The sequence below is a fragment of the Clostridium sp. AM22-11AC genome, assembly GCF_003473545.1.
GTDB lineage: Bacteria > Bacillota > Clostridia > Lachnospirales > Lachnospiraceae > Enterocloster.
Genome location: NZ_QUCM01000017.1, coordinates 1 through 57671, shown reverse-complemented (window position 1 = coordinate 57671; position 57671 = coordinate 1). Strand labels below are relative to the sequence as shown.

The window sequence follows — 57671 nt, the reverse complement described above, 5'->3', positions numbered from 1 at the left end:
GATTTTCTACTACTACACGGCCAATTGCCTCTGGAATATCATAAAATTCGGAATATACAGGAGTCTGGATCAGGACCTTATCTCCTGGCATGGTGTAGATCTTCATCAGAGCTGCCATAGTCTGAACAACACCAAGGCACCAGCTCATGTGGGAAGTTTCAGGCTTCCAGCCATAATATTTTTCTTCCCATTCCTGTACTGCTTCAAAGTAGCTTGCCGGTCTGGAAGTATATCCCCAGATCCCCTCTTCTGCTTTCTTTTTGCATGCATCAATGATCGGCTGGGCAGTCTTAAAATCCATATCAGCTACCCATAATGGGATCACATCTTCGGTTCCGAACTTCTTAAGTCTTTCATCATATTTAGAAGAACGGTTGTTGCTTCTGTCGATCACTTCATCAAAGTTGTACTTCATTGCTGTTTCGTATCCTTTCTTTCCCGTTTCCGGTTGATACTTATATATTAAGCAAGTTACATGCCAACTTTTATTTTCCCCGATTTTTTATTGTTTTTTGTTAAAACAATGGTTTTTCCACTTATTTTCTGGCTTTTTGGAAAATTTTGGTAATTTAAGGACAAGTCATTTTCAGGTATTAAATGGTTAATTGGTTATATTGGTTGATTTATTAGTTATTAAATGGTTGCCTAATTGGTTGTGACCTTTTTATAAATGATTCAAAGGATCATTTCTGTTTTTCCAGTTTTTTCAACCCTTTTTCCGTGATCCGACTTCCGCCTCTGCCCCTTCCAACCTGGAGCAGCCCTTCTTTTTCCAACTCTTTCAAAAGATCTCTTGCCTGTTTCTGGGTCATAGGAATGTGATCTTTTTTTGCTGCCTCTAATATTTTCTCCCTTCCCACTGTTTCTCCGGCTTTCCAGGCAAGTGCCAGCTGTTTTAATACAAACTGCTTTTTAGCCTCTGTATCCATATGACCGGAATAGGTTGAACCTTCTTTCAGCTGTGTGGTTCCTGTTTTCACGTTTTCATTTTCCCCACTGCTTTCACCTGGTCCTACTACATCCAACCCCACTCCTACTACTCTGGTCATGGTAGGCGGCAGGTCGGAAAGCTCGATCACCGGTTTTGCCAGATAATTAAAATATTCCACTGCATTCTGCAGTTCTCTGATGTTTCCCGGCCATGGATGCCTGCGCAGAAAAGCCTTCACTTCTTCTGATAAAGTAAAGTTTCCACCCATTTTCCGCATAAAGAAATCAAACAGCATAAAAATATCATCTCCCCGCTTTCTGAGAGGCGGTATCTCTACTGTCAGTGCATTTAAACGGTAATACAGGTCTTTTCTGAAACTGCCTTCCTGTATCTTCTTCTCTAAGGCTTCATTGGTAGCTGCCACAATACGCACATCCACACGGATAATGCTGCCGCCGCCCACGCGCATGATCTCCCCTTCCTGGAGAACACGCAGAAGTTTTACCTGCATGGAAAGGCTCATTCCTTCCACTTCATCTAAAAATAAAGTTCCGTGGTGGGCAAATTCAAAAAGACCGGGACGGCCGCCTTTTTTGGCTCCTGTAAAGGCGCCTTCTTCATAGCCGAACAACTCGCTTTCCAGAAGATTTTCCGGCATGGCAGCCACATTAATGGCAATAAAAGGACCGGCTGCCCGCCCGGAAGCCTGATGGACTGCATGTGCCATCAGCTCTTTTCCAGTACCTGTCTCTCCAATGAGAAGCACAGGGCTTTCAGTTGCTGCCATTTTCCTTAAAATATTAATGGTTTCTGTAATAGCATCTGAATTTCCTATTACGTCATCGAAGGTATAACGGGCATAATGGCCTTTCTGCATCAGCTGTCTTCGCAAGGCATTCTGGCGGGACTCCTGCTCATTAAACTTCTGTAGCATGGCAAAGGCGCCGATACAGTCCTCTTTTCGCACCACCGGCACCACTGCCAGGGAAACATTGGTTCCAAAGAGGCGGATCACCTTCTCAGGAACTGCCTTTTTCTCCCGGAGCACCTGATAAAAAGGAATATAGGGAAATACCTCTTCCCCCTTCTTTCCCATAGCCAGTTCTTCAGAAATGCGGGCGATCTGACAGGCCTTTTTGTTACAGACAAAAACCTCTCCTGTTTCATTTACACCGATCAGACCTTCATCCAGGCTTTCCGCCAGAATATGCATCTGGCTTTCCTGCCTGCGGCTTTTAGCATACATCAGGTCAAAGCTGTAGTGATTGGAGGCCACTACCTTAGCATAATTCATAAAGCTTTCTGTTTCCGGCAGATATTCCAGTCCCAGACGCAAAGCTATTTCTACCATCATTCCATAGGAACAGGGACGGTGATCACAGTCGATCACTGTTTTTACAGAAGGCGGCACAAAACGGGATTCACCGGGAGTTACCGCAATATCCACCGGTTCTTCTAAAACAGCGCCGGGATAATAAGGAATGAACTGCAGATGGTTTACTCCAAGAGAGCTTAACTGGGTAATAGCCTCTCTTGCCATATTACTGGTAACATTCACAAACAACACTTTCGTTCCTTGTGGTATCTCAAACAGTTTTTTTAGGGTTTCCCAGTAAAAAGTAACCTCAATGGACATGATCTGACTATCAATAGGCACATGGCGGGCCTCTTCTTCTGCAGAACCATAGGCATCTGTAGATATAGCAAACAGATCCGCTCTTGGAAGCACTCCGGCAGCTGATCCATCTCTTACGCTATACCCCACTACTTCCGCATATTCACCAAAAAGATCTCTTACTTCTTTTGTATAGGAAGCACCGGCCAACGGATCCAGCGCCACAACTGCAATTTTTTTCATCGTATTTTACACCAACCCTTTTATATACTCTTAAAATCCTGTTACGGTTCATGCGGTTCATGCGCTGCATGACCAGCAACGGATCTGCCAAAAAACGTATCTGTTTTTTCTTCCGTATTTATGATACCATTGATGATATTCCTAAAACAACTGTTTTATAAACACAATACTGTTTGGAGGCATTTTATGACATTTACATATAAGATCCCCTGTTTTGATCTGGAGCAGACTGCCGGGTCAGGACAGGTCTTTCGAATGATACCGGCGCCTGGGCGTACAAATACCTGGCAGGTTATAAGCCAGGGCCATGTTTGCTTTATTCGACAGGAAAATGACATCTTTTTTCTGGAATGTGGACCGGATTTAGAAAATTTCTGGAAGAACTATTTTGACTTAAATACAGATTATGAGAAAATGATCGCATCCATCACACCGGACGATCACTATCTGAAAGCAGCCTCTAAAGCCGGACAGGGCATCCGCATCCTTCGTCAGGATACATGGGAAATGATCATTACTTTTGTGATCTCACAGCAAAAGACGATCCCTGCGATCCGGGCGTTGGTGGAAGCCCTCTGCAGCCGGTATGGGACAAAGATTGACCAGTTTTATGCATTTCCCACACCTGAACAGCTGTGTCAGGCTTCTTTAGAAGATCTCCTTGCCCTGAAACTTGGCTACCGGGCCAAATATATCTACCGCCTCTGCCGAGACGCTGTAGCTGGACGTCTGGACCTGGCGCATTTAAGCAAGTTGGATTATACCGCTGCCATGGAGTATCTTACCGGCTTTTACGGCATTGGCAAGAAAGTAGCCAACTGTGTCTGCCTTTTCGGTTTGCATCACATTGACGCCTTTCCTGTGGATACCTGGATTGAGAAGATCCTAAACGAACATTATTATGATGCTGAAAAATACAAAGATCTGCCTAAAGCCAGACTTTATGACCAGATGATCACCGACTCTTTTGGATGTTATAAGGGCTATGCGGGAGTCATGCAGCAGTATATCTTTAATTATGAACGCAATGTAATACACGGGAAATAATTTGCAGATCCGTGAGCGCCTCACTGCGCACTTTCAATATGTATAGCAACAAAAAATGAGAAGAGGCATATCTCATCCTCTTCTCGTTTTTTTGATCTATCTTAGATCCATTTATTTCTCTGTGATCTCAAATATCTTCCAGCTTTTCCGGCTTCGTCCCACTGCATACTGCCTTGTGATATTTTCCTTTGTTTCATCCGGCCACTGTTCATCTAAGGAAACCTGGACTACTTTATAGGAAGTATAGCCAAGAAGTGTGGCATGGTTGTCATACTGGGATTTTTCATCCCCATATTCCTCTTCGGATAAGGTCTTAAAACCATGCACCAGAACGTCCTGTGGATAAATACCATTTTCAAAATCAGCCTGCATACTATCAAAAGGAACATTTTTTGCCAGATCATCAGAAAGGATTTTCCCGCTTTCCTCAAACTGGACCATTGCATTATACCGCAGATACATTCCCACTGCCTGTTCTGCTTCACCTACCGGCATGGACTCAAATTTGATATGCCTTGGCTTTGCGTCATCTGTAATAGTATATTCCTGGCTTAACCGGTTTAATGCCTCATTCCGGCTGTGTACTGCGATTGCAAGCATCAGTCCGAAACCTACCACTGTCAGAATAAAGATCTTCCAGGGCGGCACTGTATTTTTTCTCTTTTTTATCAGCATATTGCAGAGGTTCTCCTATTTAAAAAGCCCTTTCTTCTTTGGCTTTTCTCCTTCTGGTTCAATTCCGTTCATCAGGTCATCATAGCGCTTTAATGCATCCTTCTGAGCCTGATTCATACGCTCCGGCACCTTGACTACCAGTGTTACATAATGATCGCCGCGCACATTGCGGTTACGCAGGGATGGAACGCCTTTTCCCTTTAAACGTACCTTGGTATCGGTCTGGGTACCTGGTTTTACCTCATACTCTACTTCACCGTCTACGGTCTTGATGCGGATCGGACCGCCTAATGCTGCCTTTGCAAAGGAGATCGGTACAGTAGAATAAATGCTGGTATCCTGGCGCTTGAAGATTGGATGCTGGGATACTACTGCCTCTACTAACAGGTCGCCTCTCTCGCCGCCGTTTGTTCCCGGCTCACCGCCGCCAGCCATACGGATACACTGGCCATTGTCAATACCTGCCGGGATAGAAACTTTAAATTTCTTGCGAACAGTCTTGTATCCGGTACCATAGCAGTTCGGGCATTTTTCCTTAATGACTTTACCTGTACCGTTACACTCCGGACAGGTCTGTACATTCTGAACCTGACCAAAGAAAGACTGCTGTGTATACATGATCTTACCTTTACCATTACACTTGGTACAGGTCTGTGGGGAAGTACCTGGCTTTGCGCCAGTTCCGTTACAGCTTGAACATACTTCCTTATAGTTGATCTCAATCTCTTTTTCGCAGCCAAATACAGCTTCCTCAAAGGTAATGCGGACTGCTGTTCTTACATTTGCCCCCTTCATAGGACCGCTTCTGGATCTGGAACGGCCGCCGCCGAAAATATCACCGAAAATATCGCCAAAGATATCTCCCATATCTCCGCCGTTAAAATCAAAGCCGCCGAAACCGCCGCCATAACCAGCGCCGCCGCCCTGCTCAAATGCAGCATGGCCGAACTGGTCGTACTGCTGACGTTTCTGAGGATCGCTCAGTACGCTGTAAGCCTCTGAAGCTTCCTTAAACTTTGCCTCTGCCTCCTTGTCACCAGGATTTGCATCAGGATGGTATTTCTTGGCAAGTTTTCTGTATGCTTTTTTCAGGGTATCTTCATCAGCGTCTTTTGAAACACCCAGAACTTCATAGTAATCTCTCTTATTCTCTGCCATGTTGTTTACCTCTTATCACTGCTATTTCTTTCTCTGCCGGGTCCAAAATGCCCTTTGTTTAAACAGACGGTAAGGCCCGGAAGGGGATATCTCCCCTCTCGGACCCGTCCATTAGTTCAGACATGCTAGCTTGCAACACACTTTCCCGTCCAAAACAGCATATGTCTGAACCGTTATATAATCTTACACTTCTTTGAAGTCAGCGTCAACTACATCATCATCTGGCTTGGAGCTTCCTGCATTGCCTGCATTTGCACCACCCATGTTTGGACCTGCACCTGCACCAGCCTGCTGTGCTTGCTCATAAACCTTTGCAAACAGCTTCTGGGCGCTGTTCATCAGTTTTTCTTTACCTGACTTGATATCTTCAACCTGGGCATCAGTCATCTGATCAACCGGCGCTCTGTTGATAGCTTCTTTCAGTGCATTTAAATCAGCCTCAACCTCAGCCTTGTCGTTAGCATCGATCTTGTCGCCAACCTCTTCCAGAGCCTTCTCAGTCTGGAATACCATAGAATCAGCATCATTTCTTGCATCGATCGCTTCCTTACGCTTCTTATCCTGAGCCTCATACTCAGCAGCCTCTTTAACAGCCTTATCAATATCTGAATCAGACATGTTAGATCCGGAAGTAATGGTAATATGCTGCTCTTTGCCTGTTCCAAGATCCTTAGCAGATACATTTACAATACCGTTTGCATCGATATCGAATGTAACTTCGATCTGCGGAACACCTCTTCTTGCTGGTGGGATACCATCCAGACGGAACTGGCCTAAGGTCTTGTTATCTCTTGCAAACTGACGCTCGCCCTGTACAACATGGATATCAACAGCGGTCTGATTATCAGCTGCAGTAGAGAAGATCTGGCTCTTTCTGGTAGGAATGGTTGTATTTCTCTCGATCAGTCTGGTTGCTACACCGCCCATGGTCTCAATAGACAGAGACAGTGGAGTTACATCCAGAAGAAGGATATCTCCGGCACCTGCATCGCCTGCTAACTTACCACCCTGGATAGCTGCACCAATTGCAACACACTCATCTGGGTTCAGGGACTTGCTAGGCTCTTTGCCGGTTAACTGTTTTACTTTCTCCTGTGCGGAGATCATACGTGTAGAACCACCAACTAACAGTACCTTGCCAAGCTCAGCTGCGGTAATACCAGCATCCTTCAATGCGTTCTGTACCGGGATAGCTGTACGCTCGATCAGGTCATGTGTCAGTTCATCAAATTTAGCTCTTGTCAGGTTCATATCCAGATGCTTTGGACCTTCTGCAGTAGCTGTGATGAATGGCAGGTTGATATTGGTTGTAGTCGCAGTAGACAGTTCCTTCTTAGCTTTCTCAGCTGCTTCTTTTAATCTCTGAAGAGCCATCTTATCGCCGGAAAGGTCTACGCCTTCTGCCTTCTTGAATTCAGAGATCATCCAGTTGGTAATTGCATTATCGAAGTCATCACCGCCAAGGTGTGTATCACCGTTGGTAGAAAGAACTTCAATAACACCATCACCGATCTCAATGATAGATACATCGAATGTACCACCACCAAGGTCATATACCATGATCTTCTGCTCTTTTTCATTGTCAAGGCCGTAAGCTAATGCTGCTGCTGTAGGCTCGTTGATGATACGCTTTACATCCAGACCAGCGATCTTACCGGCATCCTTGGTTGCCTGACGCTGTGCATCGTTGAAATATGCAGGAACAGTGATAACTGCTTCGCTTACAGTCTCGCCCAGATAGCTTTCAGCATCTGCTTTCAGCTTCTGAAGGATCATTGCGGAGATCTCCTGTGGAGTGTATTTCTTTCCATCAATGTCTACCTTGTAGTCAGTACCCATATGACGCTTGATAGAAGCAATGGTTCTGTCTGCATTGGTAACTGCCTGGCGCTTAGCAGGCTCACCTACCAGTCTTTCTCCTGTTTTTGTAAATGCCACAACAGATGGTGTGGTTCTTACGCCCTCTGCGTTAGCGATAACGGTTGGCTTTCCACCTTCCATAACGGCTACGCAGCTATTAGTTGTACCTAAGTCGATACCAATAATCTTACTCATAGTTTTTTCCTCCTGTTATATATGTTTGATGAAAAAATCATAATAAATGTTCCACTCAACTAAGGCTCGAAAAGACCTCGCCAAGTTTCGGGAACGACTTTCGCACTAAACTCGAAAAGACCTCGTTAAGTGCTCAATGTCAGTTTGCTACTTTTACCATGCTGTGTCTTACAACACTGTCACGGTACATATAGCCTTTCTGAAGTTCCTCAGCTACGATATTCTCTCCTAAGCTTTCATCTTCTACATGCATCACTGCATTGTGGAAGTTAGGATCGAATGGCTGTCCGGCTGCCTCAATGGCTTTTACACCGGCGTCTTCTAAGACTTTCTGGAACTGCTTATATATTTTTTCCATTCCCTCAGCAAAAGCTGTATTTTTTTCGCTCTCCGGAATGGAAGCTAAGCCTCTTTCAAAATTATCAACTACCGGAAGCATACGCTCGATGATGTCTTTTGCACCCATCTCGTACATGGTAGATTTTTCTTTTTCCGTTCTCTTGCGGAAATTATCAAATTCTGCCATCTGGCGTTTTACCCGGTCGGTAAGTTCTTCTATTTTTTCATCCTTAGGATCTTTTTTCTTTTTAAAGAAGCCCTCTTTCTCAGGTGCTTTTTCTGTGGTCTTCTCTTCTGCACTTGTTTCAGTGTTCTCAGAAGCAGTCTCCTCAGAAGCTTCCTGTTCCATATTGGACGGATCCTTCAGATCTTCATTTTTCATTTCTTCGCTCACTGCTATCACCTTTCATCCTTTTTAAATGCTGCATCCAGCTGGTTCATGAGATTTTTCAAAGTTCCAAGAACTTTTTCATAATCCATTCGCTTAGGACCGATAATTCCTACGGTTCCCCGAAGGCCCCCGCCCAGATCATAATTGGCTGTGACCACGCTGCAGTCCTTCATGGACTGGATCGGTGTTTCATCACCAATGTATACCTGAATGCCTCCATCGCCTTGCTGGTCTGCGTTTACATCGGAAACAAATTCCTGCAGCACTTCTTTTTGTTCTAATGTTCCGATCAGCTTGCTGGCCTTTTCTCCTTCAGCCAGTTCCGGATACCGGAAAATGTTGGTCGCTCCGCTGGTATAGATCTGCAGGTCCTCGCCGCCCGCTTTAATAGCTTCTGCGACTTCATTCAGTACCAGTTCGATCACCTTACTGTGAATGCCTGCATCTTCTTTCAGCTTGCTGATAATCCCAAGATTGATCTCTTCAATGGTCAGTCCGTTTAAGCTGCTGTTTAAGAGGATGTTCAGATTGAGAAGTTCCTGTTCTCCCAGATCTTCGCCAATATCGATCATGGTGTTCTTGATGATGTTGCCTTCCACAACCACTACCACCAGAAGCTTATTTGCTTCTACTCTGGAAAGCTGTATGAATTTCAGCTTTGTCTTGTGGTAGCTTGGTCCGCTGATCATCGCTGCATAATTGGTATTTGCCGCAAGAGCCTGAGCCATTTTCTTAAGGACCAGTTCCAGTTTATCTACTTTCTGGACCATCACATCCTTAAATTCTGTGACTTCATTTTCTTTCTCCTGCATGATCTGGTCAACGTAGAACCTGTATCCCTTATCAGAAGGAATACGTCCTGCTGATGTATGTGGCTGTATAATGTAGCCCATCTCTTCCAGGTCTGACATCTCATTGCGGATGGTGGCAGAACTGAGTTTCAGTTCCGAATACTTGGAAATCGTCCGGGAACCCACCGGCTCGCCTGTTTCCAGATAAGTCTTTATGATCGCTTTTAATATAGTGACCTTACGCTCATCCAACTGCGCATCCATGTGTTCCTGCCTCCTGTTCGCTGTTTCTTTTGTTATTAGCACTCAACTTATTGGAGTGCTAACATCTACATTGCATAATATATTCCTTTATAAAGAATTTGTCAAGGGCTTTTTGCGCATTTTGTGTTTTTCTTGACAGATTTAAAAAAATGTGGTAAATATTACTTTATCGTTCATATATTACAAAAGTGTTACATATATTTATAATATATTAAAAATACATTGCAAATATTATGAGGCATTGTGAACGACCGCAGTCCTTGTCCTTTCCGACTGCAAAAGGAGGTAGAAATGAACATGAAGAAACTATTAACCACGACTTTTATCACTGTATTTTTTATAATTGGCTCTGCCTTTTGTGCATTCGCTTCTGAAAATGACAGTTCCGAACAGACACAGCAAACAGAAGAAGCTGCAAACGATCAGGATCAGCAGGAAACAGAAGCTGCCGAAAACGTTGAAGAACCGGCTTCCCAGATGGTTTCCCTGGGTGTTTTTAAAACTACCGGTTACTGCCCTTGCAGAAGCTGCTCCGCAGGCTGGGGAAGAAACACCTGTACCGGTGCCGTTGCCAGCTCCCAGCACACCATTGCTGTTGACCCAAGAGTGATCCCATATGGAACCAGGGTTATGATCAACGGGGTGGTTTACATTGCCGAGGACAAAGGCGGCGGTGTAAAAGGCCATCACATTGATATTTTTTATGATACACACGCAGAATCAAAAAATCACGGAATACAGAATGTAGAGGTTTTCTTATTAGCCTAACCATATGATTAAATAATATATAAAGCCAGTCTGCCAGCTGCCTTTGGCAGTGGCTAACAAGATATTGGCAAAAGCTGTCACCGGCAGCTGCTTCCAGATACATAACAACTAAAAAACACGGTCAGGAAATATTTCCGTTTCCTAAACCGTGTTTTTTTATGCCCGTATTCTGTTTTCCCAGACCAGGTCTCTGCCTCCGGCTGCCAGCCAGACACATCGGTCTTATTCTGTCCTGATCTCCGCTCCATGATAGAAAAAATCAAGGATGTCTTTATACGTCTTTCCTGCCTTTGCCATGCTGTGGGCGCCGTTCTGGCTCATTCCAACTCCATGTCCGAAACCGCCGCCGTATACCCGGAATACAATGCTTCCGTCCTCTGCCGTGCGCTTCTCAACGGAAATAAACGCACTTGGAAGGGCTGCCGTTCCTGTCATATCGCTTCCGTCCTGTTTCTTTATTACAAGTTCCGTATTTCCAAGCATACTTCTTACCTGGCTCTGGCCTTTGATCTTGTAGCTTCCTCCATCGCCTTTTACTTCTACTTCAGAAGCAATGCCGCCTAAACCTCTGGATACTACATTTACATCGGTTACATTTCCCACTCCCGGGATCTGTGCGGAAAGGATACTGGCTTTAATATCCACATGCCAGCGGAACATAGGATAAGAAGCATCATAAGAAGTAATGTTTTTTGACCGTATGTAATCATCAAAAGTATCATTATCTTCCATAGTCAGCTCTCTTGCGCCTTTTTTGATCTGCATGGAACGCAGGTAGGGCAGAGCCGCCCCTTCATTGCCCCATACACTTCCATCTGCCCCATGGCCGCAGGAAGTGGAATAATAAAAGGCTTCTATGGGCTTATCATTATAGAAAAGCATCTGTCCACAGGTCTCATTTACTGCCTGGTCTGTACGCTCGCTGGTACTTATATTGTTGTACACCTGGAAATTGGTGCTGTCATCCACATGGGCACCATACTGCCCGTAGGCATTTCCCTGGATCTGGCGGTAGGCATAAGTCCGGGCACACACTGCCTGGGCTTTTAATGCCTCTTTTTCATAAGACGCAGGCATTTCACTTGGAACTACCTTCTTTAAATAATCTTCCAGGTACAACTCGTTAATAAGGACTAAGCCGCCCTCTTCTGCTTTCACTTCTATAGAACCACTGTAAGTAGGCTGTCCCTGGCCACGTTCTAAGGAAGTGACGGTAATTCCTTCACTGTCTTCCGGTTTTAAGATCATACGTCCGTTTTCCAGCTTTTTATCAGATGCTTCGTAGGAGAATGTATCCCCTTTCTTAAAGGAGCTTTCCTGATTTTCTCCGTTTTCCTTTTCGTAGATCAGTTCCCCATCGCAATTTGCAGTAAGTTCTATGGTATCATGAAAGATCTGCTTAAAACCATTATCCATGATCAGGACGCGGATGGTTTCCGCATCAAATGGCTGTTCCAGAACAGCGGCACAAAGCTTTCCGTCAGCTGCCACAAATTCCTGCAGATCATAACCTACCAGGATGTTTCCTTTTCCAAGGACCTGGAAATCCCCGTAGGTCTTGTATACATGAAAATTGTCATCGATGGGTACGCAGCCATAGCCTTCCAGTTCAATAGACTCATCCGTCACTGCAAGGACCTTTCCACGGACCCGTTCTTTTTTCACAGTGATCTTTTTCAGCTTTCCCTTTTCCATATGCAGGTCAGCCACACAGGATCTCAGTTCTTCATTCTTCTCTTCTGCCTGGGATGCCAGTTTACCTTCTGCTGTAAAAGTTCTTACATATTTGCCGATGTAAACCGTAAACTGATCTTTTTTTACATCAGAGACCCATATATTCTTATAAACAGGCTCCTCGCTTACGATCTGGGTCATACCTGCCATTTCCTGGCCTCTGGCCCAGAAACGGATCTCGCAGTCAAGATATGCGTCCAGAGCCAGTCCCTGAAAGCCAAAGGTACCTTCTGTTGTATAAGCAGTCCAGCTTTCGGCCTGTTCCATATTAGAAGGTGTGCCAAACAAAACAGCGGAAACTTCTTTCATATTTCCATCTTTGTCCGTCTCTTTTACAATGGCCTTATAAAGCTCCCACCAGTCATTTCTTGAAAATGTCTTTTTCTTATTCCCTCTGGTCATTCCCACCTGTTTTTCAAGGCCGGATGACAGCTTTTCTGCTACCGTATTTACATCCTCATATGTAAGATTTCCCTGGGCAGAAGTAAGAGTCGCCGGTGTGATCTCTGTATCCAGATAACCTTTTTCATAAAGATAATCCATATATTTTACAAACCAGTTTCCCTTTTCCTTGTCTGTAAAAGAGGAATTTTCCCGTTCAGAAGCCATATCTTCCAAGGTCTGGGGATCTTCAAAAACCAGAGCCAGGGCTTTGGCTGCTTCTGCCCTGGATATTCCTTCTGCAGGAGGTTCCACTTTTACAATGAACACCATAAGCAGGATCACTGCCGCCAGTATTCCTCCCATCCACAAAATCATCTGTTTTTTGTTGATCTTTAGATCCTTTTCATTTAACTTCCCGATCATTTTCATAATATCTGTCACCTTATTCGCACAAGTATATTCAGCAAGCCCATGTACTACAAAAAGAAAGCAGCGAGAACCTCGCTGCTTTTATCTTCTGTGACCCCAAGATGCCGTCTCTTACTTATTGACGCCTAGCAATGCTAGGTGGGCAACCTCACTTAAACTTCTGCCTTCCACGCTTAAAAAGGAGGCATGACATCCGCTTAAAAATATTGGAATCCCTTTAGTCTAATGTAGGTTCAAAATTGGTAAGAACTTCGCACATCCCAGGTATCACATATGCGCTTCATTTATTATGGTGCTATTATAACCCAACATTTTATGTTTTTCAAGCCTGTTTTTTTAGTTAATATTGTTATATATTGTTAGTATTTGCGTCTTGATTTCAGGTATTAAGCTGAACTGTAACACCCGTATTGTCCTGCCGGATCTACGCCCGAAGATTTTCCGGTCCAAAACCTTCCGGCAACAATTGGGATAAGGTATATACCTTCCACTCTTCTTCGGACTTTACCATAATGATCTTAAAATCCGGCTTACAGAATTCCCGCATCACCTGGCGGCAGACGCCACAAGGGGCACAGTAATCCTTTACTACTCCCTTTAAGCCGCCGCAAAGGGCAATAGCTGCAAAGTCACGTTCTCCTTCGCTGACTGCTTTAAAGAAAGCGCAGCGCTCGGCGCATACAGAAGGGGTGTAGGCGGCATTTTCTATGTTATTTCCTGTATAGATATTGCCGTTTTCACTAAGAAGGACGGCGGAAACGTGGAAATGGGAATAAGGGGCATAGGAGTTTTTAATACCTGCAAGGGATTTTGCCGCCAGTTCCCTGATCTGCTCTTTTGTAAGGGTGTCTGAGGTAACAACTGCCTGTTTTTTCTCCATATTGCGTTCCTCCTTTCGGATGTTATCTGCATAATATGCCATCAAAAGCGCAGTCCGTTTTCCGTGATACCTGATTTCATTTACAAACCTGCATTAAGGTATTCTATCTTTTGAGACCGTTTTGAGACGATCGTAACCATCACCTACACAAGTCCAACAAAGGTTCCGTCTACATACTCCCTCAGGTCTTCCGGACTTACAGTGACCTGTACGCCTCTCTGTCCTGCGCTTACCATAATTGTATCATATAACTGGGCAGTTTCTTCAATATATGTTGGAAATTTTTTCTTCATTCCGATTGGAGAACAGCCGCCCCGGATGTAACCGGTGATACCTAACATATCTTTTACGTGGATCATCTCCACTTTCTTCTCTCCCGCTGCTTTTGCCACTTTCTTTAAGTCCAGTTCTTCATCTACCGGGATACAGCATACAAGATATCCCTTTTTCTCCCCTTTTAATACAAGGGTCTTATACATCTGGTCATGATCGATCCCCATCAGGTCAGCAGCATGGCTGCCGGAAAGGTCATTTTCATCTACTTCATATGTTCCTGTTTCATAATGGATCCCTGCTGCGTCTAACAGCCTCATTACGTTGGTCCTTACTTCTGCTTCTGCTTTTTTTCCTTTCAAATTTATCACTCCCTGCATATTGTAAAGACACTCTGGTAGGTTTCAGAGTGTCTTTTACTTTTCTGATTTGAATTTTTATCGTTTGGAATTTGCTTTTTCTACGTGGATATGTTTGCCTTTGATGCGGGCATGGCTCATGGCATTTAATACATCTTCTGCATATTCAGCCGGTACATCTACGAAAGTATAGCCGTCATACATATCAATACTTCCTACCAGACGTCCTGGAATACCGGACTCTCCTGCAACTGCGCCCAGGATATCTCCCGGTGTTACACGCTGGGACTTACCGATATTGATGAACAGTCTTGCCATGCGCTCTTCACCGCCGTTTAATACATAGTCAACAGCTGCTCGGTCGGTAGCGCCTTTGCGGCGGCTGTTATTTCTGCCACGGTCTCTGCCTCTGGAATTTCTGCCATAGCTGTCCAGATCGTCTAAGGATCTTGCAGGCATATAGTTATCAATGATATCTTCATTGTCATCGCCCATGCTCATTTTTAAGAGGGCTGCAGCCAGATCTAAGGAAGTGTAATCATCTTCCATCAGCTTCTTTTCAATGATATTTACGATCTTTGTGAGATCTGCGTCATTTAAAATGTCCTGAACCTGATCTAAGATCTTGTCTGCCTTGATCTCGGTAATGTCATTTAAGGACGGGATGGCCTGTGGGATGATCTTGGTCTTGCAGTAGCGCTGGATGTCACGAAGCTTGTAAACTTCCTTGCCAACTACCAGGCTGAATGCCTTTCCTTCTCTTCCTGCTCTTCCGGTACGACCGATACGGTGTACATAATATTCATCATCCTGTGGGATATCGTAGTTAAATACAGCTTCTACATTTCCTACGTCAATGCCTCTTGCTGCTACGTCTGTAGCAATCAGGATATCGGTACGTCCGTTTCTAAAGCTTTCCATAACGCGGTCACGCTGTACCTGCTTTAAATCACCATGAAGGCCTTCTGCAAAATAACCTCTTCCCTGAAGTGCCTGAACCAGTTCATCTACCTGGCGCTTGGTGTTGCAGAATATGATAGACAGCTTTGGGGAGTACATGTCTAACAGACGGCACATAACCTCTACTTTGTTTTTTGGCTTTACTTCATAATAATACTGGGTCACTTTCGGTACAGTCAGTTCTTTTTTAATCACGCGGACTGTTACCGGATCTTTCTGGAACTTCTTTGCAATGTCAGCAATGGCCTGAGGCATGGTTGCGGAGAACATCAGGGTCTGGCGCTCTTCCGGCAGCTGGCTTAAAATGGTCTCCATATCCTCTAAAAAGCCCATGTTCAACATTTCGTCTGCTTCGTCTAAAACTACGGTATGTACATGGTCCATTTTTACGGTCTTACGGCGCATATGATCCATCACACGGCCCGGGGTTCCTACTACGATCTGGGTGCCATCTTTTAAGGCGCGGATCTGACGGACAATGTCCTGACCGCCGTATACAGGCAGAACCTTGATGCCGTGCATAAATTTTGCAAAACGGCGCAGTTCTTCAGCTACCTGGATTGCCAGCTCTCTGGTTGGAAGCAGGACAACGGCCTGAAGCTTCTTTACCTTCGGGTCTACCTTCTGTAACAGAGGAAGTCCGAAAGCAGCGGTCTTTCCTGTTCCTGTCTGTGCCTGACCGATCATGTCTCTGCCTTCTAATACAACAGGGATCGCCTGAGCCTGGATCGGAGAAGCTTCTTCAAAGCCCATCTCGGTAATAGCTCTTATGATACGGTCATCTAACTGTAATTCTTCAAATTTTGTTACATCCATTAATTGTAAATATCCTCTTTCTATTCTTAATCTAAGTTCCACAGGAATATGGGCCTTAATTTTTCAACATGTCATTGTCCACTGGCCTTCGATTTGCACATGTTCGCCTGTGTCGGATTGCATCCGCCACATTCGTACATCTGCACTCAGGATGTGGACAATCGACAGGTTGAAAACGGCCCATATTCCTGCATTGAGCACGTAAGCGTTCGTCTTCCAGAACACTTACGTGCGAAAGCACTTCGTTGCACTTAGTGAGGTATTCCACGAACTTAGTGCAATCGAAGTTATCATATATTTTTAACATGCAATAGCAAGAAAATGAGAGGCGAAAACGGCACGCACATGCAGGCCTTTCATCCTCTCACTTTCGTACAATCAATAACTATATCAGAGTTTTGTTTTCATGTCAATGTAAGAACTTACACAACTGTTCTTCCTTACACTTCCTGAAAATAGCATTTTCACAAGAACATCACTAGAACTGCACAATGTCCTTGATCTCAGCGGCTTTTTCCACATTTTCGGCATAGAGGACAGGTCCTTCGCCGTGGTAATCTCTCTGGTATTCTACGCCGACTTTAGCGCGTACCTTTACCCATTCTTTGGTCTTGTACTTTTCTGCGTCTTTCCATTTGCACATGAAACCTAAGAATGTCATATCTGCCTCACAGCAGGTCATAGCCATACGTCCCGGAACGAACTGTCCCTTTGGGAATTTCGGGCTTTTTAATACCATTGCGGTAAATTCAACGGTCTTTCCTTTGTAGCGTTCCGGCTGATCCATACAGTCGATGTACCAGATACCGTAGTCTGCAGGCTTGATCTCAATTACATCTGCATTGATATCATATGGAAGATCTTCTTCCAGGGTTGCCTGCTCGATCTCGCCGTTCTTATCTTCCAGAACGATCTCGCTTTCACGGCTCATAGCGCGGATGGTACGGCGATAGGAAGTCAGCTTCTCATCTGCAATTCCATCGCAGCGGTTTACAATGACCAGTTCGGAATTACGAAGCATAGCGCCAAGGAGCGGCTTCATATTCTGGATGTACAGATCAAAGGTAGAACCATCGATAATGGTGATCTGCTGGTAAATGTTCCAGTCATCCGGCAGTTTCAGCTCGTCCTGGTTCCACATACCGTTCCACTCTAAGAGCACACGCTCCGGGCGGTAGATCACTTCCAGCTCATTTAAGTAAGCCGGTGTCAGTTTGGAAAGTTCATCTACATATACAACAGCAGTCTGATGCTTCTTTAACTTCTTTTCATCATATTCTGTATCCCCTTCTTCGCAGACGATCAGAAGTGTTTTTCCCTCTGTCTGGAAGTATTCCTGGTCCATGGTAAATTCCAGAAACTGGGTTTTTCCAGCTTCCAGAAAACCGTTGATCAGAAATACGGGCATTACATCTTCATCTATCTCGTTATTTCCCATTTTTAAACCTCATTAGCCTCTTCCGAATACTTTGTTTAATTCTTCTTCCTTCAGGCTGGCACCGATGACACAAACCTTACCTGTGTAATCCGGCTTTCCGTCACGGATCTCATACTGCTCCGGTACCAGGTCAAAGTACAGCCACTCGCCAGGATTTTCTGTAGGAAGCATTCCCTTTGCTCTTAAAACATCGCCAAATTCCTTGGTCTCTGCCAGACGCTTTAAGATATCTTCCAGCTGATCCTTTGTTACAGGAACGATGGTCTCCATACCCCAGCTGGTGAATACTTCGTCTGCATGATGGTGATGATGATGTTCGTGATCATGGTCATGGCCACAGCAGCAGTCATCGTCGTGGTCATGATGATGGTGATGTTCATGTTCTTCGTCTTCATCATGATCGTGATGATGCTCATGATCATGGTCATGGCCACAGCAGCAATCGTCATCGTGGTCATGATGATGGTGATGTTCGTGTTCTTCGTCTTCATCATGATCGTGGTCATGGCCACAGCAGCAATCATCATCGTGATCATGGTGGTGATGGTGCTCATGATCATGGTCGTGACCGCAGCAGCAGTCATCGTCATCATCATCATGGTGATGATGGCTTTCTCTTACTTCCTCTAACAGGTCATCTAACATGGTATCTCTCTTCTCGATGATCTCAAGAAGCTGGCTTCCGCCCAATTCTGCTAATGGAGTGGTAACGATAGCAGCCTTTGGATTTTTCTCACGGATCATCTCAACATCCTTCTGGATCTTTGCAGTATCAGTAATATCTGTACGGCTGAGTACAACAGTTCCTGCATTCTCGATCTGGTTGTTGAAGAATTCACCGAAGTTCTTCATATACATTTTGCACTTTGCAGCATCTACGATGGTAACTGCGCTGTTTAATGCAACGTCCATATCTGCAGATACATCAATAACAGCCTTCATAACGTCGGAAAGCTTGCCAACGCCTGATGGTTCGATGATGATACGGTCTGGTTTGTACTTGGTCAGTACCTCAGATAAGGATTTTCCGAAATCACCTACTAAGGAGCAGCAGATACAGCCGGAGTTCATCTCACGGATCTCGATACCGGAGTCTTTTAAAAATCCGCCGTCAATACCGATCTCGCCAAATTCATTTTCAATGAGGACTACCTGCTCACCGGAAATAGCCTCCTGTAAAAGCTTCTTAATAAAAGTAGTTTTTCCAGCTCCAAGGAAACCGGAAATAATATCGATCTTTGTCATCGTATGTTCCTTCTTTCTTTATTAATGCCTTCTTTAAATTAGAATTAGAATTAGAAAAGCATTTTGCAATGGGATCTTATGATCCCGTTTGTTCAATCTGTCAATTAGATATTTTGGCACAACCTGACCTTAATGTCAAGTAATGGGCCCCTCTTTCTCATTAACACTGGTCTGCATGTTGGTTTTATGCTGATTTTATGCTTTTTACCGTTTCCTGCCTAATACCTGCCACATGGAAAACAAACCGAAGGCAATGAGATTTACCACTACTACACTGGCGCCTGCTGGTGTGGAAAACTGATAGGAAGCCATCATTCCCAGCAAAAAGCATACCAGGGAAAGAATTCCGGAAGAGATCACTACGCTGGTAAAGCTTTTAAACACGCGCATAGAGGTAAGGCATGGGAAGATCACAAGGCTTGAGATCAGCATGGCTCCCATCATACGCATGCCAAGGACAATGGTAACGGCTGTAAGCACGGAAATAAGCATATTGTAGGCACCTACATTTACACCGGTTGCTTTTGCAAAGTTCTCATCAAAGGTAACTGCAAATACCTGGTTGTAGCAAAGTACAAACAGGCCCAGTACAATGATGCACAATACTGCTGATAAGGCCACGTCTTCTTTGGTCATGGCTAAAATGCTTCCAAACATATAGCTGCTTACATCTGTGGTCATTCCTGTTGTTAAGGATGTAACGATAATACCGATAGCCAGAGAGCTGGCAGAGATCATGGCAATGGCTGCATCACTTTTGATCCGGCTGTTTTCTGTAATACGCAGAAGGAAAAATGCCGCCAGCACAACTACCGGGATCGATACCTTTAAAGGGGACCAGCCCATAGCCAGGGCAATGGAAAGGGCTCCAAAGGATACATGGGAAAGTCCGTCACCGATCATGGAATAGCGTTTTAACACCAGGCTCACTCCCAAAAGGGAGGCGCACAAAGATACAAGCATACCGCCGAATAATGCCCGCACCATAAATGGATAAGATAACATTTCACTAAGCACGTTCATGGGTATTTCCTCCTTCTATCTTCTGGGAACTGTGTGCGTGGGTATGTCCGCAGGAACACTTCTGTTCATTGTTTTCCAGACCATCCACATTTTTTGCCATATGGCAGGCTGCCGTTGGCAGACACTCACCCTGTTCTTTTTCATGGAAGAAATGGCCTGCTGCCTTACTGTTCATATAATCGTGGGCCGGGCCGTAGAAAAGCACCTGTTTCTGAAGGTGGAGGATCTTGTTGGCTTCCTCTACTGCATTTCTTAAGTCATGGGAGACCATGATAATAGCTACTTTATCTTCCCTGTTTAATTTGCGGATCATGGAATAGAAATCCTGGATTGCCATCGGGTCCAGACCGGTGATCGGCTCATCTAAAATAAGAAGTTCCCTGGTGGCGCAGAGAGCTCTTGCGATCAGCACTCTCTGCTGCTGTCCGCCGGATAACTCCCTGTAGCACTGGTTCGCCAACTGGGTAATACCCAGTTTTTCCATATTGGCAGATGCAATGTCCTTTTCTGTTTTAGAATAGAAAGGGCGTCTGCCTCTTCTGCTTAAGCAGCCGCTTAAAACGACTTCTCTTACAGAAGCAGGGAAATCTTTCTGAGCTGCTGTCTGCTGGGGCAGATAGCCAATTCCTGTTGTTTTTAATTCTTCTGCTACGGTCAGTTTGCCGCCGGATGGCTTTAACAGCCCCAAAAGTCCCTTGATCAGGGTACTTTTGCCAGACCCGTTTTCACCTACGATACACAGATAATCCCCAGGGCAGACTTCCATATTTACATTTATAACCGCATCCTGATTTTCGTATCCAAGATCAACATGCTCACATTTGATCAATGGTTCCATTTTTGATCATTCCTCCTATAAAAGTGCTTCCTGCAGATTTTTTGCATTCTGCTTCATCAGCTGCAGATAGGTAACGCCTTCATCAAACTGCCTTCTTGTTACATTATGGCAGGAATGAAGGAGAAGGGGTTTTGCTCCTGTTTCTTCACTGATGATATCTGCCGTCCGGTGACTGGAAAGTTCCAGATAAAATACTGCCTGGATCTGATTTTCCTTTATACGGTCAATGAGATAAGCAATGGTTTTTGCACTTGGCTCTGTATCTGTACTGCAGCCGGAAAATGCTGCTCTGTAAGACAGACCATATTCCTGGGCAAAGTACCGGAACGGAAACTTGTCCGCTACCACGATCATACGGTGACGGCCATTTGCCACAATATCCTTAAACTCATCATCCAGACTTTTTAGTTCTGTTTCATAGCTGTTTTTGTTTTCTTCAAAATAAGAAGCATTCTCCGGAGATACTTCTTTTAAAGTTTCTGTGATCACTTCCACTAACTTCATGGCATTGGCTGGTGAGGTCCAGATGTGTTCGTCATATTCAATGTCCATTTCATGACCATCATGATCGTCAAAAGTAATTTGAGATAAATTCTCATGAGTTTTTATCTCATCGTCAGGACGACTATGATCCATTTCACTGTGATCATGATCTTCTTCCTCATTTTCGTGAGCGTGACCATGGTCATCATGGGAATGTTCATTATCTTCCATTCCTTCCACGATCTCCTCTTCCAGTACATCTACATAGTCCATCATCGTAAGGACTTTCATGTTCTCCGTATCCAGGGAAGCTACTACTTTTTCCACCCACTGTTCCATCTCTCCACCGTTGCAAACCATCAGATCTGCCTGCTGCATGGTGATCATATCTGCAGGTGTGGGCTCAAATGAATGACTATCCATTCCTGCAGGAACTACCATTTTCAGTCTTACTCTGTCCCCTGCGATCTGGCGGACAAAATCATAGTATGGAAAAATAGTAGTCACTACCAATGGGCGGGTATCTTTTTCATCGGATACCTTTGACGAATTCTGTCCCACTGTACCAGATATACCGCAGCCGGAAAGAAGGATGCAACACATCGTGAGAAAAATGCTCACGATATATGTTTTTAAGCTGCGTTTCTTCTTATTTAAATTACGTTTTAAATTATTCACTTCAAATTTATTCAATGTGGTTCACTGCCTTTATAAAATCTATCACCTGGAAAGGAGACTCTGCTACAAGCTTTGGCTTAAATGCCTCCAGCTCTTCTCTCGGACGAAAGCCCCAGGTCACACCTACTGTATCTACCTGGGCTGCCTGTCCTGTTTCCATATCTGTATTAGTATCTCCCAGATACAAACAGTCTTCTTTTTTAAGCCCCAGTTCTTCGATCAGAGCCACTACACCGTCGGGAGCCGGTTTCTTGCGGATGCCTAATGCTTCTCTCTCTCCGTATACCTTGTCAAATGTATGATCTCCAAATACATGGGCTACATTCTCAAGGGCTCTCTGATGAGGTTTATTGGACAGTACGGTTGCCAGTATGCCATGTTCTTTTAAGAAATCCAGAAGCTGTGGAATTCCCTCATATGCTTCTACTTTGTAAAGACAACAGTCCTTAAAAACTTCATTATATACATCCAACGCTTCCTTATAATAAGTCAGTTCTTTATCCCCATATGCTATCAGGGAACGTTCTACCAGCTTTTTATAGCCATCTCCTACAAACTGCTTGGTATCTTCAATAGAGATCGGCCCCAGTCCAAAATGGCCCAGTGTCAGGTCTACAGAACGTTTCAAAGCATAAATAGAGTTCACCAATGTTCCGTCCAGATCAAATATACAGCATTTATACATGATGATCACACCTTTCTTTTATCTGCTGTTTCTATTTTTGTCGAAATCGTATCGGGGTAATCATAGCATAGAAATAAAGATTTTTCCAGAACTGATTTTTTCAGCTTAAAGTATGTTATACTATAATGGTCCCGAAAGAAAAACAAGACACACCTACATACTACAGAAAGGAACAAACCACCATGTCTTCTACCCCATCACCGAAAAGCCAGAAAATGACCGAAGGCAATATCACCAAACTCCTGATCACGTTCGCCCTTCCCCTCTTTGTAGGCAACCTGTTCCAGCAATTTTATAACACGGTTGACAGTATTGTTGTGGGAAATTTTGTCAGTAAAACGGCTCTGGCAGCGGTTGGTTCCACAGACTGTATCATCAATACGATCATCGGGTTCTTTACCGGTCTTTCTACCGGCGCAGGTGTAGTGATCGCCCACAGTTTTGGCAGCGGGAATGACAAGGCTCTTCATCGCGCTGTACATACTACCATTGCACTGACCCTTGTATTATCTGTAGTCTTTACCATTGCCGGACTGCTTTTATCCCCTGTATTTCTCCAGTTAATGGATACACCGGAAGATGTTCTTCCGGAGGCATCCCAGTATCTGCGCATCTATTTTGCAGGTATTTCCGGCCTGATGCTTTACAATATGGGTTCCGGTATCCTGAGGGCTGTGGGTGACTCCAGACGTCCTTTATATATTCTTATGGTCTGCGCTCTTGGAAATATCTTTTTTGACCTGCTTTTTGTGATCGTTTTTCACGCAGGTGTTGAAGGTGTTGCCTACGCTACCATTCTTTCCCAATGGATCTCAGCGATACTGGTCCTTGTGATCCTTACGCGGGAAAAAAGCTCATACAGATTAATTTGGAAAGACCTGCATATCCACAAAGGAACTGCCATGTCTATCTTCCGTATTGGCTTTCCTGCAGGACTTCAGATCGCTGTTACTTCTTTTTCCAATGTATTTGTTCAGTCCTATATCAACCATTTCGGCTCCTCCTGCATGGCTGGCTGGACAACCTATGGAAAACTGGATAAGTTCTGTCTGCTTCCGATCCAGAGTATCGGTCTGGCAGTTACCACCTTTGTAGGACAGAACCTTGGCGCTGACAATATGAAACGTGCCAGAAAGGGAACCACGGTTGCATTATTCATCTCCATTGCAACAGCCCTGATCCTGATGGCACCTGTGATCATTTTTGCCCCATTCCTTGCTTCTCTGTTCACCAATGAACCGGAAGTGCTGACCTACGGTATCCATTTTATCCGTTTAATGATGCCATTCTATCTGGCCATCAGTTTCAACCAGATCTTCGCAAACGCATTAAGGGGTGCCGGAAACTCCGTCACCCCTATGGTCATTATGATGGGAAGCTTTATCGTCTTCCGCCAGATCTATCTTTACTTTATTTCAAAATACTTCAATAATATTACCGCTACCGCCCTTGGATATCCTTTAGGATGGGTGTTATGCAGTATATTGCTGATCATTTACTACTGGAAAGTAGGATTAAATGTGAAAAAGAAGATCTAAAACCTGGCTTCCACCACCTGATGCTTCTCCACATCTACCACTCCATATGTATTCAGTCTCAGCTTTGGAATAACCGGAAGGCTGATAAATGCCAGTGTCATGAAAGCATCAATATCTTCTGAAATGCCCAGCTCTACAGAAAGCTTCTTCATATGCTCCAGCTTTTCATCTACCACTTCTACCGGTTCGTCTGCCATGAGACCGCCGATGGGCAGCGGCAGATCTGCCAATACTTTGCCCTCAAGGGCAATGGCAAGGCCACCTCCATTTTCGATCACACGATTGCCTGCAAGGACCATGTCTTCGTCTGTAACTCCGGCGATGACAAGATTGTGGGAATCGTGTCCGATGCTGGTGGCTACGGCACCTTTCTTTAAGCCGTATTTTCCTAAAAATCCCAGTCCTACATGGCCTGTATTTTTGTGCCGTTCAATGGCAGCCAGTTTTACGATGTCGCGGCTTATATCTACACCGGGAGCAACGCCTGGCAGTTCTTTCCACTCTTCGATCCGCTCTTTTGTGATCAGTTCATGGGCTACCATGTCAATGACCCGCTGATGGGTTCCTGTGGTTTCTTTTAACTGCAGCTCTTCCACTGTAATAGGAACTCTGTGGAAGGAATGGAATACACGTTCTTTGATCTCTGTGGACCAGTCTGTATTTTTTTCTTTCTGATGGAGCATTTTTCCATTTTCTGCCACCAGTTTTCCACCTTTGTATACCTGTTTTACATTAAGAGTTCTCAGATCATCAAAAACTGCCAGATCTGCCTTATAACCAGGTGCCACAGCGCCCATATCATGCAGTCCAAAATAAGCTGCTGCATTTAAAGTACCCATGCGGATCGCACGGATGGGATCAGCACCCATGGAAACTGCTTCTCTGATAATGGCATCAATATGACCAATACGGATCAAGTCTCCCGGATGCTTATCATCTGTTACCAGCAGACACCGCTGATAATAGGGGTCCTCAAACATTCCCATAAGAGCTTTTAAGTTCTTTGCCGCTGTTCCCTGACGGATCATGATCCACTGGCCTCTGGCAAATTTTTCCTTTGCCTCTTCAAAATCCGAACACTCATGGTCAGAGCGGATTCCTGCAGTAACATAGGCATTTAGCTCTTTTCCGGAAAGAGCCGGTGCATGGCCATCAATGGCTTTTTTCAGGGAACGTGCCTGTACAAGCTTTTCAAAGCACCCCTTATCCCCGTGGGTCACGCCAAAGGCATTCATCATTTCTGCAAGGCCCAGAACCTTTTCATCTGCGTAAAATGGCTCCAGATCTCTTGCCAGAAGTTCTGCCCCTGACTCGTCTAAATCGGTAGCAGGCACACAGGAAGGCAGCATAAAATACACATCCAGATCCAGCTTCTGCGCTGACTGCATCATAAACCGGATCCCTGCCGTTCCTGCCACATTGGCGATCTCATGGGGATCTGTGATCACGGCAATGGTGCCATGTGGAACAACAGCCCGTTCAAACTCCCCTGGGGAGGTCATGGAGCTTTCAATGTGGATATGTCCGTCTAAAAAGCCGGGACACACATAAGCTCCGCCCAGATCTTTTTCTGTTATTCCCTCATAATTTCCAATTCCTACTATGTATCCGCCCTCAATGGCAATGTCCCCTGTTTCCACTGACTGGGTAAATACATTGACGATCTGTGCATTTTTCAGCACCAGTTCTGCTTTTTTGCTTCCTGTGGCAGCTGCCACCTGCTCTCTGAGCAACTTACATGTTTTCATGTATCCCCCTCCTCTCGTATATACCCCCGGAATTCTTTTCCCCTAAAATGTAAAGTTTCTAAGAGTAATACTGCACCTGGGAGTACATTATTTATATAGATCTTTTGCTATTTCTTTGATAACTTCTTCAAATTTTCCCTCTCTAATGTCCATGGAACAGGAGAACATAAGATTGACCGGATAGTTAAAATCCTCTACATTAGCTCCGGTCATATCCCTGTATTCATGTTCCGGCCCCAGATTAGGAACCTTCTCCTTTGCCGGACGGATATCATCTACATAGCCGTACATTTTTTTGCCTAACTGAAAGGCCATTCCGCACTCAAAAGCCACATCATTGCTGCACTCATATCCCCGATAATCATTTAAGTCTGCAATAATAGCGTCACAGTTACGTACATGCTGCTGCCAGCTGTCAAACTGGTTTGCGGCTGCTGTATAAGGGCAGTCCGTATCCATTTTTTCCACGCCTTCTGCCCAGTCTGCCGGTGTAAAAGCCTGCAGTCCATAAGAAGCACATAACTCTTTTCTCTTCTTATAGAGTTCTTTGGCATCCTTGTCATAACGCTCCGGCCCAGCCAGATAAACTACCGGACGGTCTGACTTGTAAGTCTTTGCAGCGGTATAATCCACGCTGTATCCCCGCAGTCCCTTATATTTCTTCTCTTCCTCAATGTCTGTCATCAGCATTTTCAGACAATCGCCGTAATCCCCTTCTGCGATCTTTGTAGAAGCAATGATACATGGACTGAATGGAAGGTCTTTATAAGGAGCCTCTTTTCCGTGCGGTCCTTGCAATCTTAACTTTCGGAAGATCTTCCCATACATGGTGATAACGGTAGTCAACCACTGTATTTCCCAGTGTAAGACCATCTTTCGTCTCAATTCCTGCTCTTCCTTCAAAGGTTTCGATCAGTGATTCGTCAATGGCATAGGCAACAGCCATACAGTCAATGACCGTACAATAAGCCTCAAAACCTCTTCTATTGACAAATCGGATATCCTAGCGGAGAAATCCTGCTTCCATTTTATCACTTTTATCCAAAGCTGCAATATCATTTTCTGTCAAATTTACATCAAAATGGGTTGCAACGTCCAGACCGATGGCTACCAGGTTCACACCGGAGTTGTATACAATCGCTGCTGTAGTATGAGGTGTGTACACCACACAGGTTCCCTCTTTTACACCGGACTCTTCCACGATCTTTTTTACATCAGACGTGATCTCAAAAATATCATTTTTTTGTAGAAATATTTATCTTTTTTAACATAATGTTCCCCTTTGTTTTCTCTTCTAGTGCATTCGTACTCTATTGCACGATCATTTCGCTTTCGCGGATGCATCTTGCGCCGTCTGCGATCTTCTATACGCCCTTGCAGCCTCTGCCGTCCTCTTCTCCGATCATATCCATGATATAACCGCATAACAGACAGATCGGCGCAAACTGGGTCAGTGGCATATTAATGGCATATTTTGTCTTAGGAACCTTTACATAGTTGGTATCTACGCCGAAATCTTCTTTACCCCCATCTGTGATCACCATTAACGGGCGTGTCAGATTATGGGCAAACTTGATCAGTTCTTTGTTGCGGCTCATGGCCGGGTTAGTCGTGTTTGCAACGATAATGGTTCCGATCTTGTCCACATTTCTCATAAAGAAATTCATATGGAGCCATTCTTCTGAATTAATGTGCATGGCATATTTTCCCAGTGCCTCAAATACTTTTGCATGTCCAAACCATGCAGCAGCATAGTCAAAGCCCGTTCCTACGAAGTCATAAGCTTCCATATTTTTCCATTTTTCAGCAATATCGTAAACCTGTCTGCACATATCAGGAAGCAGCTCACCCAGAGCCTTTCCCTGTGCTACCATGTCAAAGCGCATATCCATGGCTTCATCCATGGTGTAGCAGCCTCTTAAAGGCCATTGAGTATTCCAGCACTACCTGGCTTGGTGACTTTACCCGCTTTCATTTTAATGTAACAAAATAAACACCTATAAAACCTGCTGCCAGCGCCATCACGCAAAACAGCAGGTTTTCTTGTGCTAAATGACCTGGCAGAAGTTCAGGCAGCGATGCCAGCATAAAGCCCAGGATCATTAAAAAAGTGGCTTCCCTGTGCTTTTTGATCAGCTGCTCCAGAATACGGGCTGTAAGATAGGTTCCCATAATACCACCAACAGCTAAGGGAAGAAGCGCCAAAATATCCAGACTGCTGATGGCTTTTAAGGTACTTTCATAAATTCCAAGCATATAGAGCATCTGGGAGGCGCTGATGCCCGGAAGGACTAAGGCAACTGCTATGATAAAGCCTCCTGCAAGCTGGAAAAGCAGATGCATGGGAGTGTTTTCTGTTCCAGGAGCAAACATTCCCTGAGGGATCAGGGCTATAAGAAGGGCTGTGAGGATTCCTGTAAGGATACATATCAGTTCTCTTCCCCTGATACGGCTTACACTGGCGCTTTTTAAGATCATGGGAATTCCCCCTGATACTGCTCCCAGGAAGAAGAAACATAAAATTCCTTCTGCCCTTGTGGTTAAAAGCCAGCTGATCCCTCTGGAAAACAAAAAAGCCCCGCTTCCTGCTCCGGCTGCAAACCAGAGCAGAAATGTGAGACTTTCTTTTGGATATTTTGTTATTTCACTGACATGTTTTAAAAGGCGGTCATAGATCCCTAAGACCATAGCCATAGAACCGCCGCTGACGCCTGGTACCGTCATGGTTGCGCCGATCACAAGGCCTTTGATGAAAGTTTTTCCATTTTTTTCCATTTTATATGATCCCCTTTTTGCCTCTGACACATTTGCATTGCCAGAGCATAATTTACTCTTTATGGGATTTTATGGAAAATTACAGGATTTTATACATCAGACCTACGAACCTCATGCTTACCCGCTTTACTGCCTGCTGACGCAGGCAGAACCTTCCTTACTGGTCCAGACAAGCCTCTAATGCAACAGTCATCATGTCTGTAAAGGAAGTCTGGCGTTCTGCTGCTGTTGCATGCTCATTCTTTGGCATAGAGTCAGAGATGGTCAGCAGGCAGGTTGCTTTTTTGTGGAGCACATTTGCATTGTGGAGCAGTGCAAAGCTTTCCATTTCCACGCAGGCACAACCATGTTTTGCGCTGATCTCTTTGTAGCCGTCTACATTTGGCTCTGTATAAAATACATCACTGGAATGTACTTTTACAGGCTTTACAGTAATATGATTACGCTTTGCAGCCTCTAAAATATGAGCGTTTAATTTCGGATCCGGATAGATGGTATCTTTATCGTAGCCATTCTGGGTATGTGCAAAAGTAGATTCACTCCATGCACTTTCTTCCAGCACTACATCACCTAAATTCAATTCCGATACATAAGCGCCTGCAGAACCAATACGTATGATCTGGTCTACATCATAAACAGAAAACAGCTCATAGGAATAAATTCCTATAGACGGCATTCCCATTCCGCTTGCCATAACAGTTACTTTTTCCCCTTTATAAGTACCTGTGTATGCATATGCCCCACGGACTTCATTGACCAGCTTTGCATCTGTAAGGAAATTCTCTGCAATGAATTTAGCACGAAGAGGATCCCCCGGCATCAATACCTTTTTTGCGATCTCACCTTTTTCCGCCTGATTGTGTGGTGTTCCCATAATAAACTTCCTCCTTTTTTATTTTATGTACTCCCGGAGTCTTTCAATGTACCTATATCAAAAGACCTTTTGACACTTATATTATAAAATGATATCATAATTAAAAAAAGGACATGTGGCAGTTTTGTTGAATATCAATAAATTTAATTATCCATTTACATTAAAACAAAAAAGCTTTTTAGAGAATTTCTTTAAATTTGCTCCGCCTTATATACAGACGGTGCTGATGCTGCGCTCTTATAAAAAAGGCAGCCGTCTGGTAGCTGCAGGGGACAGCTGCGCCCATGTGTATATCCTTTTAAAAGGCCGTCTGGAAGCGGTTGAGGAACATGTGGCAAATATACCTTATCATTTTACGGAGATACGTGCTCTGGACATAGTTGGTGATTACGAATTTTTCACCGAAAAACAGCCCCGTCTGGTAACACTGACTACACTTGAAGATTCCCTCTGCCTGGTGATCCCTGCAGCGGAATATATGACCTGGCTGCGAAGTGACTCCCACGCTCTTTTTCTCAGAAGCTGCATGATCATCACCCAGCTGGTAGCCCAGGCTCAGTTCCAGCGCCAGAACCTTTTTGCGGACAACCGCACCCGCATGCTGGTCTTTCTGAAAGAACAGGTGACACCGGCTGTAAATGACAGCACACATACGGAAAACAGCAATGGTAATCCAAAACCCGGTTCCGTCTATCCCATCCGTATCCCCTTCACCAGGCCGGAGATCGCAGCACATCTTGGCTGCTCGGTACGGACAGTAAACAGGACGGTTCAGGAACTTGTGGATGAAGAGATCATTCATTTAAACAAGGGGAAGATCTGGATCAGTGAGAAACAGGCCAGCACTTTTCTGTGATCGATAACTCAGCCCGCAAAACCACCCAACACAATTCTTTACTAATGCATAACGTGAAAGACCGCCTGCTCTTTCTTTTGAACAGACGGTCTTTTCTCATACTTATTTATCTATTTTTCTTTTGTAACATTGCTTATTGCAAAATCCAATGCTCTTATCTTCTGCAGCTTTCCAGGCCGGATACTCCGGCTGGTCTTACATTTCCATTCTGGCAGCCATCCTGAAGGCATGCACCAAGACCATTTAACAGGCAGTTTAAGTCCTGTCCGCCGTTTGCAGCGCATTCTGCCTGAATGCAGTTTGCCTGATCATATGTACAGCTGTTTACGTTACACGCCTGATTTGCGTTAGGTACGCATGCGGAGCCGATCATTGCTGCAAGTGCCATTGTGGATACTGATAACATAGTTTTGTCCTCGCTTTCATTTTGTTACAAATTTATTTCATTTATGTTACAAAACTATATTATCACATTTTTCTGGAAAATTACCTGGTAATAAATGGTAGTTTCACGAACCTTCGTTAATGGCTTGCTTTTCTTTTGGACTCATTACATTATATAACTGTCTCCGCATAGTGTACAGATGCCATAGCATCTTTGCAATACGCATCTGCTCCAATGGTATCTGCATACTCCTGAGTAAGCACTGCCCCGCCTACCATGACTTTTACCCACGGGGCGCTTTCACGCAGCTGCTTAATAGTCTCCTCCATGCTTGGAACTGTAGTAGTCATCAGGGCGCTTAAGCCTACTAATGGTACATGGCGGCTTACAGCTTCTTCTACTACTGTCTCCGGCGGAACATCTTTTCCAAGATCGATCACATCGTAGCTGTAGTTTTCCAGAAGAACCTTTACGATGTTCTTTCCAATGTCATGGATATCGCCTTTGACAGTTGCAAGGATAATGGTACCTTTCTTTTCCTGGGTCTCTCCGCTGCCTGCCATGGCATTTTTGATCACTTCAAAGGCTGCTTTGGCTGCTTCCGCACTCATTAACAGCTGTGGAAGGAAAACAGTACCTTTCTCAAAGCCTTTTCCTACATGGTCCAGTGCCGGGATGATCTCTTCATTGATCACATCCAGGGCTTCTTTTTCCTTTAAAAGAGCAGTTACGCTTTCTACTGCTACTTCTTTTAAACCTCTTTCAATGGCATTTCCAAGACTTCCTGTGCTCCCTGCACCGCCATTTCCGGCTGCACCGGAACCTCCGGCACCCTTTCCACCTTTTCCAATGGTCTGTCCCAGACCTGCAGTCTGGCCACTGTAAATGCTGATATATTCACTGCACTGAGGATCCAGGTTCATCAATGCGTTAAAGCTATAATAAGCCCGCATCATAGCTTCAGAGTTCGGATTGATAATGGCAGCGCTTAAACCGCTTTCCATTGCCATGGTAAAGAAAGCACCGTTGATGATCTCTCTCTGAGGAAGTCCAAAGGAGATATTGGATACACCTAAAACAGACTTTCCGCCTAATTCATCACGGATCTTTCTAAGAGTTTCAAGAGTAACGATCGCTCCCTGGCTGTCAGAGCTTACCGTCATGCAAAGACCGTCTAAAATAATATCTTCCGGTCCAATTCCATAAGCAGCAGCTGTGTCAATGATCTTCTTTCCTACTGCAATTCTTCCCTCTGCAGTCTCAGGAATGCCGTCTTCATCCAGACAAAGTCCTACAACAACACCGCCGTATTTTGCAACCAGCGGGAAGATCTGTTCCATAACCTCTTTTTTACCATTGACAGAGTTGATCAGAGGCTTTCCGTTGTATACACGAAGGCCCCGCTCCATAGCCTCTGCACTGGAGGTATCTAACTGTAATGGCAGATCAATGACCGCCTGCAGTTCTTTTACCACATCTTCCATCATGGAAGGCTCATCGATCTCCGGAAGACCTACGTTTACGTCCAGGACATCTGCGCCATTATCCTGCTGGGTCACACCTTCACGAAGGATATATTCCAGGTTGTGGTCACGGAGAGCCTGTTTAAATTTGGATTTTCCTGTAGGATTGATACGCTCGCCAATGATAATGGTCTTTTTATCAAATACAACTGCCTGGGAATAGGAAGAAATGACCGTGCGGTGCTTCTTTTCCGGCATCTGCACTGGGATATCCTTTGTCAGTTCTACCATGGCATGGATGTGATCTGGTGTTGTACCACAGCAGCCGCCGGTGATCACAGCGCCCATTCTTACAATCTCTTCCATCACAGCAGCAAAGTCTTTTGGATCTACGTCATATACGGTCTTTCCATTTTCACTTCTTGGAAGTCCTGCATTTGGGTTAACCAGGATCGGGGTAGAAGAAACTTCCAGGATATCTTTTACGATCCCCTTCATCTGTTCCGGTCCCAGACCGCAGTTTACGCCCAGAACGTCTACTCCCAGACCTTCTAACAGCGCTACGGTGGACTCTACATTTCCGCCAGTAAGCAATTTGCCTTTTTCATCATAAATAACAGTAGCAAAGATTGGCAGTCTTACTCCTGTTTCCGGGTTAATGCCAGCCTCTTTTGCAGCTAAAACAGCAGCCTTTAACTCATAGCTGTCACTCATGGTCTCAATGAGCACCAGATCAGCGCCTGCTGCCGCGCCAATGGAAACTACCTCTTTGTATAAAGATACAGCAGTCTCAAATGGCAGATCGCCCAGTGGCTTTAAAAGCTTTCCTGTAGGCCCCAGATCCAGGGCTACATAGCCTCTGCCAGCTTCCTCTACCGCTTTTCTTGCATTGGCAATAGCTGCCTCTACAATGGCCTTTAGCTCCCCGTCCTTGTCATATTTTAACCGGTTGGCGCCAAAGGTATTGGTAGTCATAATATCCGCACCTGCTGCCAGGTATTTTCTGTGCACATCTGTAATAACTTCCGGATGGGAAATATTCCAGCGCTCTGGCAGTTCACCGGCAGCAAGTCCCGCAGCCTGCAGCAGACTTCCCATACCGCCGTCACAATACAGGCGGCGCACTTTCATTTCATCTAAAATGCTCATATTAAACCTCTTTTGATCTATTTTATCTGATCTATTTAAGCGTAACAGTTCATAATGACTCTGTCCGCTACCGCCTGTACAGGCAGTCTGTTTTTCCGCAGGCCTCACAGCCCTTTACGTCACAGCGGTGGGGCTTTTGGCTCACTCCGATCACTGCTGTTACGGATTTGGAAGGCATCATCAGAAAACTGTCTGTCAGTTTGATCCCCAGGTGCTTTCCTGCATCCAGTGCATCTAAAACAGCGCTCTGGCAGCTTAAAGAAAAATCCCCGTATCCGGGACTGAACCTTGGCCGCAGATACAGGCCTTTTTCTTCGTACTCTTTTTTCAGGCCTTCACACACCTGATCGCAGTATTCCTCGATCATAGCCGCAGAAGCAGCCTGCAAGATCACTGCCCGGCTCATTTCCAGGCGGTTGTACTTCTGGATCAGGTAATCCGCTCCCACACCCAACGTTGCGGCAAAAACCAGTATTTTTTCACAGTCTTTTAAATTAACAGAAAGATTTCTGCTTTTTGTCTGGAAAACTTCCCCATCGATCCGATTGTCTGCTCCCAGAGTAAGAGGAAATTCCCGCACCCGGTACTTAGGTGAAACATTTTTCCACAAAAGCTCCAGGCAGTCTTCCACGATCCTACTTACATTTTCGTCTGCCTCCTGGTTTTTATACCCCAGATAGCGTAAAACCTCTCTTCTGTTAATATCTGCCAGTTCCATTTTCCTGTATGTCCTCCTGTCCCAAGCCGTTCACTCAGGTTCCCACACTATCGTGCTCTACTGCCTGCATTCGCAGGCGGAACCTTCGTTAATGGCTTGTTTTTCTTTTGGACTCATTACGTTATTTCAGCAGCTCTGAAATATTGCTCTGGATCTGTGCAGCTACATCCGGCTTATTCATGGTGTACACATGAATTCCCTTAATACCATTTGCCAGAAGGTCGATGATCTGATCTGTAGCATAAGCGATACCAGCCTGCTTCATAGCTGCCGGATTATCTCCGTATTTATCGACTAAAGATAAGAAACGTGCCGGCATATAGCTTCCGGACATCTGTGCAATACGCTTTAACTGGCTTCCGCTGGTAACAGGCATGATACCTGCGATCACAGGAATGGTAATGCCTTTCTCACGGATGCGGTATAAATAGCTGTAAAGAAGGCTGTTGTCAAAGAACATCTGGGTAGTGACAAAATCACAGCCAGCGTCCACCTTCTGCTTTAAATAGTCCATATCCACAGACTTATTAGAAGATTCCGGATGTCCTTCCGGATAGCAGGCTGCACCAATACAGAAATCCCCTGCTTCTTTAATCTCACGGATCAGCTCAGAAGCATAGTGATAAACTTCCGGTGTTTTTCCGTCCTGTGGGATATCACCCCTCAGTGCCAGGACATTTTCGATCTTATGTGCCTTTAATTCTTCTAATACATGATGTACTTTCTCTCTGGTAGAAGAAACACAGGTAAGATGAGCCAGTGGTGTCACGCCATACTCTTCTTTAATAGTAGAAGCGATCTTTACTGTATAATCACTGGTTCCGCCGCCTGCACCGTAAGTAACGCTCATAAAATCCGGCTTTAATTGGGCGATCTTGGAAGCTGCCTTTTCTACGGACTCATAAGCATCTGCTGTCTTTGGAGGGAATACTTCAAATGAAAGGGTTGGTCTGCCCTCTGCCAGTATATCTTTTATCTTCATAATGTAGATCCTTTCTTTCATAAAACATATCTTCAAATGTATTCTGGGGATACGTTTCAGGAACATATTTCCAGAACACATTTGAAGAAATCATTTTTCAATAAAGGGATGCCGCAAAAACGCAGGCTTCTGCAGCATCCCCCATAAATCACAGTTTTTATTACCATTCATGCGCTGCACGAACGGGTCTTACTGCTCTAATGTCACCTTTTTCAGATGCCAGATATCTCTTACATACTCTTCAATGGTACGGTCAGAAGTAAACTTACCGCTGTGGGAAACATTGATAAGAGCTGCTTTTGCCCACCACTGTCTGTCTCTGTAAGCCTTGTCGATCTTCTCATGAGCCTCTGCATAGGAACGGAAGTCTTTCAGGATAAAGTAAGTATCCGGACGGCTGCCGCCACAGTTATTTAACAGAGAATCATAGATTTCCTTAAACATCTGCGGATCCTTTGGTGAATAATATCCATTGGTCAGCTGCATCAGTACTCTGCGGATCTGAGGATCGTTGTTGAAGATATCCATTGGATTATAGCCGCCGTTATTCTCATAATTGATAACTTCGTCTGCAGAAAGGCCAAAGATAAAGGCATTTTCCTGTCCAACTTCTTCTACGATCTCAACATTTGCACCATCCATAGTTCCTAATGTAAGAGCACCGTTTAACATGAACTTCATGTTACCGGTACCGGAAGCCTCCTTGCTGGCTGTGGAGATCTGCTCGCTGACATCTGCTGCTGCAAAGATGATCTCTGCGTTGGATACGCGGTAGTCTTCAATAAATACAACCTTGATCTTTCCATTAATGGACTTATCATTGTTGATCACATCTGCTACTGCATTGATCAGCTTAATAGTCAGTTTTGCACGGCGGTAGCCTGCTGCTGCCTTAGCGCCGAAAATAAAGGTTCTTGGAACCATATCCATGTTTGGGTTATCCTTTAACTGATTGTAAAGGTACATAACATGGAGAATGTTCATCAGCTGACGCTTGTACTCATGAAGTCTCTTAACCTGTACATCAAAAATAGAGTTTGGATCAACGTCAATGCCGTTGTGCTCCTTAATGTACTTAGCCAGACGTACTTTATTCTTATATTTAATATCCAGGAATTCCTTCTGGCATTCCTTATCATCCATAAATGCTGCCAGTTCTTTAATATGAGGCAGGTTTGTGATCCACTCATCGCCAATCTTGTCAGTTACCCAGTCAGCTAATAATGGGTTGCCGTGAAGCAGGAAACGTCTCTGGGTGATACCATTGGTCTTGTTGTTGAACTTCTCAGGCATCATCTCATAGAAGTCTTTTAACTCCTCATGCTTTAAGATCTCAGTATGCAGTCTTGCAACACCATTTACAGAGAAGCCTGCTACAATAGCCATATAAGCCATTCTTACCTGACCATTGTATACAACTGCCATCTTTGCGATCTTGTCCTGATCACCAGGATATCTCTGCTGGATCTCATTTACAAAACGGCGGTTGATCTCTTCTACGATCTGATAGATACGTGGAAGCAGACGGGAGAATAAGTCTACCGGCCACTTCTCTAATGCCTCAGACATGATCGTGTGGTTGGTGTATGCACAGGTTCTTGTAGTAATATCCCATGCTTCTTCCCAGGTAAGGCCTTCATCGTCTAAGAGGATACGCATTAACTCAGGAATTGCTACAGTTGGATGGGTATCATTTAACTGGAATACAACCTTCTCAGGGAACTGATGGATGTCGTCATGTTTTTCTTTAAATTTCTGTACTGCTCTCTGAACGCTGGCAGAGATGAAGAAATACTGCTGTTTTAAACGCAGTTCCTTACCTGCATAATGGTTATCATTTGGATAAAGGACCTCAACGATGTTCTTAGCCAGGTTTTCCTGCTCAACAGCCTTCTGATAATCACCACGGTCAAAGGAGTCCAGGTTAAAGGTATTAACAGGTTCAGCATCCCAGATACGAAGTGTATTTACAATGTGGTTGCCATAGCCTACAACTGGCAGGTCATATGGAACAGCCTTTACAGACTGATAACCTTCCTGTACGAAATGGCTCATACCATTGCGGTCTTCAATACGTACATAGCCGCCGAATTTTACTTCTACAGCATACTCCGGACGGCGGATCTCAAATGGATTGCCATTTTCCAGCCAGTTATCCGGAACTTCTACCTGATAACCATCTTCGATCTTCTGTTTGAACATACCATAACGGTAACGGATACCGCAGCCATATGCCGGATAGCCCAGGGTTGCTAAAGAGTCAAGGAAGCATGCTGCTAAACGTCCTAAACCACCATTTCCTAATGCTGCATCCGGTTCCTGGTCTTCGATAGCATTTAAGTCAAAGCCCATTTCGTCTAATGCTTCTGCGATCTCCTTATATTCACGAAGATTGATCATATTGTTTCCAAGGGCACGACCCATTAAAAACTCCATAGACAGATAATAAAGGGTCTTTACATCTTTTTTCTCATATTCCTTGTGGGTTGTTATCCACTGGTCAATGATATCGTCCTTTACTGTATAAGCCACAGCCTGGAAGATCTGCTGAGGGGTTGCTTCGTCGATGGTACGACGGAACATGTTTTTTACATTAAAGGTTACTGCACTTTTGAACAAAGCCTTGTCAAAGCCTGTATTTTTCATAGCCTTCCTCCTCATTTTCCCATATGCCCCCTTTACAGAAAGCATACCCATATTTTGACCCGCACACGCCTGCACGCGCTGCTGATCTGTTTGACAAATAAATGATACAAACAAGGGACAGGTAACATTTCTGCCCTGTCCCTCATATTACCATTTTTTCCAGTCTATTTCAACTTAAATACGGATATTAAACCATATTTTACCATTATTATATGGCTACTTTACAGCTTTTCCACACCTAACATAACAGTCTCGCCGTTGATGTTCCACTCTTTGGTGAAGCCCTTCATCTCACCTAAGTGGATGTAATCAGCCATAACCTCGCTCTTGATCTCATCTGCGTTGTTCTTGATCAGCTCAGCGATCTTGTCGTTGCCGCTCTGGTATACGCCGATGTGGTCCATAACCTCAAAGCCAGCTTCCTTACGCATGGTCTGGATCTTGCTGATCACTTCGCGGACAAAACCTTCTTCGATCAGTTCAGGAGTCAGGTTGGTATCCAGGACAACAGTTACATAGTTGTCTTCTTCTGTTACATAACCATCTTTCTTTGCTACATCGATCAACAGGTCATCCTTTGTAAGAACAACTTCCTGTCCGTCAAAGTCAAAGGTTAATGCGCCGGTCTCATTTAAAGTATCCATAGCAGCACTTCCGTCTAAGTTGGTCAGTGCTTCACGGATCTTTCCTAACAGCTTGCCGTATTTTGGTCCTACGGTCTTTAACTGTGGCTTAAATGTATAGGAAGTGAAGGCTCTTACGTCATCTGTAAAGGTTACTTTCTTTACATTTAACTCTTCTTCAATGATCTCTACATAGAAATCAGATAATGCATGGTCTGCCTTTACATACATCTGGGCGATTGGCTGACGGTTCTTGATATTTGCTGTATTTCTGGCTGCACGGCCCATAACAACAGTATCCAGAACTTCTTCCATATCTGCTTCTAACTTCTCATCAATCCACTCTTCCTTTACTACAGGGAAGTCGCACAGATGAACGCTTTCCGGAGCGGTCTTGTCGATCTTTCTTACCAGGTTCTGGTAGATCTGCTCTGTCATGAACGGGATCATAGGAGCAGCTGCCTTTGCAACAGTTACAAGAGCGGTGTACAGGGTCATATAGGCATTGATCTTATCCTGCTCCATGCCCTTTGCCCAGAAACGCTCACGGCTTCTGCGCACGTACCAGTTACTCATATCATCTACGAATTCCTGGAGAGCCTTTGCAGCCTCAGGGATACGGTAGTTCATCAGGTTGTCATCTACTGCCTTGACCATGGAGTTCATCTTGGACAGCAGCCACTTATCCATTACCGGCAGCTTATCATATTCTAAGCTGTATTTGGTAGCGTCAAAGTTGTCGATATTTGCATACAATACCCAGAATGCGTAGGTATTCCATAAGGTACCCATGAACTTTCTCTGTCCTTCGGTCACTGCCTTATCCTGGTATCTCTTCGGGATCCATGGAGCGGAGCAGGTATAGAAGAACCATCTGATGGCATCTGCGCCATGCTTCTGTAAGGTGTCAAATGGGTCAACTGCATTTCCCTTGGACTTACTCATCTTCTGTCCGTTCTCATCCAGAACCAGACCCATTACAACTACATTTTCGTAAGGAGCCTTGTTGAACAGTAAGGTAGACTCAGCTAACAGGGAGTAAAACCATCCACGAGTCTGGTCTACAGCCTCGGAAATGAACTGAGCCGGGAACTGGGACTCAAACAGTTCCTTATTCTCAAATGGATAATGATGCTGTGCAAATGGCATTGCACCAGAGTCGAACCAGCAGTCGATAACTTCCGGTACACGCTTCATCTGCTTGCCGCACTTCGGGCAGCGGATGGTAACAGCGTCAATGTATGGACGGTGAAGTTCAATATCATCCGGGCAGTTGTCAGACATGCTCTTTAATTCTTCAATGCTTCCGATGGAATGCTGATGTCCGCACTCGCACTCCCAGATATTTAATGGAGTTCCCCAATATCTGTTTCTGGAAATGCCCCAGTCCTGAATGTTCTCCAGCCAGTCACCGAAACGGCCTTTACCAATAGACTCAGGTACCCAGTTAATGGTGTTGTTATTGCGGATCAGGTCATCCTTAACAGCAGTCATCTTAATGAACCAGGATTCTCTTGCATAGTAGATCAGTGGAGTACCGCATCTCCAGCAGTGTGGATAGCTGTGCTCAAATGCAGGAGCATCAAATAACAGGCCTTTTTCTTTTAAGTCTTTTAATACTAATGGATCAGCATCTTTTACAAACTTGCCTGCAAATGGAGTATCTGCTGACATATCACCCTTTGCATCAACTAACTGGACGAAAGGCAGGTTGTACTTGCGGCCTACATTAGCATCGTCTTCACCAAATGCAGGAGCAATGTGTACGATTCCGGTACCATCTGTTAAGGTTACATAGGTATCACATACAACATAGAACGCTTTTTTGTGCTGCTTCTCGCAGTATGGAACGGAGCAGTCGTATAATGGCTCATATTCCTTGAATTCCAGATCCTTACCTACATAAGTTTCCAGAACCTCACAGCCTTCTCCTAATACCTTTTCCATTAATGCATGTGCAATGTAATAGGTATAGCCGTCTGCTGCCTTCACTTTTACGTATTCTTCATTTGGGTTTACGCAAAGTGCCAGGTTGCTTGGAAGGGTCCATGGGGTTGTGGTCCATGCCAGGATATAAGCATCTTCCCCTTTTACTTTAAAACGTACCACTGCAGAACGCTCTTTTACGTCCTTGTATCCCTGCGCTACCTCGTGGGAGGAAAGCGGGGTACCGCAGCGTGGGCAATAAGGAACTACCTTAAAGCCCTTGTATAACAGGCCTTTATCCCAGATCTGCTTTAATGCCCACCATTCAGACTCAATAAAGGAATTGTGGTAGGTAACATATGGATTGTCCATATCAGCCCAGAAACCAACAGTGCCGGAGAAATCTTCCCACATGCCCTTGTATTTCCAGACACTTTCCTTACACTGCTTGATAAATGGCTCCAGACCGTATTTTTCGATCTGGTCCTTTCCGTCAAGGCCTAACTTCTTTTCTACTTCCAGTTCTACAGGAAGTCCGTGAGTATCCCAGCCGGCCTTTCTTGGAACCATATAGCCCTTCATAGCGCGAAATCTCGGGATCATATCCTTGATTACACGGGTCTCAACATGGCCGATATGCGGCTTACCGTTTGCGGTTGGCGGTCCATCATAGAATACATATGGCTGGCAGCCTTCACGCATCTTAATACTCTTCTCAAAAATGTGTTCATCTTCCCAGAACTTTTCGACTTCTTTTTCTCTTTCCACAAACTTAAGGTCTGTGGGGACTTTGTCATACATCCTTGCTTTTCCTCCATTTCTAAATTTGAAGAATGTCTCACAGGTACTTTTCAAGGTCAGCGCCCTGAATTTTCAATACATGGATCTGTCACCTGACGGTGCATCACCATAAAAAAGAAAAAGCTTCCATCCCCGTAAAAGGACGAAAGCTTAGATTCGTTCAACCACCTGTTACTGCATACCATCATATGAGTTCCCTTAACGCAGGAAATGCGGCCCGGCCTACTTAAAACTTCAGCTGGCAGCTCCGGAGTGATCTTCTCCTTTCTCCTACTGATACCGGATTTCCACCTGCACCGGCTCTCTGTAATGTTTGGAAAAGGATACTGTCTCCTTCTTGGCTTTTCTTTTATAACTTTCATTATAACAGTTACATTATAATGACTGGGGATGGAAATGTCAACGGCTAAACTGAGGAGAAAACTTTAAAAATACACAGTATCTATCCAAAAAACAACTTCATATCCTCTTCCACCGTCGTGATTCCCGCAATATGAAACTTCTCCACCAGCACTTTCAACACCGCCGGGGACAGGAACGCAGGCAGCGTTGGACCTAAGTGGATGTTTTTGATACCTAAAGACAGAAGGGCCAGGAAAACGATCACGGCTTTCTGCTCATACCAGGCAATGTTATAAATAATAGGAAGGTCGTTGATATCATCCAGTCCAAATACCTCTTTCAGCTTCATGGCGATCACTGCCAGGGAATAGGAGTCGTTACACTGGCCTGCATCCAGGATCCTTGGGATGCCGTCAATGTCTCCCAGTTTTAATTTATTGTAGCGGTACTTGGCGCAGCCTGCTGTGAGGATCACGGTATCTTTTGGCAGCGCTTTGGCAAATTCTGTATAATATTCACGGCTCTTCATGCGTCCGTCACAGCCCGCCATGACTACGAATTTCTTTATTTTCCCGGACTTTACCGCTGCCACTACTTTATCTGCCAGCGCGATCACCTGGGCATGGGCAAAGCCACCTGGGATCGTACCAAATTCCAGTTCTTTAGGCGGCGGACATTTCTTTGCCTGTTCTATGATCTGGGAAAAATCCTTCTTTTCTCCTAAGCCCCCTGGAATATAGGTACAGCCCGGATATCCTGCTGCACCGGTGGTGTAAAGACGGTCTTTATAACTGGCTTTTGGCGGCACGATACAGTTAGTGGTCATAAGGATCGGCCCGTTAAATGACTCAAATTCTTCTTTCTGCTGCCACCAGGCATTGCCATAATTCCCCACAAAATGGGGATATTTCTTAAAGGCCGGATAACTGCAGGCAGGAAGCATTTCTGAATGGGTATACACATCCACGCCTGTTCCTTTTGTCTGCTCCAAAAGCATTTCCAGGTCCCGCTGGTCATGACCAGAAACCAGAATGCCCGGATTTTTTCTTACACCGATATTCACTGCTGTGATCTCTGGATCTCCATAAGCCCCGGTATTGGCAGCATCTAACATGGCCATTCCCTTTACACCGTATTCTCCTGTTTTTAAGGTCAACGCCACTAATTCCTCTGCCGACAAGCTGTTATCCAATGTCTTTGCCAGAGTTTCCTGTATAAACGCATCCAGCTTTGGATCTGTATGCATCAGGGCATTGGCATGTTTGGTATAAGCGCAAAGTCCCTTGATGCCATAGGTGATCAACTGCTGAAGGCTTCGGATATCCTCATCTGGATTGGAAAGAACTCCCACTTTTCCGGCGATCACCTCCCAGTCCCCGCTTCCGTCCCACAAAGCAGCCTCAGAAAGCCCGGAGGTATCTTTTACCTTCTTTAATAATTCTTTTTTCACATGAAGAGTGTCATGGATCCGGTTCTCAATGGCCTCTTTATCAAAATTAGCATTTGTAATGGTCATAAACAGGTTCATTACCACCATGCGGTTTTCAGCATCACTGATATTCGTGCCTTCCTTACGCAGTCTGGTTGTTACCTCACAATACCCCTTTGTCACATACACCAAAAGATCCTGAGCTGCCGCAACCTGGGGATTTTTGCCACAGACGCCGGTTAAAGTACAGCCAGTGCAGTTGGCTGTTTCCTGACACTGGTAACAGAACATTTTATTTTCCATGGATCTGGTCTCCTTTGCACTAATAAATTTTTGATAATTCTTTGATAGATTTAGAATAACCATTTTTCCTGAAACCATGTAACTATGTCCGGTTGCCAAGAATATACATTTCCTCTATACTAGAAAACAGATATATTTTCCCGCGATCGCGGAAATGATATATCACTAAACTACATATCACCCATTAAAGGACTTATTTTTATGAAATTAAATGAAATTGAAATAACAGACTTTAACGCCCCGGAGCTTGACATCTACGCCCGCTGCAACGAGGCCCAGCTTCTCCACTATTTTGAACCGAATCCCGGCATTTTTATTGCTGAAAGCCCCAAGGTGATTGAACGGGCATTAAATGCAGGATATGTTCCCATTTCTTTTCTGGCAGAGAAACGGCTGGTCTCAGCTGACGGAGGCGAAACCAGACAGCTTCTTGAAAAATACCCTGATGTGCCTGTATTTACCGCTGAATACAATGTACTTACAAAACTCACCGGCTTTGCACTGACCCGTGGCATGCTCTGCGCCATGAAGCGCAATGTCCTTCCTTCTGTAGAAGATATATGTAAACATGCAAACCGCATTGCTATTTTAGAAGATGTAGTAAACCCAACTAATGTAGGAGCCATTATCCGTTCTGCTGCTGCCCTTGGCATGGACGCTGTACTTCTCACCCATGGCTGCGCTGATCCATTATACCGCCGCGCCTCCCGTGTGAGCATGGGAACTGTATTCCAGATCCCATGGACCATTCTTCCCAAAAATTCTTGGCCGGATGCTTCCATGGATACCTTAAAAGCTTTGGGCTTTAAAACTGCTGCTATGGCATTAAAAACCGACTCTGTATCCATTGACGATCCTGTTTTAACTTCCCATGAAAAGCTGGCTATTGTCCTTGGCACAGAAGGCGAAGGCCTGAAAGATGCTACTATTGCAGCCTGCGACTACACCGTTCTCATTCCTATGTTCCACGGAGTAGACTCCCTGAATGTGGCAGCAGCCAGTGCTGTGGCTTTCTGGCAGCTTGGACGGAGGAAATAGGCATTTTATTTCGCTCTGTCAGAACACTTGTCTTGTCATGTGTATATAATATTGTTAAATTTGTAACGATATGTTCCTTTTTTTACATAAATATGCTATATTGTTACGGAAACTTTACAAACAACCGCACACAGCCATTTATTTCAAACCAAAGACTGTGTACCAGGAGGGAGCCAACTTATGGATCACAGAAATCTCACACTACTCACTGACCTGTATGAACTGACGATGATGCAGGGCTATTTTAAGGAAAAAGACGCAAATGAAACTGTCATCTTCGATATGTTCTACCGTACCAATCCCCATGGAAATGGTTTTGCCATTTGTGCCGGTCTGGAACAGGCCATTGAATATATCAAAGGACTCCATTTTGACGAAAGTGATATTGAATATTTAAGAAGTTTAAATATATTTGCAGAAGACTTCTTAGAGTATCTTAGTACTTTCCGTTTTACAGGCGATATCTACGCTATCCCGGAAGGTACCGTTGTATTCCCAAGAGAGTCTTTAATTAAAGTAATCGCACCGATCATGCAGGCACAGCTGGTTGAAACAGCACTTCTTACCATTATCAACCACCAAAGTCTGATCGCAACTAAAACAGAGCGTATTGTCCACGCTGCAAAGGGCGATGGCGTTATGGAATTCGGTCTCCGCCGTGCCCAGGGAGCTGATGCCGGTACTTACGGCGCAAGAGCTGCCATGATCGCAGGCTGTATCGGTACTTCCAATGTACTCTGCGGAAAGATGTTTGATGTTCCGGTAAAAGGAACCCATGCACACAGCTGGATCATGAGTTTCCCGGATGAGCTGACCGCTTTCCGTACCTATGCAAAGCTGTACCCATCTGCATGTATCCTGTTAGTAGATACTTATGATACCTTAAAATCCGGTATTCCAAATGCCATCAAGGTATTTAAGGAAATGAGAGAAGCTGGCATTCCGCTGACCTTCTACGGTATCCGCTTAGACAGCGGTGACCTGGCATATCTGTCAAAGAAAGCAAAGAAGATGCTGGACGCAGCAGGCTTCCCGGATGCAGTTATCTCCGCTTCCAATGACCTGGATGAGTACCTGATCGACAGCTTAAAGGTACAGGGCGCTACCATCAATTCCTGGGGCGTTGGTACCAATCTGATCACAGCGAAGGACTGCCCATCCTTTGGCGGTGTTTACAAGTTAGCTGCTGTAAAGGACAAGACCACCGGTGAATTCATTCCAAAGATCAAGTTATCTGAGAATGCTGAAAAGATCACCAACCCTGGAAACAAGACCATTTACCGTATTTATGACAAAGAAAACGGAAAGATCATCGCAGATCTGATCTGCCTGGTAGGCGAGAAGTTCGATACTAACAATTCTCTTCTCCTTTTCGACCCACAGGAAACATGGAAGAAAACCTTATTAGCACCTGGCAGCTACACCATGCGCGAACTGTTAGTACCAGTCTTCTTAAACGGCGAATGCGTTTATGAATCACCAAAGGTAATGGATATCCAGAAATACTGTAAGGAAGAACTGGATACCTTATGGGATGAGTCCAAACGTCTGGTAAATCCTCACACCGTTCATGTAGATCTTTCTAATGAATTGTGGCAGACGAAACAGAAATTACTGGACAGCTATCACAAGAAATGAAAGTAATAAGAATATGATCGCATGATAACAAACAAGGCCGTCTGTTTTCGCAGACGGCCCATTTCGTATAAATGTCTCTTTGTTTTTGACTCTGGTATCACATTATAAATAATCACTTACGCAGATCGCGCCATAAGGCCGGATGCTCATATTATAAGCGCAGCCTTCTCCCAGGCATTTCTCCATATATTTTGTATATTCTTCTACCAGGTCATTTGGAAGCATTGCCATGATAACACCTGCGAAACCGCCTCCGTGTACACGGCAGGCACCTCTCTGCTTCTGGGCTATAAACAGCTCTGTTAAAGCAAGGGCAACGGTAATTCCCTGTTCTGCGTTATTGCTGGTAGTAAAGCAGTTCTGCAGCCATTTCCAGGAAGAATTTCCGGATGCTGTGATATTTTCCAGGAAATCATTAAAACGGCCCTCTTTTAATGCTGCTACCTCTGCTTCCACTCTCTTGTTTTCCTCAAAGAAATGAAGGGCACGCAGTACTGCACGGTCTCCTGCAAACTTCCGGATCTCAGGAAGATGCTGGATCACCTTCTCTTCTGAGATCTGGGCTAAAACATCTTTTCCAAAATACTTTGCCACCTTCTTCATCTCTTCCGGAATGGAAGAATACTCAGCACTCAGATCAGCATGGCCTTTTCCGGTCTGGACAATGATCAGACTGTGGTTCTGTGCCTTGAAATCAAAATCGATCTTCTGTACTACCGGAGTCATAGGCTCTACAAAATCAATGGTGATCAGGCCGCCTACTGCACATGCCATCTGGTCAAGAAGTCCTGATGCCTTGTCCCAGTATTTATTTTCCGCAAATTTTCCAATATGGGCATAAGCCACATTGTCCATACGGCTTTCATTGAAAAATGCATTTAACATGGAGCATAATAACATTTCAAAAGAAGCGGAGGAACTGACACCGGCTGCGCTGATCACATTGCTGGTAATATAAGCATTAAAGCCGCCAACACTGTAGCCTGATGTTTCAAATCCCTTTAAAATACCTTTGATCAGATCAACAGTTCCTGCTTTCTTAGCACTTGGCTCCAGATCATTTAAGTCAATAGTAATGTCCTGATTATAGGTTTCGCTGATGATCCGCACATGGCTGGAATAATTCTTTGCAGCTGCGCCTACACAGTCTAAGTTGATACTGCCGGCCAGCACCTTGCCGTGGTTGTGGTCTGTATGGTTTCCGCTGATCTCTGTACGGCCCGGTGATGAGAAAAGAAGGACTTCTTTGCTGTCGCCAAACGCCTGTTCAAAGCCTTTCAGTACCTTCTCATATCTTGCTTTGTTTTCAGCTGCTCCTTTTCCATAAAGTTCATGCATAAATGCATCTGTTTTTTCACTATTTAACTGTTTTATGGTCTCACATACATTCATAGCTGCCCTCTCCTTTTTCTGCTGATATGCTATTATCAGTCTAACACAAAAGTAACATCTGTCACAATACAATATTTTTCGATATTGCACATTCTTTCATGGACAGCTGACATTTTTTCTGTTATAACTGGACATACACATGACAACGGTCCCTGCTTTGCCCTGCAGGCAGACCGGAATTATTTTTAAGGAGTCTTACATGGAACTGGAACACAACTGGAACGGCCGCCCCTATCACAGTCTGGACTGGGAGCTGAAACATACATTTGGACATAAAGTATATAAACTGTCACTGGATGCAGGTCTTACCTGTCCCAACCGGGACGGCACCTGTGGGACCAGGGGATGCATTTTCTGCAGCGAAGGCGGTTCCGGAGATTTTGCGGAAAGCCTGAAAACAGATGTATGGGATCAGATCGAAGCTGCCAAAGGACGGGTAAGTAATAAGACCGGCTCTGATGAAGCTTGCAATTATATCGCCTATTTTCAGTCCTTTACCAATACCTACGCACCGGTTTTTTATTTGAAACCACTGTTTGAACGTGCCATCAGCCACCCGGATATCGCTGCTCTTTCCATTGCCACAAGGCCGGACTGCCTGGGGGATGATATTATAGACCTGTTAAAAGAGTTAAACAGTAAGAAACCGGTCTGGGTGGAGCTTGGGCTTCAGACGATCCATGAAAAAACCGCCCGCTTTATCCGCAGAGGTTATGAACTTCCTGTGTTTGAGGATGCTTTAAAACGGCTGAAAAAAGCCGGCATTACTGTGATCGTCCATGTGATCCTTGGACTTCCCGGCGAAACCACAGACCAGATGAAGGAAACTGTAACCTATCTGGCAGACCGGCCCATTGACGGGATCAAGCTGCAGCTGCTCCATATATTAAAAGGGACCGATCTGGCAGATGTCTACCAGACAGATCCCTTTCATGTGTTTTCTATAGAAGAATATATCGATCTTGTGATCGACTGTATCACGCTTTTACCGCCCCGGATCACCATTCACCGCATGACCGGTGACGGACCGAAAAATCTCCTGATCGCGCCTTTGTGGAGCGGAAACAAACGGCTTGTTTTAAATCAGCTGCATAAACGTTTTAAAGAACGTGGGGCATGGCAGGGACAGTGTTATGTGTCCCCGCTTATCCCTGCGGCACTACCGTTCCGTCATCCTCAATGGTAACACCATAGGAAATACCTGTCATATAAGAGGCAAAGTCTGCCTTCTGGGCTTCATTTTCAAGCACTCTTGTATATCCGGCGGAAGACGTTCCCGGCACAAAGGTAAGCTGGCTTGCCTGCCCATCCCACTGCACCTTAAGCAGTGCCGTCTTAGGGATACTGCTTCCGAAAATGAAATTGCCCAGACTGTATACGATCGGCTTTCCCTTATAATATTCCACCCCCTGAAGCACATGGGGATGACTGCCAATGACTACATCTGCCCCGGCATCTATATACTGCTTTCCAAGAGATCTCTGGTAGTCTTCCGGCCTTTCACTGCGCTCAATGCCCCAGTGGACATATACCACCAGATAATCACACTGCTCTCTCAGCTTCTTTATCTCATCCACCAGTATTTTCGGATCATAGGTAGTAAACATACCCGGCTTTGTAGAAGTTGCATTCCAGGAAGCCACCGGTATTACCCTGGATGCTCCCAGAAAGCCGATCTTTTTGCCCTGGGCTTCTAAAATAACAGGTGCTTTTGCCTCATCTAAGTTCTTTCCTGCTCCTACTCTCCTGATACCGGCTTTATCCAAAGTATCACAGGTATCCAGTAAAGCATCTGTCCCATAATCCATGGCATGATTATTTGCCAGTGTCACAATATCGATCCCCAGCTCTTTAAAAACAAAGGTCAAAGACGGTGCCGCCCGGAAAGTAAACTGCTTATCCTCTGCCGGCGTTCCCCGGGTACTGAAAGGAAATTCCTCATTTGCCATGAAAATATCCGACTCATCGATCACAGACTGAAACTGGCTGTCCAGTACGCTGCGGATGCCTCCGTTTTTATAGGCATTCATCACATGATCTGATAAAAGAATGTCACCGGAAAAGACCAGATTTACCAGCTGATCCGTTGGCTCTGCTTCAGACTCAGTCTTACTCTCCTGGCTGTCATTTTCTGACTCACCTGTACTGCTATCATTTTCGGCAGCTTCTTCATCCGTGTTCTGTCCAGCGCTGCTATTTCCACCGTTCTCATTCTTTTCTGCACCAACACCATTTTCCTGATCCTGTTTACCATCTGGCTGGCCATTTTTGCTTTCACTGCTTTCTGCCAGGTCTTCATTTCCATTTTCTTCCAGTTTTTCAGACACTGACCCGCTCTTCTGCCCCGCCAGCTCACTGGCACTTACATAAGAACTGTTTTTCATATGCCGGATCGATAAACCCGCTATAACTGCCAACAGCAGCCCTGTAATAGCGGCCGCTGTGCATATCCATTTTTTTCTGTTCATTTTTTATTCCTGTTTACCAATATTAACCAATTGCCAGCACGATACCACCGTCATTTGCATATACGGTAGCAACGCCAGCTGCATTTGTAACAACGATCTCCTTAAAAGATGCACGCTTTGCCAGTTCCTGCTTTACGTACTCTCCTCTTTCAGGATTATTTACATGGCATACAACTGCACGTTTTCCTGTGGTATCCCCTGCTTCTTTAATGGCAATATCGCACATTCTCTGAAGCCCCTTGTTGATACCTCTTGCCTGGTCTAATTTGATGATCACACCATGGTCAGCGCCCATAACTGGCTTGATATTTAAGGCAGTTGCAAAGAATGCCTGCAGTCCGGAAAGTCTGCCGTTCTTGCGTAAGGTATCAAGGCTTTCAAGAACAAAGTAGGTGTGCATCTCATCACGGAATTTTCTCAGCTTTTCCACTACTTCTTCAAAGTTTAATCCCTGTTCACACAGATCCCTGATATAAAGGGCCTGCTCTAACTGTCCTGCTGATGCAGACTCGGAATCTAAAACTTCGATCTTTTTAGAAGACGTAATTCCTTTTTCCTTCATTTCTTCTTCATACAGCTGCTTTGCAAGAGCAGCTGAATTATAACTTCCGCTTAAATGGCTGGAAAGAGTGATCACAAATACTGCCTCTGCATCTGCTGCCTCATATGCTTCTTTAAAGATCTCTGGGGAAGGGCAGGCAGTTTTCGGGCACTCCGGACACTCCTTCACCATACGGATGAAAGCTTTCTGATCAAAAGTCTCATCATCTACCACCTGTGCAGCCCCCACCTGCAATGTCAGCGGTACCATCTGAAACCTCGGGTCCCTTTTCAGTTCTTCTGTCAGATCAAGACAGCTGTCTCCAATGATCTTGTAAGTCATGTTTCTATCCTCCGGTTATCCAACATGTCGTTCGATTATCCTAACATGTAGTATTCATTACTACTTATTATAACAGCATACTATATAAAATGCAATGCTAACCGAAGTTTTTATTCCTGTTCATAAGGCAGGCCTGCAGCAAATTTTTCGCAATTATGACGCATATAACATTTTCTGCAGTTTCTTCACAGAGCGGCTGTATTTGGAAAGTTCCGTTGCCTGGGGCATATTTAAGACCTGGGCGATCTCCCGGTGCTTCATCCCTGCAGCTGCATACAAAAGCACGATCTGCCGTTCCGTTTCATTTAACTGGTCTAACGCCTGTAAAAGAGCGGTCCTCTCTGCTGTCTGTTCTAACTGTGGCTGTGGCACACCGGTATCATCGATCTCCCCGTCTTCTAAAGTTTCCTGCCGCTTTTTCTCCCGCAGACGCATATAGCAAAGCCGCCTTGCAATGGTAAATACCCACGCCAGCGGCTTTCCATAGGGAACATAGTCCCCTGCATGTTCCCACACTGCCAGAAATGTTTCCTGCATCACATCTTCTGACTCATGTGGATCCTTTAAAACTGAGAAAATAAAACTGTATACAGACCGGGCCGTTTCCTCATAAAACTGCCGCAGCCCTTCTTTATCTCCATTTGCCATGTCACAGATCCAGTTTTCCAGTTCCATTGCCATTATACCAGTTCCCATTATCCCTTCTGCCAGGACTAAAATGGCGGCAATGCCTATTTCTCCGATCCATGTTTCTCTGAACGAAAACTGTTTTCTGCTGTGATGGAACAGCGGCATCCCGGCTCCCGGCGGCTGACTTCATTATTGATCCTGTTTTTCAGTCTTCCCACTGCCGATGCTTTATATTCTCTTGGAACCACCAGATCGAACACCAGACACACATTTTTGCCTGACCCTACTATGCGAAAATCATGGAACGACAGGCGGATATCAATATCCATAAGCACCCGGCTGATCAGGGAGCGGTACTGGGCCAGACGTTTATTATCCCGCTCTACCGGGTCCATGTGGATCACTAACATCATGTTAAATTTTTTTGCAGCATCCCTTTCGATCCGGTCAATGATCTCATGGGAATACTCCGGATCGTAGTTGCTTGGAACTTCCGCATGGATAGAAGCCATACTGTGGGACGGACCATAATTGTGAACGATCAGGTCATGGGTTCCCAGTATTCCTTCATAGCCTTCTACAAAATTGGATATTTCCTCATAAACCTCCGGTTCAATGGCTTCTCCGATCAGCGGCGCCAACGTATCTTTTGCAATATTCAATCCGCCGTACATAACAGCCACGGAAACTGCCAGACCTACAATGCCATCAATATTCCAGTTTAAATATTTCAAAGCAAGAAGGGATAAAATGGCTGCACTGGTAGTCATTACATCTCCCATGGCATCTGCAGCCGTTGCCTCCATCACCTTGGAATTGATCCTGCTTCCCAGTTTTCTGTTAAACAATGACAGCCAGAACTTCACTCCTACGGAAATAAGAAGGATCAGCACGGAGATCCATTTAAAATACACTTCTTCCGGGTGGAGCACTTTTCCAAGAGAAGTTTTAAACAGGGAAAATCCCACCTGAATAACCAGGAAAGCCACAATAAAAGCAGAAATATATTCAATCCGCCCATGCCCAAAAGGGTGATCGCTGTCAGCCGGTTTTCCTGCCATACGCACACCGATAAAACCGATAATGGACGATGCAGCATCGGATAAGTTATTAAATGCATCTGCCATAACGGACACACTGTTTACCAGAACGCCAATAAACAGCTTGGAAGCAAACAGAAGCAGATTGCAGCAGATGCCTACAATACTTGCCAGGATCCCATACCGGGTGCGCACCTGGGGATCTTCTGTTTTATCATGATCTTTCACAAAACATTTTACTAAAAAATCAGTCATCACTTATCCTCATACCCTACATTTACCAGGAACAGTCCCTGAGCCGGGGCAGTTGGTCCTGCTGCCTGCCGGTCCTGTGCGTCCAGGATCCTTGTTATCTTATCCGGTGCACATTTTCCCTGTCCCACTTCGATCAGCGTGCCAGTAAGGATACGTACCATCTGCTGTAAAAATCCATTTCCTGTAAAATAAATATGCAGGCGGCTTCCTGACTGCTCAAACTCTATTTTTTCAATGGTACGTACCGTTGATTTCTTCATTTTCTTATTGCCGCAGAAACTTTTAAAATCATGGGTTCCTGTAAGAAGACCGGCTGCTGCCTTCATGGCAGAAACATCCAACCGTTCTCCCAGACCATAATAATAATTTCTCTGAAAAACATCTTTTTTCGGTCCCATTTCCAGCTGATAGCAATACGTCTTTCTCACTGCTGAAAGGCGGCTGTGGAAACGCTCCGGAGCCACTTCACAGGATAAAACCGCAATATCCTCCGGCAGATACTCATTGATATATTCCATGATCTGATCCGGCGTTTTCTTTCCGCCACATTTTTCCCTTTTACAGCCCTGTCCAGCCTGGTTTCCGGCATTTTTTTCCAGTTCCCGCTTCTCCTGGACTTCCAGTTTTTTCCAGTCTATGTGAAAATTTGCTACCTGGCCCCTGGCATGGACTCCTGCATCGGTCCGGCCGGAACCATGGACTTCGATCTCTTCCCCGGTCATCTTAAAAAGGATCTGTTCTAATTTTCCCTGAATGGTCTTATCTGTATTCCCCTGTTTCTGCCAGCCATTATACCGGCTTCCGTCATAAGCCATTACCACTTTATAATTCATTATTCCTGCTCCTGTTTCCGCTGCCCTTTCCCTTTGCAGCTTTTCTGCCAGTTTTCAAAGCGCCCGTCATTTTCATGAAACCTGCCGTAACCATGATCCCGGTAACAATTCCCGCCATATCCAGCCACACATCGGATATCTGACCGGACCTGCCTTCTACAAACAGCTGTATGGTTTCATCTACAAAAGGCATAAAAAGTACTGCCGTCACATTTCCTTTTAAAAGGCAAAATACAGGCGCTATTCCAGCCCCTGTATTCATCGCCAGTAAAAATCCCAGTCCTGCATATTCTGTAAAATGGGCGGCTTTGCGCACCAGATGCTCTGTCAGCCACCAGGCATCCATTCCCGCTCCTGCAAGGAAATCCTGTATCTTCGCAAGAAAATATCCGCTCTCCTTAGAAGAAATAGCTGCAGGAGTCAGAGAATTGCCATATATAAAGCAGAGATATACCAGGATCAGGATCTTCCATTTCCATTTTTTCATGAACGTTTTCATGAATTCTCCTTTGAGAAAATTCCGCTTTCATCTACTGCATGGATCGCACGCTCTAATGCCTCACGGTCCTGTACCAAAGCCATACGCACAAAGCCTTCGCCGGATGGTCCGAAAGCACTTCCCGGTGTCACCATAACGCCTGTCTTTTCTACCAGATCCATAACAAAAGCTTCTGAAGACTTATACTGCTTCGGGATCGGAGCCCATACAAACATAGTTGCTACCGGACGGTCCATTTCCCAGCCAATGGAGCGAAAACCGTCACAGAGAATATCTCTTCTTGCCTCATAGGCTTTCATGGTATCATAAACACAGTCCTGATCGCCGGTAAGAGCTGCTACTGCTGCTGCCTGGATCGGCAGGAACATGCCATAGTCCATATTGGATTTTAACATCTTAAGATGCTTTACAACCTCTTTATTTCCAAGGCAGAAACCAATTCTTGCACCTGCAAGGCCATAAGTCTTGGAAAGTGAATTAAATTCCACACCGATCTCTTTTGCGCCCGGGTAACTTAAAAAGCTTCCGCAGGTCTTTCCATCAAATACAAGCTCGCTGTATGCATTATCATGGAGAACAATGATATCGTATTTCTTTGCAAATGCTACCAGGTCTCTGTAAAACTGCGCAGGAGCCATAGCGGTAGTCGGGTTGTTTGGATAAGAAACGACCATCAGTTTTGCTTTTCTTGCCACTTCTTCCGGGATGTCCTGAAGCTGGATAATATAGTCATTTTCTTTCTTAAGAGGCATATAATAAAGCTCTGCCCCTGCGATCTGCGGACCATCTCCGAATACTGGGTAACATGGATCCGGCACCATAACGATGTCTCCCTCATCTGCAATAGACAGGGCAATGTGAGCCAGACCTTCCTGGGAACCTAAAAGGGAACAAATCTCTGTATCCGGATCCAGTTCCACATCATATCTTCTCTTATACCAGTCTGCCACTGTATCTAACAGCTTTTTGGTATCGCTGATGGCGTAAACATAATTCTCCGGCTTCATAGCTTCCTCGCAAAGTGCCTTGCGGATATGCTCTGCCGGTGGAATGTTTGGCGCACCGATACTTAGATCGATCACTTCTTTTCCTTCACTGATCCTTTTATTCTTGATCTCAGCCAGTCTGGAAAAAATTCCCTCTCCAAACCGATCCATCCTTTTTGCAAATTTCATTTTCATTTCCTCCAAATATGCATCATGTTCTCTCGGGATCTTTCTGTGCCTGAGCAGGTGCATGAAAGACTCCGAGAGGACATCTTAAAACCATTCTGGATATTATAATACAAATGAATGGCGGTGACAAGAGGGATGCAAAACTTATCTTCCAGTATTTCCCAGCTATCTCCTGGTATAATAGATCTCTGTCTTTAATAAAAACTTGCCCTGAGATGGCCAGCCATAACGGCTGCTTGTGCTTCCATCACTGCCTGTATAATCCAGATATCTTTCTGTGTTCATCATGATCCGGCCATCTTCCAGAAACTCAATTTCCGGGTAATTATAAGATCTTTCCAGTTCATTTTTCCGGTCCCGTTCATATTCATCAATACGGCCGTCTGAATTAATATCATAATACCATTCCCCATCATCCCGGATAAAGCGATAGGTAGTTCTCACCTTATCTACAAAACGGTATCTGTCCACATCTGTTTTTTTGATGGCAAATTCCTCATATGTAGGCTTGGACGGATAGATCTTCTCCAGCCATTCATCCCAGGAATTTCCCTCTGTTATCCCGCACAGCACATATTGCCTGGTCTGTTCATTGTAAACGTAGGATGCAGCTCCACTGTAACTATAAATCCCCTCATAATCAATGGGATTGGCATTTACGTTGATCTTTGCTTCATTTACAGCCTGTCCTGTTTTTTTAGTTTGGACAACACCATTCTGCACCCAGGCACCGCTTGCATTCACTGTATAGCCATCCGGTGTTGTAGTATCTGTCAGCAGCCAGCCATTATGATCGAAATAATAACTTTCCGCTGTCCCATCCCCATTTCCATCGATCCACTGCCAGCAGTTTGAAGGATAGCTTCCGTTGCCGTTATCATACCACCATTTATTCTGATTTTCCCCTTCTCCCCCTTTCCAGGTACCCGCAAAGGCCGTACCTGTCATCGCCAGGGATGCAAGGGCTGTTATGCATACGATCTTCTTTATGTTCATTTGTTTTCCTCCACATTTCTCCAATACGTAACATGCTGTCTCCGTTCACGTAATCTTTTCTTATTATAGCAGAAATAATGGTAATTGGCGAATGGGGGATTGGAGAGATCATAAATAATCCGATACTTCAAAAAAAGCAGGACCAGAAGATAGTTTCTGATCCCGCTTTTAACTTCAGATATGTTTTATAACAATAATCCAAATGAAAAATTATTTTCTAGTGTAGAAAATATTGATTGCTAAACTGCCTTTTGCAGGCCATCCATAATAAGTATTTACATCATCTTCCTCTGTATAATTCAAAGTGATCTCCATCTGCATGGCAACTCTGCCGTCACTTAAGAATATAATCTCTGGATAATAGTATGAACTTTCAATATCTCTCTTATCCATCTCAGCTTCATCTATTTCACCATCTGCATTTACATCATAATACCATTCACCATCTACATTGATAAACTGATAGGTAGTCATTCCATCAACAACGATCTTATACTTTTCTTTACTTGCCCCTTTGATGGTGAAATTATAATATGCCGGATCTGCCGGATAAATTTTTCCGGACCACTCTTCCCAGGAATCATTGTCGGTTACTGCAAACACATCACTGTTTCCAGCGTCTCTTTTGACACTAAATAAATAGAAACGGTTATTGTACCTTCGTTAGTTTCTGCTACGATCTTTAAAGGATCCTGACCAATATTTATAAATTTCAGATCCTTGCCGCCTGCTTCTGATATAGTGGCATCCATTCCCACCGGGATGTAGGAGACATGGGAAGAATGTGGATAGCGCTCTATAACTGGGAGCAGGGCATCACACATGGCAGCATAAAGAGTGGACGATACCTGACAGATACCACCGCCGTATTCATAGCGGCCGATCGCAGGCGCCATAACGTATCCATGTTCCGGTATTCTCGGTAACAGCGTCTGACTGTAAGAAAAAAGCTGTCCCGGCTGTATAACCGTTCCGTTTAACCGTTCTACTGCTATTCCTATATTTACGGCCCTTGGTACGGTTGTATCATAATGGGTCGAATAGGTACCGATCAGATTTTGTTCATCTCCTGTCGGCAGGCAGGTTCTTCCTTCTGCCTTTCCAATTTCCATATAATGTTTACAATAAGCTGCTAGATCTGTTTTATAATAATCCAGCAGATCTCTGTTATGTAACACATAGGCCCGTAAATTAAATTCTGCATTTCCTAATCTGCCTTCCCTTACCCCGATTGTCACAAAATGATGAAATAAGGCTTCACTGTCATTACCTAATTGTTCCTGCAGATCCGGGTACTGGTTATAATAATAGTCCGGGTCAAATACGGATCGGAAATATTCTTCATTACCAGCAGCAAATACCGTAATACTGTTAAATAAAATAAGTAAAAATAATACACCTATAAATCTTATCTTCGCATAAATAAAGCTTTTCATATCTTCTGTCTCCCCTGTTACCATCATTGCAATTGGTTACTTTTTTAATAGTACTAGAAATAATAGAAAATATCAATAGATAAGACAATACAAAAAAAGCCGGAAATCTTGTAACTTAAGACTCCGGATTATATAATAAAAAAGCGCGAGACGGGATTCGAACCCGCGGCCCCCACCTTGGCAAGGTGGTGCTCCACCCCTGAGCCACTCGCGCATTTTAAAAATATATTTAATTTTGATACATACCTTCAAAACCACATATTGAACTGTTGATTTTCCGAATACTTACAACCTTTGTTTTCCCTAAACCTTATTGGTCAAGCCCTCG

Annotated in this window: 48 protein-coding genes, 1 tRNA gene, 1 other RNA gene and 1 pseudogene (1 of these 51 running past the window's edge); 7 read left to right on the top strand and 44 right to left on the bottom strand. The window is 44.6% G+C overall.

The genetic code is table 11. From position 1 onward, the window contains the following. On the bottom strand, positions 1-415 hold the 5' portion of the coding sequence (locus DW251_RS13335) for a MalY/PatB family protein (protein ID WP_021869185.1). Its footprint begins 761 nt before the window's first position; the window shows 415 of its 1176 coding nt (coding positions 1-415); its start codon is at positions 413-415; the stop codon falls past the left edge of the window. 268 nt (positions 416-683) lie between these two features. Further along, a complete protein-coding gene (locus DW251_RS13330) occupies positions 684-2789 on the bottom strand; it encodes a sigma 54-interacting transcriptional regulator (protein WP_118301437.1) in 2106 nt (701 codons plus the stop codon). Between the two features lie 186 nt (positions 2790-2975). Here DW251_RS13330 and DW251_RS13325 point away from each other — a divergent pair, with 186 nt between their 5' ends. Then, positions 2976-3836, top strand: coding sequence for a DNA glycosylase (locus tag DW251_RS13325; RefSeq protein WP_021869183.1), 861 nt, complete (start codon positions 2976-2978; stop codon positions 3834-3836). Positions 3837-3947: 111 nt separating this feature from the next. Here DW251_RS13325 and DW251_RS13320 read toward each other — a convergent pair whose 3' ends face one another. The 5 genes from DW251_RS13320 to hrcA all read right to left on the bottom strand — a co-directional run bounded on the left by DW251_RS13320 (position 3948) and on the right by hrcA (position 9509). Then, a complete protein-coding gene (locus tag DW251_RS13320; protein ID WP_021869182.1) occupies positions 3948-4511 on the bottom strand; it encodes a hypothetical protein in 564 nt (187 codons plus the stop codon). A gap of 15 nt (positions 4512-4526) precedes the next feature. Then, the gene (gene dnaJ / locus DW251_RS13315; protein ID WP_118301436.1) at positions 4527-5669 is read right to left on the bottom strand and encodes a molecular chaperone DnaJ; all 1143 of its coding nucleotides are present in this window, start codon (positions 5667-5669) and stop codon (positions 4527-4529) included. Between the two features lie 183 nt (positions 5670-5852). Beyond that, positions 5853-7724 carry a molecular chaperone DnaK gene (dnaK, locus tag DW251_RS13310; protein ID WP_118301435.1) on the bottom strand — a complete coding sequence of 624 codons (1872 nt, stop codon included), beginning with the start codon at positions 7722-7724 and terminating at the stop codon, positions 5853-5855. A 139-nt stretch (positions 7725-7863) separates the two neighbouring features. After that, entirely contained in the window at positions 7864-8445 is a 582-nt protein-coding gene (gene grpE / locus DW251_RS13305; RefSeq protein WP_118301453.1) for a nucleotide exchange factor GrpE, read from the bottom strand. 17 nt (positions 8446-8462) lie between these two features. Continuing rightward, entirely contained in the window at positions 8463-9509 is a 1047-nt protein-coding gene (gene hrcA, locus DW251_RS13300; protein WP_118301434.1) for a heat-inducible transcriptional repressor HrcA, read from the bottom strand. Positions 9510-9806: 297 nt separating this feature from the next. Between hrcA and DW251_RS18620 the strand changes: the two genes are divergently transcribed. Then, positions 9807-10277: a 3D domain-containing protein gene (locus DW251_RS18620; RefSeq protein ID WP_347474667.1), complete on the top strand. Its 471-nt coding sequence runs from the start codon at positions 9807-9809 to the stop codon at positions 10275-10277. A gap of 222 nt (positions 10278-10499) precedes the next feature. Here DW251_RS18620 and DW251_RS13290 read toward each other — a convergent pair whose 3' ends face one another. The 11 genes and pseudogenes from DW251_RS13290 to DW251_RS13240 all read right to left on the bottom strand — a co-directional run bounded on the left by DW251_RS13290 (position 10500) and on the right by DW251_RS13240 (position 22502). Beyond that, a complete protein-coding gene (locus tag DW251_RS13290) occupies positions 10500-12824 on the bottom strand; it encodes a SpoIID/LytB domain-containing protein (protein WP_021869176.1) in 2325 nt (774 codons plus the stop codon). Between the two features lie 90 nt (positions 12825-12914). Further along, positions 12915-13094, bottom strand: a non-coding RNA gene (gene ssrS / locus DW251_RS13285) — 6S RNA. A gap of 154 nt (positions 13095-13248) precedes the next feature. Continuing rightward, the gene (cdd, locus tag DW251_RS13280) at positions 13249-13746 is read right to left on the bottom strand and encodes a cytidine deaminase (RefSeq protein WP_118301432.1); all 498 of its coding nucleotides are present in this window, start codon (positions 13744-13746) and stop codon (positions 13249-13251) included. Positions 13747-13847: 101 nt separating this feature from the next. After that, positions 13848-14297 (bottom strand): Cys-tRNA(Pro) deacylase, encoded by a 450-nt coding sequence (ybaK, locus tag DW251_RS13275; protein ID WP_243034969.1) that lies wholly within the window; start codon positions 14295-14297, stop codon positions 13848-13850. A gap of 117 nt (positions 14298-14414) precedes the next feature. Then, the gene (locus DW251_RS13270) at positions 14415-16112 is read right to left on the bottom strand and encodes a DEAD/DEAH box helicase (RefSeq protein ID WP_118301430.1); all 1698 of its coding nucleotides are present in this window, start codon (positions 16110-16112) and stop codon (positions 14415-14417) included. A 478-nt stretch (positions 16113-16590) separates the two neighbouring features. After that, positions 16591-17550 carry a GTP-binding protein gene (locus tag DW251_RS13265; protein ID WP_021869583.1) on the bottom strand — a complete coding sequence of 320 codons (960 nt, stop codon included), beginning with the start codon at positions 17548-17550 and terminating at the stop codon, positions 16591-16593. Between the two features lie 12 nt (positions 17551-17562). Next, on the bottom strand, positions 17563-18795 hold the full coding sequence (locus DW251_RS13260) for a CobW family GTP-binding protein (protein WP_118301429.1): 1233 nt from the start codon (positions 18793-18795) through the stop codon (positions 17563-17565). Between the two features lie 204 nt (positions 18796-18999). Continuing rightward, positions 19000-19818 carry a metal ABC transporter permease gene (locus DW251_RS13255; protein WP_118301428.1) on the bottom strand — a complete coding sequence of 273 codons (819 nt, stop codon included), beginning with the start codon at positions 19816-19818 and terminating at the stop codon, positions 19000-19002. A gap of 163 nt (positions 19819-19981) precedes the next feature. Continuing rightward, positions 19982-20656 (bottom strand): annotated as a pseudogene (locus DW251_RS13250) (metal ABC transporter ATP-binding protein); the annotation flags it as partial. A 15-nt stretch (positions 20657-20671) separates the two neighbouring features. After that, positions 20672-21832, bottom strand: a complete 1161-nt coding sequence (locus tag DW251_RS13245) for a metal ABC transporter substrate-binding protein (RefSeq protein WP_347474666.1) — start codon at positions 21830-21832, stop codon at positions 20672-20674. Continuing rightward, entirely contained in the window at positions 21825-22502 is a 678-nt protein-coding gene (locus DW251_RS13240; protein ID WP_118301427.1) for an HAD family hydrolase, read from the bottom strand. The genes DW251_RS13245 and DW251_RS13240 overlap by 8 nt, the downstream gene beginning before the upstream one ends. Before the next feature lie 182 nt (positions 22503-22684). On the opposite strand from DW251_RS13240, the gene DW251_RS13235 reads away from it, so the two are divergent. Then, positions 22685-24040: an MATE family efflux transporter gene (locus DW251_RS13235; protein ID WP_021869577.1), complete on the top strand. Its 1356-nt coding sequence runs from the start codon at positions 22685-22687 to the stop codon at positions 24038-24040. Here DW251_RS13235 and ade read toward each other — a convergent pair. From ade to deoD, 7 genes are all read right to left on the bottom strand, one after another. Then, complete coding sequence (gene ade / locus DW251_RS13230; protein ID WP_118301426.1) at positions 24037-25788, bottom strand: adenine deaminase; 1752 nt, start codon at positions 25786-25788, stop codon at positions 24037-24039. The genes DW251_RS13235 and ade overlap by 4 nt on opposite strands. An 87-nt stretch (positions 25789-25875) precedes the next feature. Next, positions 25876-26586 carry a nucleoside 2-deoxyribosyltransferase gene (locus DW251_RS13225; RefSeq protein ID WP_243034964.1) on the bottom strand — a complete coding sequence of 237 codons (711 nt, stop codon included), beginning with the start codon at positions 26584-26586 and terminating at the stop codon, positions 25876-25878. After that, on the bottom strand, positions 26552-26734 hold the full coding sequence (locus tag DW251_RS18380) for a nucleoside hydrolase (protein WP_243034963.1): 183 nt from the start codon (positions 26732-26734) through the stop codon (positions 26552-26554). The genes DW251_RS13225 and DW251_RS18380 overlap by 35 nt, the downstream gene beginning before the upstream one ends. A 57-nt stretch (positions 26735-26791) precedes the next feature. Next, positions 26792-26989: a YjbQ family protein gene (locus tag DW251_RS17995; RefSeq protein ID WP_243034960.1), complete on the bottom strand. Its 198-nt coding sequence runs from the start codon at positions 26987-26989 to the stop codon at positions 26792-26794. A gap of 163 nt (positions 26990-27152) precedes the next feature. Then, complete coding sequence (locus DW251_RS13215; protein WP_118301424.1) at positions 27153-27692, bottom strand: hypothetical protein; 540 nt, start codon at positions 27690-27692, stop codon at positions 27153-27155. 67 nt (positions 27693-27759) lie between these two features. After that, on the bottom strand, positions 27760-28563 hold the full coding sequence (locus DW251_RS13210; protein ID WP_243034958.1) for a DUF368 domain-containing protein: 804 nt from the start codon (positions 28561-28563) through the stop codon (positions 27760-27762). A 157-nt stretch (positions 28564-28720) separates the two neighbouring features. Next, positions 28721-29437, bottom strand: coding sequence for a purine-nucleoside phosphorylase (deoD, locus tag DW251_RS13200; protein WP_118301422.1), 717 nt, complete (start codon positions 29435-29437; stop codon positions 28721-28723). A 127-nt stretch (positions 29438-29564) separates the two neighbouring features. Here deoD and DW251_RS13195 point away from each other — a divergent pair, with 127 nt between their 5' ends. After that, positions 29565-30293, top strand: a complete 729-nt coding sequence (locus DW251_RS13195; protein WP_118301421.1) for a Crp/Fnr family transcriptional regulator — start codon at positions 29565-29567, stop codon at positions 30291-30293. Between the two features lie 154 nt (positions 30294-30447). On the opposite strand, the gene DW251_RS13190 is transcribed toward DW251_RS13195, so the two are convergent. The 7 genes from DW251_RS13190 to hcp all read right to left on the bottom strand — a co-directional run bounded on the left by DW251_RS13190 (position 30448) and on the right by hcp (position 43060). Beyond that, positions 30448-30699, bottom strand: coding sequence for a hypothetical protein (locus DW251_RS13190; RefSeq protein ID WP_118301420.1), 252 nt, complete (start codon positions 30697-30699; stop codon positions 30448-30450). A gap of 149 nt (positions 30700-30848) precedes the next feature. Beyond that, positions 30849-33290 carry a homocysteine S-methyltransferase family protein gene (locus tag DW251_RS13185; RefSeq protein ID WP_118301419.1) on the bottom strand — a complete coding sequence of 814 codons (2442 nt, stop codon included), beginning with the start codon at positions 33288-33290 and terminating at the stop codon, positions 30849-30851. Between the two features lie 67 nt (positions 33291-33357). Next, a complete protein-coding gene (locus DW251_RS13180) occupies positions 33358-34008 on the bottom strand; it encodes a vitamin B12 dependent-methionine synthase activation domain-containing protein (protein ID WP_021869570.1) in 651 nt (216 codons plus the stop codon). A 121-nt stretch (positions 34009-34129) separates the two neighbouring features. Next, positions 34130-34990: a methylenetetrahydrofolate reductase [NAD(P)H] gene (gene metF, locus DW251_RS13175; RefSeq protein WP_118301449.1), complete on the bottom strand. Its 861-nt coding sequence runs from the start codon at positions 34988-34990 to the stop codon at positions 34130-34132. 189 nt (positions 34991-35179) lie between these two features. Beyond that, positions 35180-37636, bottom strand: a complete 2457-nt coding sequence (locus DW251_RS13170) for a glycogen/starch/alpha-glucan phosphorylase (protein ID WP_118301418.1) — start codon at positions 37634-37636, stop codon at positions 35180-35182. Between the two features lie 221 nt (positions 37637-37857). Then, positions 37858-40986: an isoleucine--tRNA ligase gene (gene ileS / locus DW251_RS13165; RefSeq protein WP_118301417.1), complete on the bottom strand. Its 3129-nt coding sequence runs from the start codon at positions 40984-40986 to the stop codon at positions 37858-37860. A gap of 442 nt (positions 40987-41428) precedes the next feature. Next, positions 41429-43060, bottom strand: coding sequence for a hydroxylamine reductase (hcp, locus tag DW251_RS13155; protein ID WP_118301415.1), 1632 nt, complete (start codon positions 43058-43060; stop codon positions 41429-41431). 201 nt (positions 43061-43261) lie between these two features. Between hcp and DW251_RS13150 the strand changes: the two genes are divergently transcribed. Both DW251_RS13150 and DW251_RS13145 read left to right on the top strand, forming a co-directional pair. After that, positions 43262-44098 (top strand): RNA methyltransferase, encoded by an 837-nt coding sequence (locus tag DW251_RS13150; RefSeq protein WP_118301414.1) that lies wholly within the window; start codon positions 43262-43264, stop codon positions 44096-44098. A 180-nt stretch (positions 44099-44278) separates the two neighbouring features. Then, on the top strand, positions 44279-45736 hold the full coding sequence (locus tag DW251_RS13145) for a nicotinate phosphoribosyltransferase (RefSeq protein WP_021869564.1): 1458 nt from the start codon (positions 44279-44281) through the stop codon (positions 45734-45736). Positions 45737-45838: 102 nt separating this feature from the next. Here the strand turns inward: DW251_RS13145 and DW251_RS13140 are convergent, their stop codons facing one another. After that, a complete protein-coding gene (locus DW251_RS13140) occupies positions 45839-47128 on the bottom strand; it encodes a galactokinase family protein (RefSeq protein WP_021869563.1) in 1290 nt (429 codons plus the stop codon). A 199-nt stretch (positions 47129-47327) separates the two neighbouring features. On the opposite strand from DW251_RS13140, the gene DW251_RS13135 reads away from it, so the two are divergent. After that, positions 47328-48314 (top strand): TIGR01212 family radical SAM protein, encoded by a 987-nt coding sequence (locus tag DW251_RS13135; RefSeq protein ID WP_021869562.1) that lies wholly within the window; start codon positions 47328-47330, stop codon positions 48312-48314. On the opposite strand, the gene DW251_RS13130 is transcribed toward DW251_RS13135, so the two are convergent. The 11 genes from DW251_RS13130 to DW251_RS13080 all read right to left on the bottom strand — a co-directional run bounded on the left by DW251_RS13130 (position 48274) and on the right by DW251_RS13080 (position 57557). Further along, positions 48274-49596, bottom strand: a complete 1323-nt coding sequence (locus tag DW251_RS13130; protein WP_118301413.1) for a CapA family protein — start codon at positions 49594-49596, stop codon at positions 48274-48276. The genes DW251_RS13135 and DW251_RS13130 overlap by 41 nt on opposite strands. Before the next feature lie 22 nt (positions 49597-49618). Next, the gene (locus tag DW251_RS13125) at positions 49619-50479 is read right to left on the bottom strand and encodes a DegV family protein (RefSeq protein ID WP_118301412.1); all 861 of its coding nucleotides are present in this window, start codon (positions 50477-50479) and stop codon (positions 49619-49621) included. Positions 50480-50632: 153 nt separating this feature from the next. Further along, a complete protein-coding gene (locus DW251_RS13120; protein WP_118301411.1) occupies positions 50633-51175 on the bottom strand; it encodes an RNA polymerase sigma factor in 543 nt (180 codons plus the stop codon). A gap of 35 nt (positions 51176-51210) precedes the next feature. Beyond that, on the bottom strand, positions 51211-52404 hold the full coding sequence (locus DW251_RS13115) for a cation diffusion facilitator family transporter (RefSeq protein WP_021869558.1): 1194 nt from the start codon (positions 52402-52404) through the stop codon (positions 51211-51213). Beyond that, entirely contained in the window at positions 52404-53237 is an 834-nt protein-coding gene (gene truA / locus DW251_RS13110; RefSeq protein ID WP_021869557.1) for a tRNA pseudouridine(38-40) synthase TruA, read from the bottom strand. The genes DW251_RS13115 and truA overlap by 1 nt, the downstream gene beginning before the upstream one ends. Continuing rightward, positions 53227-53736 (bottom strand): VanZ family protein, encoded by a 510-nt coding sequence (locus tag DW251_RS13105; protein WP_118301410.1) that lies wholly within the window; start codon positions 53734-53736, stop codon positions 53227-53229. Before DW251_RS13105 ends, truA begins: the two co-directional genes overlap by 11 nt. Next, positions 53733-54911 (bottom strand): aminotransferase class I/II-fold pyridoxal phosphate-dependent enzyme, encoded by a 1179-nt coding sequence (locus DW251_RS13100; RefSeq protein WP_118301409.1) that lies wholly within the window; start codon positions 54909-54911, stop codon positions 53733-53735. Before DW251_RS13100 ends, DW251_RS13105 begins: the two co-directional genes overlap by 4 nt. A 165-nt stretch (positions 54912-55076) precedes the next feature. Further along, positions 55077-55907, bottom strand: a complete 831-nt coding sequence (locus DW251_RS13095) for a hypothetical protein (RefSeq protein WP_021869554.1) — start codon at positions 55905-55907, stop codon at positions 55077-55079. A 210-nt stretch (positions 55908-56117) separates the two neighbouring features. Then, the gene (locus DW251_RS13090; RefSeq protein ID WP_118301408.1) at positions 56118-56510 is read right to left on the bottom strand and encodes a hypothetical protein; all 393 of its coding nucleotides are present in this window, start codon (positions 56508-56510) and stop codon (positions 56118-56120) included. Further along, a complete protein-coding gene (locus tag DW251_RS13085; protein WP_182433625.1) occupies positions 56498-57343 on the bottom strand; it encodes a VanW family protein in 846 nt (281 codons plus the stop codon). Before DW251_RS13085 ends, DW251_RS13090 begins: the two co-directional genes overlap by 13 nt. Before the next feature lie 142 nt (positions 57344-57485). Beyond that, positions 57486-57557: transfer RNA gene (locus DW251_RS13080), tRNA-Gly, on the bottom strand. Positions 57558-57671: the final 114 nt, after the last annotated feature.

Excerpts from the sequence above, each read along its gene's own strand:
- cdd (WP_118301432.1), bottom strand. The coding sequence starts at position 13,746 with ATGGCATATTATGCAGATAACATCCGAAAGGAGGAACGCAATATGGAG.
- DW251_RS13100 (WP_118301409.1), bottom strand. The coding sequence starts at position 54,911 with ATGAAATTTGCAAAAAGGATGGATCGGTTTGGAGAGGGAATTTTTTCC.
- DW251_RS13130 (WP_118301413.1), bottom strand. The coding sequence starts at position 49,596 with ATGAACAGAAAAAAATGGATATGCACAGCGGCCGCTATTACAGGGCTG.
- metF (WP_118301449.1), bottom strand. The coding sequence starts at position 34,990 with ATGAAGATAAAAGATATACTGGCAGAGGGCAGACCAACCCTTTCATTT.
- DW251_RS13190 (WP_118301420.1), bottom strand. The coding sequence starts at position 30,699 with ATGTTATCAGTATCCACAATGGCACTTGCAGCAATGATCGGCTCCGCA.
- ileS (WP_118301417.1), bottom strand. The coding sequence starts at position 40,986 with ATGTATGACAAAGTCCCCACAGACCTTAAGTTTGTGGAAAGAGAAAAA.
- DW251_RS13325 (WP_021869183.1), top strand. The coding sequence starts at position 2,976 with ATGACATTTACATATAAGATCCCCTGTTTTGATCTGGAGCAGACTGCC.
- DW251_RS13270 (WP_118301430.1), bottom strand. The coding sequence starts at position 16,112 with ATGGATGTAACAAAATTTGAAGAATTACAGTTAGATGACCGTATCATA.
- DW251_RS13260 (WP_118301429.1), bottom strand. The coding sequence starts at position 18,795 with ATGACAAAGATCGATATTATTTCCGGTTTCCTTGGAGCTGGAAAAACT.
- DW251_RS13125 (WP_118301412.1), bottom strand. The coding sequence starts at position 50,479 with ATGACTTACAAGATCATTGGAGACAGCTGTCTTGATCTGACAGAAGAA.
- DW251_RS13235 (WP_021869577.1), top strand. The coding sequence starts at position 22,685 with ATGTCTTCTACCCCATCACCGAAAAGCCAGAAAATGACCGAAGGCAAT.
- DW251_RS13290 (WP_021869176.1), bottom strand. The coding sequence starts at position 12,824 with ATGAAAATGATCGGGAAGTTAAATGAAAAGGATCTAAAGATCAACAAA.
- DW251_RS13105 (WP_118301410.1), bottom strand. The coding sequence starts at position 53,736 with ATGAAAACGTTCATGAAAAAATGGAAATGGAAGATCCTGATCCTGGTA.
- dnaK (WP_118301435.1), bottom strand. The coding sequence starts at position 7,724 with ATGAGTAAGATTATTGGTATCGACTTAGGTACAACTAATAGCTGCGTA.
- DW251_RS13180 (WP_021869570.1), bottom strand. The coding sequence starts at position 34,008 with ATGGAACTGGCAGATATTAACAGAAGAGAGGTTTTACGCTATCTGGGG.
- DW251_RS13185 (WP_118301419.1), bottom strand. The coding sequence starts at position 33,290 with ATGAGCATTTTAGATGAAATGAAAGTGCGCCGCCTGTATTGTGACGGC.
- DW251_RS18620 (WP_347474667.1), top strand. The coding sequence starts at position 9,807 with ATGAAGAAACTATTAACCACGACTTTTATCACTGTATTTTTTATAATT.
- DW251_RS13210 (WP_243034958.1), bottom strand. The coding sequence starts at position 28,563 with ATGGAAAAAAATGGAAAAACTTTCATCAAAGGCCTTGTGATCGGCGCA.
- DW251_RS13145 (WP_021869564.1), top strand. The coding sequence starts at position 44,279 with ATGGATCACAGAAATCTCACACTACTCACTGACCTGTATGAACTGACG.
- grpE (WP_118301453.1), bottom strand. The coding sequence starts at position 8,445 with ATGAAAAATGAAGATCTGAAGGATCCGTCCAATATGGAACAGGAAGCT.
- DW251_RS13140 (WP_021869563.1), bottom strand. The coding sequence starts at position 47,128 with ATGAATGTATGTGAGACCATAAAACAGTTAAATAGTGAAAAAACAGAT.
- DW251_RS13120 (WP_118301411.1), bottom strand. The coding sequence starts at position 51,175 with ATGGGAACTGGTATAATGGCAATGGAACTGGAAAACTGGATCTGTGAC.
- DW251_RS13150 (WP_118301414.1), top strand. The coding sequence starts at position 43,262 with ATGAAATTAAATGAAATTGAAATAACAGACTTTAACGCCCCGGAGCTT.
- DW251_RS13135 (WP_021869562.1), top strand. The coding sequence starts at position 47,328 with ATGGAACTGGAACACAACTGGAACGGCCGCCCCTATCACAGTCTGGAC.
- hrcA (WP_118301434.1), bottom strand. The coding sequence starts at position 9,509 with ATGGATGCGCAGTTGGATGAGCGTAAGGTCACTATATTAAAAGCGATC.
- truA (WP_021869557.1), bottom strand. The coding sequence starts at position 53,237 with ATGAATTATAAAGTGGTAATGGCTTATGACGGAAGCCGGTATAATGGC.
- DW251_RS13265 (WP_021869583.1), bottom strand. The coding sequence starts at position 17,550 with ATGGGAAATAACGAGATAGATGAAGATGTAATGCCCGTATTTCTGATC.
- DW251_RS13085 (WP_182433625.1), bottom strand. The coding sequence starts at position 57,343 with ATGAAAAGCTTTATTTATGCGAAGATAAGATTTATAGGTGTATTATTT.
- deoD (WP_118301422.1), bottom strand. The coding sequence starts at position 29,437 with ATGGGAACACCACACAATCAGGCGGAAAAAGGTGAGATCGCAAAAAAG.
- DW251_RS18380 (WP_243034963.1), bottom strand. The coding sequence starts at position 26,734 with ATGGCTGTTGCCTATGCCATTGACGAATCACTGATCGAAACCTTTGAA.
- DW251_RS13255 (WP_118301428.1), bottom strand. The coding sequence starts at position 19,818 with ATGAACGTGCTTAGTGAAATGTTATCTTATCCATTTATGGTGCGGGCA.
- DW251_RS13170 (WP_118301418.1), bottom strand. The coding sequence starts at position 37,636 with ATGAAAAATACAGGCTTTGACAAGGCTTTGTTCAAAAGTGCAGTAACC.
- dnaJ (WP_118301436.1), bottom strand. The coding sequence starts at position 5,669 with ATGGCAGAGAATAAGAGAGATTACTATGAAGTTCTGGGTGTTTCAAAA.
- ybaK (WP_243034969.1), bottom strand. The coding sequence starts at position 14,297 with ATGAGGCTGTTAGACGCAGCAGGGATCCATTATGAAACAGGAACATAT.
- ade (WP_118301426.1), bottom strand. The coding sequence starts at position 25,788 with ATGAAAACATGTAAGTTGCTCAGAGAGCAGGTGGCAGCTGCCACAGGA.
- DW251_RS13095 (WP_021869554.1), bottom strand. The coding sequence starts at position 55,907 with ATGAACATAAAGAAGATCGTATGCATAACAGCCCTTGCATCCCTGGCG.
- DW251_RS13115 (WP_021869558.1), bottom strand. The coding sequence starts at position 52,404 with ATGACTGATTTTTTAGTAAAATGTTTTGTGAAAGATCATGATAAAACA.
- DW251_RS13215 (WP_118301424.1), bottom strand. The coding sequence starts at position 27,692 with ATGGATGAAGCCATGGATATGCGCTTTGACATGGTAGCACAGGGAAAG.
- hcp (WP_118301415.1), bottom strand. The coding sequence starts at position 43,060 with ATGGAAAATAAAATGTTCTGTTACCAGTGTCAGGAAACAGCCAACTGC.
- DW251_RS13240 (WP_118301427.1), bottom strand. The coding sequence starts at position 22,502 with ATGTATAAATGCTGTATATTTGATCTGGACGGAACATTGGTGAACTCT.
- DW251_RS13320 (WP_021869182.1), bottom strand. The coding sequence starts at position 4,511 with ATGCTGATAAAAAAGAGAAAAAATACAGTGCCGCCCTGGAAGATCTTT.
- DW251_RS13330 (WP_118301437.1), bottom strand. The coding sequence starts at position 2,789 with ATGAAAAAAATTGCAGTTGTGGCGCTGGATCCGTTGGCCGGTGCTTCC.